This is a genomic window from Variovorax sp. V213 (assembly GCF_041154455.1).
In the GTDB taxonomy this organism is placed as follows: domain Bacteria; phylum Pseudomonadota; class Gammaproteobacteria; order Burkholderiales; family Burkholderiaceae_C; genus Variovorax.
In genome coordinates this window covers 57,672-113,243 of record NZ_AP028664.1, presented here as the reverse complement: position 1 = coordinate 113,243, position 55,572 = coordinate 57,672, and the positions used below count along the sequence as shown (strand labels likewise).

General features: G+C 67.1%; 55 protein-coding genes (2 of these 55 running past the window's edge). 25 read left to right on the top strand and 30 right to left on the bottom strand.

Annotation, left to right across the window (positions count from 1 at the left end; genetic code table 11):
• A protein-coding gene (locus ACAM55_RS00515) for an alpha/beta hydrolase family protein (protein ID WP_369654196.1) crosses the window boundary here: on the top strand, positions 1-1,581 show its 3' portion. The gene continues 3 nt to the left of window position 1, outside the view; 1,581 of the gene's 1,584 nt are visible here — the last part of the coding sequence; the start codon falls outside the window, past its left edge; its stop codon occupies positions 1,579-1,581.
• Positions 1,582-1,590: 9 nt separating this feature from the next.
• Here the strand turns inward: ACAM55_RS00515 and ACAM55_RS00510 are convergent, their stop codons facing one another.
• From ACAM55_RS00510 to purE, 3 genes are read right to left on the bottom strand one after another with little or no spacing between them, the layout of a single operon-like run.
• Positions 1,591-2,592, bottom strand: a complete 1,002-nt coding sequence (locus ACAM55_RS00510) for an L-threonylcarbamoyladenylate synthase (protein WP_369654195.1) — start codon at positions 2,590-2,592, stop codon at positions 1,591-1,593.
• Positions 2,589-3,779 carry a 5-(carboxyamino)imidazole ribonucleotide synthase gene (locus ACAM55_RS00505; RefSeq protein WP_369654194.1) on the bottom strand — a complete coding sequence of 397 codons (1,191 nt, stop codon included), beginning with the start codon at positions 3,777-3,779 and terminating at the stop codon, positions 2,589-2,591. Before ACAM55_RS00505 ends, ACAM55_RS00510 begins: the two co-directional genes overlap by 4 nt.
• A complete protein-coding gene (gene purE, locus ACAM55_RS00500) occupies positions 3,776-4,321 on the bottom strand; it encodes a 5-(carboxyamino)imidazole ribonucleotide mutase (protein ID WP_369654193.1) in 546 nt (181 codons plus the stop codon). The genes ACAM55_RS00505 and purE overlap by 4 nt, the downstream gene beginning before the upstream one ends.
• A 36-nt stretch (positions 4,322-4,357) precedes the next feature.
• Here purE and ACAM55_RS00495 point away from each other — a divergent pair, with 36 nt between their 5' ends.
• Positions 4,358-5,278 carry a tetratricopeptide repeat protein gene (locus tag ACAM55_RS00495; protein WP_369654192.1) on the top strand — a complete coding sequence of 307 codons (921 nt, stop codon included), beginning with the start codon at positions 4,358-4,360 and terminating at the stop codon, positions 5,276-5,278.
• Between the two features lie 181 nt (positions 5,279-5,459).
• Positions 5,460-5,900 carry an META domain-containing protein gene (locus tag ACAM55_RS00490; protein ID WP_369654191.1) on the top strand — a complete coding sequence of 147 codons (441 nt, stop codon included), beginning with the start codon at positions 5,460-5,462 and terminating at the stop codon, positions 5,898-5,900.
• Positions 5,901-5,937: 37 nt separating this feature from the next.
• Here ACAM55_RS00490 and ACAM55_RS00485 read toward each other — a convergent pair whose 3' ends face one another.
• The 3 genes from ACAM55_RS00485 to ACAM55_RS00475 form a co-directional block, all read right to left on the bottom strand.
• Positions 5,938-6,843 (bottom strand): phosphoribosylaminoimidazolesuccinocarboxamide synthase, encoded by a 906-nt coding sequence (locus ACAM55_RS00485; RefSeq protein ID WP_369654190.1) that lies wholly within the window; start codon positions 6,841-6,843, stop codon positions 5,938-5,940.
• A 97-nt stretch (positions 6,844-6,940) separates the two neighbouring features.
• Positions 6,941-8,005 carry a class II fructose-bisphosphate aldolase gene (fba, locus tag ACAM55_RS00480; protein WP_018905207.1) on the bottom strand — a complete coding sequence of 355 codons (1,065 nt, stop codon included), beginning with the start codon at positions 8,003-8,005 and terminating at the stop codon, positions 6,941-6,943.
• A gap of 134 nt (positions 8,006-8,139) precedes the next feature.
• Positions 8,140-8,649, bottom strand: coding sequence for an Lrp/AsnC family transcriptional regulator (locus ACAM55_RS00475; protein ID WP_369654189.1), 510 nt, complete (start codon positions 8,647-8,649; stop codon positions 8,140-8,142).
• 150 nt (positions 8,650-8,799) lie between these two features.
• Between ACAM55_RS00475 and ACAM55_RS00470 the strand changes: the two genes are divergently transcribed.
• Positions 8,800-9,816, top strand: a complete 1,017-nt coding sequence (locus ACAM55_RS00470; RefSeq protein WP_369654188.1) for a 1-aminocyclopropane-1-carboxylate deaminase — start codon at positions 8,800-8,802, stop codon at positions 9,814-9,816.
• Positions 9,817-9,940: 124 nt separating this feature from the next.
• Here the strand turns inward: ACAM55_RS00470 and pyk are convergent, their stop codons facing one another.
• The 3 genes from pyk to ACAM55_RS00455 form a co-directional block, all read right to left on the bottom strand.
• Positions 9,941-11,389 (bottom strand): pyruvate kinase, encoded by a 1,449-nt coding sequence (gene pyk, locus ACAM55_RS00465; protein ID WP_021012969.1) that lies wholly within the window; start codon positions 11,387-11,389, stop codon positions 9,941-9,943.
• A gap of 81 nt (positions 11,390-11,470) precedes the next feature.
• Positions 11,471-12,664, bottom strand: coding sequence for a phosphoglycerate kinase (locus ACAM55_RS00460; RefSeq protein ID WP_369654187.1), 1,194 nt, complete (start codon positions 12,662-12,664; stop codon positions 11,471-11,473).
• Between the two features lie 91 nt (positions 12,665-12,755).
• Entirely contained in the window at positions 12,756-13,661 is a 906-nt protein-coding gene (locus ACAM55_RS00455; RefSeq protein WP_369654186.1) for a LysR family transcriptional regulator, read from the bottom strand.
• Positions 13,662-13,747: 86 nt separating this feature from the next.
• Between ACAM55_RS00455 and ACAM55_RS00450 the strand changes: the two genes are divergently transcribed.
• The 6 genes from ACAM55_RS00450 to ACAM55_RS00425 are packed head-to-tail and all read left to right on the top strand — an operon-like array spanning position 13,748 to position 19,263.
• The gene (locus tag ACAM55_RS00450) at positions 13,748-14,296 is read left to right on the top strand and encodes a VOC family protein (protein WP_369654185.1); all 549 of its coding nucleotides are present in this window, start codon (positions 13,748-13,750) and stop codon (positions 14,294-14,296) included.
• Positions 14,289-15,413 carry an alpha/beta hydrolase family protein gene (locus ACAM55_RS00445; RefSeq protein WP_369654184.1) on the top strand — a complete coding sequence of 375 codons (1,125 nt, stop codon included), beginning with the start codon at positions 14,289-14,291 and terminating at the stop codon, positions 15,411-15,413. Before ACAM55_RS00450 ends, ACAM55_RS00445 begins: the two co-directional genes overlap by 8 nt.
• A 7-nt stretch (positions 15,414-15,420) precedes the next feature.
• Entirely contained in the window at positions 15,421-17,070 is a 1,650-nt protein-coding gene (locus ACAM55_RS00440) for an FAD-dependent monooxygenase (protein ID WP_369654183.1), read from the top strand.
• Entirely contained in the window at positions 17,067-17,270 is a 204-nt protein-coding gene (locus ACAM55_RS00435) for a DUF2783 domain-containing protein (RefSeq protein ID WP_369654182.1), read from the top strand. The genes ACAM55_RS00440 and ACAM55_RS00435 overlap by 4 nt, the downstream gene beginning before the upstream one ends.
• Complete coding sequence (locus tag ACAM55_RS00430; protein WP_369654181.1) at positions 17,267-18,244, top strand: MBL fold metallo-hydrolase; 978 nt, start codon at positions 17,267-17,269, stop codon at positions 18,242-18,244. The genes ACAM55_RS00435 and ACAM55_RS00430 overlap by 4 nt, the downstream gene beginning before the upstream one ends.
• Positions 18,245-18,285: 41 nt before the next feature.
• Positions 18,286-19,263 carry a Bug family tripartite tricarboxylate transporter substrate binding protein gene (locus tag ACAM55_RS00425; RefSeq protein WP_369654180.1) on the top strand — a complete coding sequence of 326 codons (978 nt, stop codon included), beginning with the start codon at positions 18,286-18,288 and terminating at the stop codon, positions 19,261-19,263.
• A 9-nt stretch (positions 19,264-19,272) separates the two neighbouring features.
• Here the strand turns inward: ACAM55_RS00425 and ACAM55_RS00420 are convergent, their stop codons facing one another.
• Genes ACAM55_RS00420 through def form a run of 5 tightly spaced genes read right to left on the bottom strand, consistent with a single transcriptional unit; the run spans position 19,273 to position 22,316 of the window.
• Positions 19,273-19,608, bottom strand: a complete 336-nt coding sequence (locus ACAM55_RS00420; protein ID WP_369654179.1) for an AzlD domain-containing protein — start codon at positions 19,606-19,608, stop codon at positions 19,273-19,275.
• The gene (locus ACAM55_RS00415; RefSeq protein ID WP_369654178.1) at positions 19,605-20,345 is read right to left on the bottom strand and encodes an AzlC family ABC transporter permease; all 741 of its coding nucleotides are present in this window, start codon (positions 20,343-20,345) and stop codon (positions 19,605-19,607) included. Before ACAM55_RS00415 ends, ACAM55_RS00420 begins: the two co-directional genes overlap by 4 nt.
• Positions 20,345-21,289 (bottom strand): methionyl-tRNA formyltransferase, encoded by a 945-nt coding sequence (gene fmt / locus ACAM55_RS00410; protein ID WP_369656477.1) that lies wholly within the window; start codon positions 21,287-21,289, stop codon positions 20,345-20,347. Before fmt ends, ACAM55_RS00415 begins: the two co-directional genes overlap by 1 nt.
• 5 nt (positions 21,290-21,294) lie before the next feature.
• The gene (locus ACAM55_RS00405) at positions 21,295-21,798 is read right to left on the bottom strand and encodes a hypothetical protein (RefSeq protein ID WP_369654177.1); all 504 of its coding nucleotides are present in this window, start codon (positions 21,796-21,798) and stop codon (positions 21,295-21,297) included.
• Positions 21,795-22,316, bottom strand: a complete 522-nt coding sequence (gene def / locus ACAM55_RS00400) for a peptide deformylase (protein ID WP_369654176.1) — start codon at positions 22,314-22,316, stop codon at positions 21,795-21,797. The genes ACAM55_RS00405 and def overlap by 4 nt, the downstream gene beginning before the upstream one ends.
• A 160-nt stretch (positions 22,317-22,476) precedes the next feature.
• Between def and ACAM55_RS00395 the strand changes: the two genes are divergently transcribed.
• The 3 genes from ACAM55_RS00395 (at position 22,477) to ACAM55_RS00385 (ending at position 25,477) form a co-directional block, all read left to right on the top strand.
• Positions 22,477-23,691: a LysM peptidoglycan-binding domain-containing protein gene (locus ACAM55_RS00395; protein ID WP_369654175.1), complete on the top strand. Its 1,215-nt coding sequence runs from the start codon at positions 22,477-22,479 to the stop codon at positions 23,689-23,691.
• Positions 23,692-23,712: 21 nt separating this feature from the next.
• Positions 23,713-24,876 (top strand): DNA-processing protein DprA, encoded by a 1,164-nt coding sequence (gene dprA, locus ACAM55_RS00390; RefSeq protein ID WP_369654174.1) that lies wholly within the window; start codon positions 23,713-23,715, stop codon positions 24,874-24,876.
• Positions 24,877-24,958: 82 nt separating this feature from the next.
• Positions 24,959-25,477 (top strand): DUF494 family protein, encoded by a 519-nt coding sequence (locus tag ACAM55_RS00385; RefSeq protein ID WP_369654173.1) that lies wholly within the window; start codon positions 24,959-24,961, stop codon positions 25,475-25,477.
• 8 nt (positions 25,478-25,485) lie between these two features.
• Here the strand turns inward: ACAM55_RS00385 and ACAM55_RS00380 are convergent, their stop codons facing one another.
• The 5 genes from ACAM55_RS00380 to ACAM55_RS00360 form a co-directional block, all read right to left on the bottom strand.
• Complete coding sequence (locus tag ACAM55_RS00380) at positions 25,486-27,873, bottom strand: DUF1631 family protein (protein ID WP_369654172.1); 2,388 nt, start codon at positions 27,871-27,873, stop codon at positions 25,486-25,488.
• A 142-nt stretch (positions 27,874-28,015) separates the two neighbouring features.
• Positions 28,016-28,969, bottom strand: coding sequence for a protein translocase subunit SecF (gene secF / locus ACAM55_RS00375; protein WP_369654171.1), 954 nt, complete (start codon positions 28,967-28,969; stop codon positions 28,016-28,018).
• Between the two features lie 18 nt (positions 28,970-28,987).
• On the bottom strand, positions 28,988-30,871 hold the full coding sequence (gene secD, locus ACAM55_RS00370; protein WP_369654170.1) for a protein translocase subunit SecD: 1,884 nt from the start codon (positions 30,869-30,871) through the stop codon (positions 28,988-28,990).
• Between the two features lie 84 nt (positions 30,872-30,955).
• Positions 30,956-31,291 (bottom strand): preprotein translocase subunit YajC, encoded by a 336-nt coding sequence (gene yajC, locus ACAM55_RS00365; RefSeq protein ID WP_018905224.1) that lies wholly within the window; start codon positions 31,289-31,291, stop codon positions 30,956-30,958.
• A gap of 272 nt (positions 31,292-31,563) precedes the next feature.
• Positions 31,564-35,172, bottom strand: coding sequence for an indolepyruvate ferredoxin oxidoreductase family protein (locus ACAM55_RS00360; protein ID WP_369654169.1), 3,609 nt, complete (start codon positions 35,170-35,172; stop codon positions 31,564-31,566).
• 175 nt (positions 35,173-35,347) lie between these two features.
• On the opposite strand from ACAM55_RS00360, the gene ACAM55_RS00355 reads away from it, so the two are divergent.
• From ACAM55_RS00355 to ACAM55_RS00340, 4 genes are all read left to right on the top strand, one after another.
• A complete protein-coding gene (locus ACAM55_RS00355) occupies positions 35,348-35,824 on the top strand; it encodes an Lrp/AsnC family transcriptional regulator (RefSeq protein ID WP_369654168.1) in 477 nt (158 codons plus the stop codon).
• A 72-nt stretch (positions 35,825-35,896) separates the two neighbouring features.
• Positions 35,897-36,655: a basic amino acid ABC transporter substrate-binding protein gene (locus tag ACAM55_RS00350; RefSeq protein WP_369654167.1), complete on the top strand. Its 759-nt coding sequence runs from the start codon at positions 35,897-35,899 to the stop codon at positions 36,653-36,655.
• A gap of 32 nt (positions 36,656-36,687) precedes the next feature.
• Positions 36,688-37,458 carry an amino acid ABC transporter permease gene (locus tag ACAM55_RS00345; protein WP_369654166.1) on the top strand — a complete coding sequence of 257 codons (771 nt, stop codon included), beginning with the start codon at positions 36,688-36,690 and terminating at the stop codon, positions 37,456-37,458.
• Between the two features lie 64 nt (positions 37,459-37,522).
• Positions 37,523-39,148, top strand: coding sequence for an MFS transporter (locus tag ACAM55_RS00340; protein WP_369654165.1), 1,626 nt, complete (start codon positions 37,523-37,525; stop codon positions 39,146-39,148).
• 16 nt (positions 39,149-39,164) lie between these two features.
• Here the strand turns inward: ACAM55_RS00340 and ACAM55_RS00335 are convergent, their stop codons facing one another.
• The 6 genes from ACAM55_RS00335 to ACAM55_RS00310 are packed head-to-tail and all read right to left on the bottom strand — an operon-like array spanning position 39,165 to position 44,347.
• Positions 39,165-39,479, bottom strand: a complete 315-nt coding sequence (locus tag ACAM55_RS00335) for a cytochrome C oxidase subunit IV family protein (protein ID WP_369654164.1) — start codon at positions 39,477-39,479, stop codon at positions 39,165-39,167.
• Positions 39,480-39,487: 8 nt separating this feature from the next.
• Entirely contained in the window at positions 39,488-40,189 is a 702-nt protein-coding gene (locus ACAM55_RS00330; protein ID WP_369654163.1) for a heme-copper oxidase subunit III family protein, read from the bottom strand.
• An 11-nt stretch (positions 40,190-40,200) separates the two neighbouring features.
• Entirely contained in the window at positions 40,201-40,836 is a 636-nt protein-coding gene (locus ACAM55_RS00325; RefSeq protein ID WP_369654162.1) for a bb3-type cytochrome oxidase subunit III, read from the bottom strand.
• Complete coding sequence (ctaD, locus tag ACAM55_RS00320; RefSeq protein WP_369656476.1) at positions 40,833-42,599, bottom strand: cytochrome c oxidase subunit I; 1,767 nt, start codon at positions 42,597-42,599, stop codon at positions 40,833-40,835. Before ctaD ends, ACAM55_RS00325 begins: the two co-directional genes overlap by 4 nt.
• 26 nt (positions 42,600-42,625) lie before the next feature.
• A complete protein-coding gene (locus ACAM55_RS00315) occupies positions 42,626-43,786 on the bottom strand; it encodes a c-type cytochrome (protein ID WP_369654161.1) in 1,161 nt (386 codons plus the stop codon).
• Between the two features lie 45 nt (positions 43,787-43,831).
• Entirely contained in the window at positions 43,832-44,347 is a 516-nt protein-coding gene (locus ACAM55_RS00310) for a DUF1269 domain-containing protein (protein ID WP_369654160.1), read from the bottom strand.
• 209 nt (positions 44,348-44,556) lie between these two features.
• Here ACAM55_RS00310 and ACAM55_RS00305 point away from each other — a divergent pair, with 209 nt between their 5' ends.
• The 8 genes from ACAM55_RS00305 (at position 44,557) to ACAM55_RS00270 (ending at position 51,868) form a co-directional block, all read left to right on the top strand.
• On the top strand, positions 44,557-45,378 hold the full coding sequence (locus ACAM55_RS00305) for a creatininase family protein (protein WP_369654159.1): 822 nt from the start codon (positions 44,557-44,559) through the stop codon (positions 45,376-45,378).
• The gene (locus tag ACAM55_RS00300) at positions 45,375-46,163 is read left to right on the top strand and encodes an ABC transporter ATP-binding protein (RefSeq protein WP_369654158.1); all 789 of its coding nucleotides are present in this window, start codon (positions 45,375-45,377) and stop codon (positions 46,161-46,163) included. Before ACAM55_RS00305 ends, ACAM55_RS00300 begins: the two co-directional genes overlap by 4 nt.
• Positions 46,147-47,037 carry an ABC transporter permease gene (locus ACAM55_RS00295; RefSeq protein WP_369654157.1) on the top strand — a complete coding sequence of 297 codons (891 nt, stop codon included), beginning with the start codon at positions 46,147-46,149 and terminating at the stop codon, positions 47,035-47,037. Before ACAM55_RS00300 ends, ACAM55_RS00295 begins: the two co-directional genes overlap by 17 nt.
• Positions 47,009-48,406 carry an FAD-binding oxidoreductase gene (locus ACAM55_RS00290; protein ID WP_369654156.1) on the top strand — a complete coding sequence of 466 codons (1,398 nt, stop codon included), beginning with the start codon at positions 47,009-47,011 and terminating at the stop codon, positions 48,404-48,406. The genes ACAM55_RS00295 and ACAM55_RS00290 overlap by 29 nt, the downstream gene beginning before the upstream one ends.
• A 56-nt stretch (positions 48,407-48,462) precedes the next feature.
• Entirely contained in the window at positions 48,463-49,500 is a 1,038-nt protein-coding gene (locus ACAM55_RS00285; RefSeq protein WP_369654155.1) for an ABC transporter substrate-binding protein, read from the top strand.
• Between the two features lie 141 nt (positions 49,501-49,641).
• Positions 49,642-50,232, top strand: a complete 591-nt coding sequence (locus ACAM55_RS00280; RefSeq protein ID WP_369654154.1) for an NAD(P)H-dependent oxidoreductase — start codon at positions 49,642-49,644, stop codon at positions 50,230-50,232.
• Between the two features lie 17 nt (positions 50,233-50,249).
• Entirely contained in the window at positions 50,250-51,221 is a 972-nt protein-coding gene (locus ACAM55_RS00275; RefSeq protein ID WP_369654153.1) for a 2Fe-2S iron-sulfur cluster-binding protein, read from the top strand.
• Positions 51,218-51,868 (top strand): TetR family transcriptional regulator C-terminal domain-containing protein, encoded by a 651-nt coding sequence (locus ACAM55_RS00270; protein WP_369654152.1) that lies wholly within the window; start codon positions 51,218-51,220, stop codon positions 51,866-51,868. The genes ACAM55_RS00275 and ACAM55_RS00270 overlap by 4 nt, the downstream gene beginning before the upstream one ends.
• Here the strand turns inward: ACAM55_RS00270 and ACAM55_RS00265 are convergent.
• The 5 genes in view from ACAM55_RS00265 to otnK are tightly spaced (at most 15 nt apart) and all read right to left on the bottom strand, a layout consistent with a single transcriptional unit that may run on beyond the window.
• Positions 51,861-52,328 (bottom strand): RidA family protein, encoded by a 468-nt coding sequence (locus tag ACAM55_RS00265; RefSeq protein ID WP_369654151.1) that lies wholly within the window; start codon positions 52,326-52,328, stop codon positions 51,861-51,863. The genes ACAM55_RS00270 and ACAM55_RS00265 overlap by 8 nt on opposite strands.
• Positions 52,325-53,524, bottom strand: a complete 1,200-nt coding sequence (locus ACAM55_RS00260; RefSeq protein ID WP_369654150.1) for an amidohydrolase family protein — start codon at positions 53,522-53,524, stop codon at positions 52,325-52,327. The genes ACAM55_RS00265 and ACAM55_RS00260 overlap by 4 nt, the downstream gene beginning before the upstream one ends.
• Positions 53,521-54,339: a 2-oxo-tetronate isomerase gene (gene otnI, locus ACAM55_RS00255; RefSeq protein ID WP_369654149.1), complete on the bottom strand. Its 819-nt coding sequence runs from the start codon at positions 54,337-54,339 to the stop codon at positions 53,521-53,523. Before otnI ends, ACAM55_RS00260 begins: the two co-directional genes overlap by 4 nt.
• Positions 54,340-54,354: 15 nt before the next feature.
• On the bottom strand, positions 54,355-55,020 hold the full coding sequence (locus ACAM55_RS00250) for an aldolase (RefSeq protein ID WP_369654148.1): 666 nt from the start codon (positions 55,018-55,020) through the stop codon (positions 54,355-54,357).
• On the bottom strand, positions 55,017-55,572 hold the final stretch of the coding sequence (gene otnK, locus ACAM55_RS00245) for a 3-oxo-tetronate kinase (protein ID WP_369654147.1). Its footprint extends 716 nt past the window's final position; only the last 556 of its 1,272 coding nucleotides appear in the window; its start codon lies beyond the right edge, outside the window; its stop codon occupies positions 55,017-55,019. The genes ACAM55_RS00250 and otnK overlap by 4 nt, the downstream gene beginning before the upstream one ends.

The following is a 55,572-nucleotide window of genomic DNA, read 5'->3' as shown; positions in this document are numbered from 1 at the left end:
AACCAGCCCCGAAGACAACCATCCTCGCCGATGCATCGGCTTTCGGCGCTCGCCGGCGTCACCTTGCTGCTGGCCGCCTGCGGTGGCGGCGGAGGGGGCGGCGGCATCGGCGTGGGGCTTCCGCCGCCGGCCGGCGACACCGGCCGCGGATCGGTCGTCACCGACCCGCCCGAGCAGACCGCAAAGCTGACGGCCGACCAGTTCAGGACCAACCTGCAGGCCAGCGACCAGGGCAAGGCCTTGCTGCAGGTGGCCGGCACGCCCAAGTGCGGGGTCGAGGTACGCTACCTCGAATACCGCACCGTGGGTGGCAAGGGCGAGGCCACCAACGCGACGGCCGCGATCATGCTGCCGTCAGGGGCCGACGTGGCCTGCAACGGAGCGCGCCCGGTGGTCCTGTATGCGCACGGCACCACCGCCGCGCGCAACTACAACCTCGCCAGGTGGACCGACTCGACCCAGCCGGCCGCGGGCGAAGGCCTGACGATCGCCGCCATGTTCGCCGCGCAGGGCTACATCGTGGTGGCGCCCAACTACGCGGGCTACGACAAGTCGACGCTGCCCTATCACCCGTATCTCAACGGCGACCAGCAGGGCAAGGACATGGTCGATGCGCTCACGGCGGCGCGCAAGACTTTTTCGGGCATCGACGCGGCGGACGCGGGCTCGCTGCTGATCACCGGCTATTCGCAGGGCGGCTACGTGGCGATGGCGGCGCACCGCGAGATGCAGGCCACGGGCAAGGCGGTGACGGCGTCGGCGCCGCTCTCGGCCCCATCGGCCATCGGCCTGCTGGCGGACTACACCTTCCTGGGCTGGCCGGCCCTCGGCAGCACGCTCTTCGTGCCGCTGCTCTCGGCCAGCTGGCAGCAGCAGTTCGGCGACGTGTATGGCAGCACCGCCGACATCTACGAAGCGCAGTACGCCACCGGCATCGACACCCTGCTGCCGAGCCTGACGCCCCTCACCACCCTGTATGCCAATGGCAAGCTGCCGCAGCTCGCGCTGTTTCCTGCCGGCGCAACGCCCGGACCGGTGAGCCCGGAGCTGTCGATCTTCTATGGCGCCAACAACCTGATCCGCCAGACCTACCTGACACAGGCCGCCAGCGACATCCTGGCGAATCCCTGCCCCGGCAACGCGCTGCCCGCCACGGCCGGCTCGCTCAGCACGACCTCGCCGCTGGACTGCAGGCCGGCCGTGGGCTTCCGCAAGGCGGCGCGCGCCAACGACCTGCGCAACTGGCTGCCGGCCCGGCCGGTGCTGATGTGCGGTGGCGCCAACGACCCGACCGTGAACTTCCTGAGCACCCGCGCCACCGCCGGCTACTTCCGCGCCCGCGGCATGCCCACTGCCGCGCTGACGGTGGTCGACCTGGAAGACACGGCCACCACCGACGCCTATTCCGCCGCGCGCGCCGGCTTCGCGCAGGCCAAGAGCACCCTCGCGCAGAACACCCCCGGCACCGACGCCGACAAGCGGCAGGCCGTCACCCTGGCCTACCACGGCACGCTGGCGCCCCCATTCTGTCTGGCCTCGGCGAGAGGTTTCTTCCAGGGCGTGCTGGCCGCAGGCGGTTGAGCCTGGGGGTTAGCCCATCGAGGCGCGCTGCAGGCGGTCGCGTACGCCTTCCCATTCGGGCGTATCCGGTGGTGTTTCCACCCAGATCAGCTTGACGCCCTCTGCGTCGAACTGGCGCAATACCGCGAACAGCTGGTGCGCGCTGGCCACCGCATCGTCGGGCATGCGCCGCTGCAGCACGCGCTGCGATGGGCTGCGCAGTTCGGCGCGCGCCCACACCGCGATGTTGGCGGCGCCCGCACCGAGCACGTCGAGCGCGGTCTGAATCGCCTTGGCGTCCATCAACCGCAGCTTGGCATTGGGCGCGTAGTGCGCCTCGAGCGTGCCGGAGGCCCGCGGGTCGGGCGTTTCGAGCACTTCGCGGTCGCTCAGCCGCTCGCCCGCGGCGGCCTCGATCTGTGCGCGCGTGATCAGGCCCGGACGCAGCAGCACAGGCGCGCCGCGGCTGCAGTCGACGATGGTCGATTCGATACCCACATCGCAGGCGCCGCCGTCGATCACCGGCAGCGAATCGCCGAACTCGTCGACCACGTGCTGCGCGGTGGTCGGGCTGACGCGGCCGAAACGGTTGGCGCTCGGCCCGGCAAGGCCCGGCACGCCCTGCTCTGCGCAGGCCTCAAGGAGCGCCTGTGCCACAGGATGCGAAGGGCAGCGCAGGCCGATGGTGTCCTGCCCGCCGGCCGCCGCGCCAGCCACGCCGGGCTGGCGCGTGACGATCAGCGTCAGGGGACCGGGCCAGAAGGCCTGCACCAGCTTCTGCGCGAAGGGCGGCAGCGGCTGCGCAAAGCGCGACAGCGACTCGGTGCCCTTGATGCCCGCCGCGACGTGGACGATCAGCGGATGATCGGCCGGCCGGCCCTTGGCCTTGAAGATTCCGCCCACCGCCATGTCGCTGGTGGCATCGGCGCCCAGCCCATAGACGGTTTCGGTCGGAAACGCGACCAGCCCGCCCGCGCGCAGCACGCGCACGGCTTCGGCAATGGCGTGAGGATCCTGCCCGTCGAGGATCATGCGAAGTCGGCCGCCGAAAGGGGCGGCAGGCCGAGCAGCGTGGCAGCCTGGGAAGCCGTGGCGCGCACGCTTTCGAGCGTGGCTCCGGTGAGGGTCAGGTGGCCCATCTTGCGGCCGCGGCGTGGTTCGATCTTGCCGTAGAGATGCAGGTGCACGCCAGGCAGCGCGAGCACGTCGCTCCAGCGCGGCGCGGCCGGCTTGTCGCCGCCTGCGGTGAACCACAGGTCGCCGAGCAGGTTCAGCATGATCGCCGGGCTGTGCTGGCGCGGCTGGGCCAGCGGCAGGCCCGCGAGCGTGCGCACCTGCAGCTCGAACTGGGACACGTCGCAGGCTTCCATGGTGTAGTGGCCGCTGTTGTGCGGCCGCGGCGCCATTTCGTTCACCACCAGCGAACCGTCGGTCAACACGAAGAATTCCACACACAGCACGCCGACGTAGTTCAGCCCGTTCGCAATGCTCTTGGCGGAGTTGATGGCCGCCTGCGCCACGGTCTTGGGCATGTTCTGCGCATGCACCTCGGTCACGGCCAGGATGCCATCGCGGTGCAGGTTGCGCTGCGGCGGAAAGTGCACCAGCTGCCCGTCGCGGCCGCGCGCGACGATCACCGAGCATTCGAATTCGAGCGGCAGCAGCTTTTCGAGCACGCAGGGCACGCAGTGCGCGGCCTGCCAGGCGTCGACCAGCTCGGCGCGCGTGGTCACGCGCTGCTGCCCCTTGCCGTCATAGCCGAGGCGCGCGGTCTTGAGGATGCCGGGCAGCAGCCCGTCTTCACCGGCCGCAAGCTGGGCCGCAGTCTCGATGACCGCATACGGCGCGCAGGCCACGCCGCAGCGCGTGAAATGGGCCTTTTCGGCGATGCGGTCCTGCGCGATGGCAATGGCGGCGGCATCGGGCGACACGGGCCGGGCGGCCGACAGCTTGTCCAGCGAGGGGGCCGGCACGTTCTCGAACTCGGTCGTGACCGCATCGGCCAGGCCCGCGAGCCGCGCCAGTCCGTCGACGTCGGCGTAGTCGGTATGGATGTGGTGATGGCTCACGCGGCCGGCCGGGCTGTCGGCATCGGGGTCGAGCACGGCCGTGAAATAGCCCATGCGCTGGGCGGCATGGGCGAACATGCGGCCCAGCTGGCCGCCGCCGAGCACGCCGAGCGTGGCGCCGGGAAGAATGGGCAGGCCGTTGTTGCTCATAGGGCACCCCCGCCTTGCGGCGAAAAAGGCGACACGGCGCCGCCATCGACCGGCGGCGGCAACGCCATGGCCTCGGCCGCGGCCGTTTGCGCGGCGCGGAAGGCATCGAGCCGGGCGCGCAGCGCCGGGTCGTTCACCGCCAGCATGGCCACCGCGAACAGCGCCGCGTTGGCGGCCCCCGCATTGCCGATGGCAAAGGTGGCCACCGGCACGCCCTTGGGCATCTGCACGATGCTGTAGAGCGAATCGACGCCCTGCAGGTGGCGGCTGGCCACCGGCACGCCGAGCACCGGCACCGTGGTTTTCGAGGCCAGCATGCCCGGCAGATGGGCCGCGCCGCCCGCGCCCGCGATGATCGCGGCCAGCCCGCGCCCGGCGGCGCTCTCGGCGTACGCGAAGAGCGCATCGGGCATCCGGTGGGCCGAGACCACCTTCGCTTCGTGCTGGATCCCGAATTGCTGGAGAATCTCGACCGCGTTGCGCATCGTCTCCCAATCGGAGCTCGAGCCCATCACTACACCGACCTGAATGGTTTCGTTCATGGTTTCAATTTTACGTTTCACCCCCAGCTGGTTCCGATGATCGACATCACTCTCGAAAATTTTCAGGCCGAACTGATCGAAGGCTCGGTCGCCACGCCGGTGCTGCTCGACATCTGGGCCGAGTGGTGCGGGCCGTGCAAGCAGCTCGGGCCGGTGCTCGAAAAGCTCGAAACCGAGTACGCCGGCCGCTTCACGCTGGCCAAGCTCGACGCCGACAAGGTGCCGCAGATTTCGTCGCAGCTGTCCGAAATGTTCGGCGTGCGCAGCATCCCGTTCTGCGTGATGTTCAAGGACGGACAGCCGGTCGACGGCTTCGTCGGTGCCATTCCGGTCGACAAGATCCGCGAATTCCTCGACAAGCACGTGCCCGGTGCCGAAGAAGCGGAGGCGGCTTCCGAGGGGGCCGCGGCGCAGGAAGCCCTGGCCGAAGGCGACACCGAAGGCGCGCTCGAGCGGCTTCAGCATGCGGTGGCCACCGACCCGGCCAACGACGACGCCCGCTTCGACTACGTCAAGCTGCTGCTGCAGATGGGCCGCATCGACGACGCCAAGGTGGCGTTTGCGCCGGTGATTGCCAAGACCACGCTGGTGCGCCGCTTCGATTCGCTGCAGCGCTGGATGGAGGCCATCGATTTTGCGGCGCCGGGCTCGGGCCCCGCGCCCACCGTGGCCGATTTCGACGCCCGCATTGCCGCCGGCAAACGCGACTTCGACGCCCGCTTCGGCCGCGCGCGCCTCCTGATGGATGCGCAGCGCTGGACCGATGCCATGGACGAACTGCTCGAGATCCTGATGCGCGACAAGAGCTGGAACGAAGAGCTTGCGCGCAAGACCTACATCGCGATCCTCGATCTGATCGAGCCGCCGAAGGTCAAGGTGGCCGATGGGCAGATTCCGCCGGACGACCCGGTGGTGGCCACCTATCGCCGCCGCCTCAGCAGCGTGGTGCTGAGCTGAATGCCAAATTGCGCACCTCGATGCGCAATTCAATGAAAAAGCGACTCTCGAGTCGCTTTTTTATTGCTCCGCCCCTCCTGTGGGACGCGGTCAGCCGGCGCCGCGGCATTGGCGAGCCGGGGCGGCGTCGAATACGATGGCGCCGATTCAACTTGTTGCAATTGAGAAGGAAAAATCGGCCATGCGCTTCCTCGCCCGCCTCGCGCTTCCCGTCCTCGCGACCGCACTGCTGGCCGCCGCCCTGTCCGCCTGCGGCAGCGGCATCAGCCTCGACGAGCCGATCGAAGGCCCGGTCTGGCGCCTCGCGCAGCTGGGCGGCGAACCCGTGGCGCCCGGCGGCGATGCGCAGATCCAGTTCGACCGCAGCAGCGGCCGCGTCAGCGGATCGGGCGGCTGCAACCGGGTGTCGGGTTCGTTCACGCGCAGCGGCGTCACGCTGCGCATCGGCCAACTGGCATCGACCCGCATGGCCTGCGCGGACCCGGTGCGCGGCGCCACCGAAGCGCAATTCGTTTCGGCGCTGCAGACCACCGCCAGCTATCGGCTCGCCGGGCCTGGGCGGCTCGCGCTGCTCGACGCGAGCGGCCGCACCGTGGCAACGCTGAACGCGGCGACGCGATGAAGGCTGCCGCCGGGAGCGTTTTCGCGTTCTTTTTTCCTCAGCCGGTGAGGCGCTCCAGCGCTTCGCGGTACTTGGCCGCGGTCTTCTCGATCACCTCGGCCGGCAGGCGCGGCGCCGGCGGCGTCTTGTCCCAGGGCTTGCCGTTGATCTTGGTGGCTTCGAGCCAGTCGCGCACGAACTGCTTGTCGTAGCTCGGCGGATTGGTGCCGGCGGCCAGCGCGGCCTGGTAGCCCTCGACCGGCCAGTAGCGCGAGCTGTCGGGCGTGAGCACCTCGTCCATCAGCACCAGCGTGCCGGCCTCGTCCAGGCCGAACTCGAACTTGGTGTCGGCAATGATCATTCCCTTGGTCAGAGCGATCTGCGCGGCGGTTTCGTAGATCTCGAGGCTGGTCTCGCGGATCTGCTGCGCCAGCTTGGGCCCGACGATCTCGACCACGCGGTCGTAGCTGATGTTCTCGTCGTGCTCGCCGGCCGCGGCCTTGGCGGCGGGCGTGAAGATCGGGCGCGGCAGCTTGCTGGCGTTGGTGAGCCCTTCGGGCAGCGGCACGCCGCAGACAGAGCGGCTTTCCTGGTATTCCTTCCAGCCGCTGCCGGCCAGGTAGCCGCGCACCACCGCCTCGACCGGGATCGGCGTCAGGCGCTTGACCAGCATCGAGCGGCCCGTGACCTGCGGCACCTCTTCAGGCGTGACCACGCTTTCGGGCGCTTCGCCCGTCAGGTGGTTGGGACACAGCTGGCCCAGGCGGTCGAACCACCACAGGGCCATTTGCGTGAGGATCTCGCCCTTGCCCGGGATCGGCTCGCCCATGATCACGTCGAAGGCGCTGAGCCGGTCGCTCGCGACCATCAGGATGCGGTCCTCGCCGACGGCGTAGTTGTCGCGCACCTTGCCGCGCGCAAGCAGGGGCAGGCTCTGGATGGAGGAGGTGTGGACGGTGGTCATGAGGCGGTGCTGTGCGGAAACGGGTGACGGGAAAAACGGATTGTGCGCGCAGAAAAAAGCCACCGCGAACGGTGGCCTGCGAATCGCGAAAAAAGTTTCAGACGACTTCTTGCGCGAGCTCGCCCTTGGCGTATTTGGCGGCGACGACCTGCAGCGTGTCGCCCTTGATCTTGGCACCTTGGCCTTCGCAGCCGAACTCGATGTAGCGCTGCTTGCAGATCAGCCTGGCGGCTTCGCGCGCCGGCTTGAGCCATTCGCGGGCGTCGAACTTCTCGGGGTTCTCGGCCAGGAACTTGCGCACCGCGCCGGTCATGGCCAGGCGGATGTCGGTGTCGATGTTGATCTTGCGCACGCCGTGCTTGATGGCTTCCTGGATTTCCTTCACGGGCACGCCGTAGGTTTCCTTCATGTTGCCGCCGTACTGGCGAATGATGGCCAGCAGCTCCTGCGGCACGCTCGACGAGCCGTGCATCACCAGGTGGGTATTGGGAATGCGGCGGTGGATTTCCTTGATGCGGTCGATCGCCAGGATGTCGCCGGTGGGCTCGCGCGTGAACTTGTAGGCGCCGTGGCTGGTGCCGATGGCAATGGCCAGCGCGTCGATCTGGGTGCGCTTGACGAAGTCGGCGGCCTGCTCGGGATCGGTCAGCAGCTGCTCGCGCGTCATGGTGTCGTCGGTGCCGTGGCCGTCTTCCTTGTCGCCCTTCATGGTCTCCAGCGAGCCCAGGCAGCCGAGTTCGCCTTCGACGGTCACGCCCAGGCGGTGGGCCATGTCCGACACCTTCTTGGTGACGTCCACGTTGTAGTCGTAGCTGGCAATGGTCTTGCCGTCGGCCTCCAGCGAGCCGTCCATCATCACCGAGCTGAAGCCCAGGTCGATGGCGCCCTTGCAGACGTCCGGGTTCTGGCCGTGGTCCTGGTGCATGACCAGCGGGATGTTCGGGTACTGCTCGATCGCAGCCTGGATCAGGTGCTTGATGAAGGCTTCGCCGGCGTATTTGCGGGCACCGGCGCTGGCCTGCAGGATGACGGGGGCGCCGGTTTCCTTGGCGGCCTCCATCACGGCCTGGACCTGTTCGAGGTTGTTGACGTTGAAGGCCGGAATGCCGTAGCCGTTGGCGGCTGCGTGATCCAGCAGTTCGCGCATCGAGACGAGTGCCATGGGAAATACCTCGCGGAAATAGGGGAAAAAGAAGGCGGAAAGACGAGAGAAAACTGCCGCAATTCTATCGAGCCCCCTTGTGGGACGGCACTGACAGGTACCCGAAGGGAATCAGGCCGACAGCGGTGGGCGCCCTAGATCGGCAGTTGCGTGGTCGACAGCACCTGCTTGAGCACCACGAAAGTCCGGATCTGCCGCACGCCGGGCAAGTACAGCAGCTGCTCGGCGTGCAGGCGGTTGAAGCTGTCGTTGTCGCGCGTTCGCACGAGCATGAAGTAGTCGAATTCGCCCGTGACCACATGGCATTCGAGGCAGCCGGACACCTTCTGCGCGGCTTTCTCGAAATCGGCGAACGAGTCGGGCGTCGAGCGGTCGAGTACCACGCCGATCATCACCAGCATGCCCAGCTCCAGCGCCTTCGCGTCGAGCAGCGCCACGATGCCCTTGATGAGCCCCGCGGCCTTGAGCCGCTCGACCCGGCGCAGGCACGCGGGCGCGCTGAGATTGACCTTGGCCGCCAGCGCCACGTTCGAGACCGAGGCGTCGCGCTGCAGGGCGCGAAGGATGGCGCGGTCCGTGCGGTCGAGCTCCGGTGCCGCTTCGGCCGCCTGCGCCGGCGTGGTGCGCAATTTTGTTGTGCTCATTTCTTTCTTTGCAAACCAAAAGCCTTCGATCCTGCGATCTTGTCTTTTTTTTTCTCATTTTTCCATCAAAGTTTGCAACCACGTTTTGGCGCCTTCTTTCTACGATCGATGTCATTCCCTCCTCCTTTCCATTTCCTCTGGAGCACATCGATGAACCTCGAGAAATTTCCCCGCCATGCCCTGACCTTCGGCCCCACGCCGATCCATCCGCTCAAGCGCCTGAGCGCACATCTGGGCGGCGAAGTCGAGCTCTACGCCAAGCGCGAGGATTGCAACAGCGGCCTTGCCTTCGGTGGCAACAAGACCCGCAAGCTCGAATACCTGATCCCCGAGGCGCTGGCGGGTGGCTACGACACGCTGGTGTCGATCGGCGGCATCCAGTCGAACCAGACCCGCCAGGTGGCCGCTGTGGCCGCGCACCTGGGCCTGAAGTGCGTGCTGGTGCAGGAGAACTGGGTCAACTATTCCGATGCGGTGTACGACCGCGTCGGCAACATCGAGATGTCACGCATCATGGGCGCCGACGTGCGGCTGGACAGCGCGGGCTTCGACATCGGCATCCGCAAGAGCTGGGAAGAAGCCATGGACGACGTGCGCAAGGCCGGCGGCAAGCCCTTTCCCATTCCGGCCGGCTGCTCGGAGCACCGCTACGGCGGGCTGGGCTTCGTGGGGTTCGCCGAGGAGGTGCGGCAGCAGGAGACCGAGCTGGGCTTCAAGTTCGACTACATCGTGACCTGCTCGGTCACGGGCAGCACGCAGGCCGGCATGGTGGTGGGCTTTGCGGCCGATGGCCGGGCCGACCGCGTGATCGGCATCGACGCTTCGGCCAAGCCGCAGCAGACCTTCGAGCAGATCGTGCGCATTGCCAGGAACACGGCCGAACTGGTCGAACTGGGCCGCGACATCACCGACAAGGACGTGGTGCTCGACCGCCGCTTCGGCGGCCCTGAATACGGGCTGCCCAACGAAGGCACGCTGGAATCGATCCGCCTTTGCGCGCGCCTGGAAGGCATGCTGACCGACCCCGTGTACGAGGGCAAGTCAATGCACGGAATGATCGAGAAGGTACGGCTGGGCGAATTCCCGCCGGGCTCGAAGGTGCTCTATGCGCACCTGGGCGGCGTGCCGGCCCTCAACGCCTACAGCTTCCTGTTCAGGAACGGCTAGCAATAGGCTCGCCCCCGAAGCATCGCGCACTTCGTGTCGCGATGCCTCCCCCGTCCGGGGGCAACACCAGCGGCCCGGCAAAGCCGGTTCCGCGGTGTTTCACGAATGGGCCCCTTAACGACCCCTAGCTAGCGCGGCAAATTTTCAGCATGTTGGTGCCGCCCGGGGCACCCATCGGCTCACCGCAGGTAATTGCGTAGACATCGCCGGTCTGCACGATGCCGCGCTTCTTCAGGTGCGCTTCGGCCTGCTCGAGCGCGGTGTCGCGGTCGCTCTCCGAATCCATCAGCAGCGGGCGCACGTTGCGGTAGAGCGCCATCCTGCGCTGCGTGGCAAGGCGGGAGGTCAGCGCGTACATCGGAATGTGCGCGCGGTGGCGGCTCATCCACAGCGGCGTGGAGCCCGACTCGGTGAGCGCCACGATGGCCTTGGCGCCGAGATGGTGGGCGGTGAACAGCGCACCCATGGCAATCGACTGGTCGATGCGGCTGTAAGTCTTGCCGCTGAAGTCGGCGTCGAGCATCTTGTCCTCCGCCGATTCGGCGGCTTCGCAGATGCGGCTCATCTCCTGCACGGTTTCGAGCGGGTAGCGGCCCGAGGCGGTTTCTGCCGAGAGCATCACGGCATCGGTGCCGTCGAGCACGGCATTGGCCACGTCGCTCACCTCTGCGCGCGTGGGCACAGGGTTGGTGATCATCGACTCCATCATCTGGGTGGCGGTGATCACCACCTTGTCCATGTCGCGCGCCATGCGGATCATCTTTTTCTGCAGCGCCGGCACGGCGGCATTGCCCACCTCGACCGCAAGGTCGCCGCGGGCCACCATGATGCCGTCGCTCGCACGCAGGATTTCTTCCAGCTTGGGAATGGCCTCGGCACGCTCGATCTTGGCGATCAGACCCGGCTTGTGGCCGAATTCGGCCGCGGCCACATTGCACAGCTGGCGCGCCATTTCCATGTCGGTGGCGTTCTTGGGAAAGCTCACCGCCACGTAGTCGGCCTGGAAGCTCATCGCGGTCTTGATGTCTTCCATGTCCTTGGCCGTGAGCGCCGGCGCCGTGAGGCCGCCGCCCTGCTTGTTAATGCCCTTGTTATTGGAGAGCTCGCCGCCCAGCTTGACGGTGGTGTGCACCGCCTCGCCCCGCACCGCGTCGACCGTGAGCACGATGAGGCCGTCGTTCAGCAGCAGCTTGTCGCCGGGGCGCACGTCGCGCGGCAGGTCCTTGTAGTCGAGGCCGACCGCGTCGGTGTCGCCGGGTTCGGTGCGCGAGGCGTCGAGCACGAACTTGGCGCCCGGCTCGAGCCAGACCTTGCCCTGGGCGAACTTGCCGACGCGGATCTTGGGGCCCTGCAGGTCGGCCATGATCGCCACTTCGCGGCCCGTCTTGCGGGCGGCCTCTCGCACCATGGCGGCGCGGTCGATGTGGTCCTGCGCCGTGCCGTGGCTGAAATTGAGCCGCACCACGCTGACCTTGTTCAGGATCATCTGTTCGAGCAGCTCGGGCGTATTGGACGCCGGGCCGAGCGTGGCGACGATCTTGGTGGCGTGGCGGGGAAGGCGGTCCGTGATCATTGAGCTGGTCTCCATTTTGTATCCGCTACTGTATACACTTTGTGTGACTACAGGAAGTGGACACGGCGCGCGCGTGAAAAATCAGCCCGCGGCACGCTTGGCAAGAATCTCGAAAGCCGGCAGCGTCTTGCCCTCGAGCACTTCGAGGAAGGCGCCGCCGCCGGTCGAGATGTAGCCGACCTGCTTCTCGATGCCGTACTTGGCAATGGCCGCGAGCGTGTCGCCGCCGCCGGCGATCGAGAAGGCGCTGCTTTCGGCGATGGCCTGGGCGATGGCCTTGGTGCCGCCCGCGAAGGCATCGAACTCGAACACGCCCACCGGGCCGTTCCAGACGATGGTGCCGGCTTCGCGCAGTTGCGCGGCCAGCTGTGCGGCGGTCTTGGGGCCGATGTCCAGGATCAGGTCGTCGTCGGCCACGTCGTTCGCGTCTTTCACCGTGGCGGGCGCATCGGCCGCAAAGGTCTTGGCCGTGACCACGTCCACCGGAATCGGCACGTCGGCGCCACGGGCGCGCATGGATTCGATCACCGCCTTGGCCTGGTCGATCAGGTCGGGCTCCGCCAGCGACTTGCCAATCTTGAGGCCGGCCGCGAGCATGAAGGTGTTGGCAATGCCGCCGCCGACGATCAGCTGGTCGACGTTGGCCGACAGGCTCTTGAGGATGGTCAGCTTGGTGCTCACCTTGGAGCCCGCCACGATGGCCACCAGAGGCCGCTTGGGCAGGGCCAGCGCCTTGGAGATGGCGTCGATCTCGGCCGCGAGCAGCGGGCCGGCCGCGGCCACCTTCGCGAACTGCGCGATGCCGTAGGTGGTGGCTTCGGCGCGGTGGGCGGTGCCGAAGGCGTCGTTCACGTAGATGTCGGTGAGCGCGGCGAGCTTGCGGGCCAGCGCTTCGTCGTTCTTCTTCTCGCCCTTGTTGACGCGGCAGTTCTCGAGCAGCACGACCTGGCCGGGTTTCACGTCGACGCCGTCGACCCAGTTGGCCACCAGCGGCACGTCACGGCCGAGCAGTTCGCCCAGGCGCTTGGCCACCGGGGCCAGCGAGTCCTCGGGCTTGAATTCGCCTTCGGTCGGGCGGCCCAGGTGCGAGGTGACCATCACGGCGGCGCCGGAATCGAGCGCCAGCTGGATGCAGGGCACCGAGGCGCGGATGCGCGTGTCTTCGGTGATGTTGCCCGCGTCGTCCTGCGGCACGTTGAGGTCGGCACGGATGAAGACGCGCTGGCCGGCGGCCTTGCCCTGCGCGCAGAGGTCGGTGAATCGAATGACGTTCATGGATCTGGAGGTGGTGGAAGACAAGTCGCCTGCATTGTAGGTTTCGCCCCGCGGCGGCTCTACGCGCGTCTTGCCACTTGTCGATGCTTTTTCAGCCCTTTTGCTGCGCCTTGGCAAAGCGCTCGAGGACCTCGACAAAGCTCGCGGCGGCGGGCGAGAGGGTGCGCCGCGCGGCGCTGTAGACGCAGACGTCGCGGTGGAAGTCGGGCGACTCGAGCCGCACCATCTGCAAGCCGTGGGCGCGCACCAGCGACGCCGAATAGGTCGGGCACACGGTGAGCCCCAGGCCCGAGGCAACCATGCCGAGCGCCGTGGTCATGTACGACACCTCCTGCGTGGCCGGACGCAGCATGTAGTCGCGCTCCGCGGGCGCCAGTTCGGGCAGCACGCGCTGGCGGAAGTCACGCGTGGGCGCGATGAAGGTGTAGGGCTCCAGCTCGTGCCAGCGCACCTTGCGGCGCCTGGCAAACGCATGGCCGGGCGGGCAGATCAGCCAATGCCGGTCGCGCAGCAGCGTGCGGCGCTCGATGGCGGCATCGACCGCCACGTCCTGACCCACCGCAAGCTCCACGTCGCCGGCCGTCACGCCGGCCAGCAGATGCTCCGGGAGCGTGTCGGCCAGGCGCACGTCGACATCGGGGTACGCCTCGCGGAAGATCGCGATCACGCGCGGCATCAGCGTGCAGGCCATGAGCTGGGGCGCTGCAAGACGCAACACACCTTTCTTCTTGTCACGCAAATCGGTCACGCCAGCCACTGCGCTCGTGAGGTCGCGGAGCAGGCGATGGACCGAAGGCAGGAACTCGCGGCCGGCTTCGGAGAGCTGTACGCGGCGCGTATGGCGGTCGAGCAGCTGCACGCCCATCTCGCGTTCGAGCTCGCGCACCAGCACGCTGAGCGCCGACTGCGTGAGGTGCAGCTGCTGCGCCGCGGCGGTGAAGCTGCCGGCCTCGGCCACGGCAGCGAAGGCGCGCAATTGGCGCAGGGTCAGATTCATATGGTTATTTCATCAATCGATGAATTAATTTCGATTGCATCATAAGACGCGGCATCGCCCAATCACGGCTTACCGGAGACAAAGCCATGCCGACGACCGCCAACGCGGCCCCGCCAGTTCGCGGGCTGCACCATTTCGCCTGGCGCTGCCGCGACAGCGAAGAAACCCGCTGCTTCTACGAAGACCTGCTGGGCCTGCCGCTCGCCCACGTCATCAAGAGCGACCACGTGCCGAGCACCGGCGAGTACTGCCCTTACGTGCACATCTTTTTCCGGATGGGCGACGGCTCGTACATCGCCTTCTTCGACCTGGGCGACGACGTTGCCGCCCTGCCTTCGCCCAACACGCCGGCGTGGGTGAACCACATTGCGCTGCGGGTCGACTCCGTGGAAGACCTGCTCGCCGCCAAGGCGCGGCTCGAAGGCGCGGGCGTGGAAGTGCTGGGCGTGACCGACCATCACATCATCGAGTCGATCTATTTCTTCGACCCCAACGGCATCCGCGTGGAGCTGACCACACCGACCGTGCCGCAGGCCGAGATGGATGCGCATGCACTGCGCGCCCGGGCGGACCTCGATGCGTGGACCGTGCGCAAGGCCGGGCTGCGCGCAGCGAAAGGCACCGCGAATGCCTGAATTGCAACTCGCCGTCATCGACGTGAAGCCCGGCGCGGCGATGGAAAGCCAGTCGGGCCTGCAAATGCTGCGCCCGCGCATCTACGGCGCCTTTCGCGCGCCGCCGGGGCCCAGGAAGATCGCGGCCATCGTGATGCATCCGACCAGCAATTTCATGGGCCACTACCTGATCGGCCCGCTGGCCGAACGCGGCATCTGCTGCATGGGACTGAACTCGCGCTACGTGGGCAACGACACGGTGCTGCTGATGGAGCGCGCCATCCAGGACCTGGGCGCCGGCGTGCAGTACCTGCGCGCGGCCGGCTACGAGAAGGTGTTTCTCATCGGCAACTCGGGCGGCGCGGCGCTCGCGAGCTTCTACCAGGCGCAGGCCGAGAAGCTCACGGCCACGCACCTGCCGGATGGCGACCCGACGCACCTGCACCCAAGCGACCTGCCGCCGGTGGATGGCATTGCCCTGTGCGCCGCGCACCGGGGCCGCACGCGGCTGATGCGCGACTGGATCGACCCCTCGGTCACCGACGAGCACGACCCGCTTTCGGTGGACCCCGAGCTCGACATGTACGACCCGCACCACCGAGTGCCCTACGACGCCGAATTTCTCGCGCGTTTCAGCGCGGCGCAGAAGGCGCGGCTCGACCGCATCGAGCGGTGGTGCGTCGACCGCCTCGCATTGCTTCGGAACACGCCGGGCGCACCGCGCGACCAGGCCTTCATCGTCTACCGCACGCATGCCGATCCTCGCTGCGTCGATCTTTCGCTCGACGCCAACGACCGCCTGCCGGGCAGCGTGTGGGGCGATGCGCGGCAGGTGAACTATTCGGCCAATGCGATGGGCCGCACCACCTCGCTGACCGCGTTTCTCTCGCAATGGTCGTCGCGCTCGCAGGCCGACGGACCCACCAACCTTGAACGCACGACCGTGCCGAAGCTGCTGCTCACCTACACGGGCGACCAGTCGACCTTTCCGAGTACGCGCGATGCGTGGATGGCTGCCGGCGGCGCGCGCATCCGCAATGTCGACATCGTGGGTGGCAACCACTATCTCGCGGGTCAGCCCGAGCTGGTGCCCAAGGCAGCGGATGCCATCGCCGAATTCGCCCACGCGCTGTTGTAGAAGAGACATGGAAAGCTTTGCATTCGCGCCGGCCTACGAGCTTCCGAGCTGGCCCTTCACGCCGCCGCCCGAGCTGGGCAGCACCCAGATCGTTCGACACCCGATCGTGATCGTCGGCGCCGGGCCTTCGGGCCTCACGCTGGCCTGCGACCTGGCGCAGCGCGGCGTGCACGCCGTGCTGCTCGACGAGGACGACACCGTCGGCGTGCGCGGCGCCTCGTCGCGCGGCATCTGCTATGCGCAGAAGAGCCTGGAGATCTTCGAGCGCCTGGGCATCTACGAGCGCATCGCTGCCAAGGGCATCACCTGGTCGTTCGGGCGCACCTTCTCCGGCGAGCAGGAGGTCTACAACTTCAACCTGCAGGCGAACAGCGTCTCCAGGCAGCCGCCGTTCATCAACCTGCAGCAGTTCTACCTCGAGTGGTTCCTGGTCGAGCGCATCCTCGAACTCGGGCTCACCGACCTGCGGTGGAAGAGCCGGGTGACGCGCGTGGAGCCGCTCGGCGACGGTGTGCGCATCGAGGTCGAGACGCCCGCGGGCCGCTACACGATCGAGGCCGACCGGCTGATCGACGCCACGGGCGCCAACAGCCCCATCCGCACGCAACTCGGCATCGATGCGCATTCGTCCCGCAGCACCGACCGCTGGTGCATCAGCGACGTGCGCTTCAAGAAGCCATTGCCGGTCGAACGATGGACCTGGGTCGATGCCCCCTTCAACGAAGGCCGCGGCGTGTGGCAGCACCTGATGGCCGATGGCGTGTGGCGCATCGACTACCAGATGCCCGAAGACTGCGACACGGCCACCATCAGCAAGCCCGAAGTGGCGGGCGCGCGGCTGCGCGAGCAGCTCGGGCCGGGCGTGGAGTTCGAGTTCGTGTGGATCGGCCCGTACGGCTACCGCGACCACCTGCTCGACAGCTTCCGCCACGGCCAGGTGTTCTTCATCGGCGATGCCGCGCACGTGGTGAGTCCGTTTGGCGCCCGCGGCGGCAACAGCGGGATCCAGGACGCCGCCAACCTCGGATGGAAGCTCGCGCTGGCCCTGCAAGGGCAGGCCGGCGATGCGCTGCTCGACAGCTACGACGCCGAACGCCAGCCCGCGGCAAGGCAGAACCTCGAAGTGACGAGCCGCTCGGCGCGCTTTCTCGCGCCGCGTTCGCCGGCCGAACACACGCTGCGCCGCGCCGTGGTGGCGCTGGCGGCGCGCTACCCGTTCGCGCGGGCGTTGGTGAACACCGGCCGCATGTCGGTCGCCAACGACTATCCGCCCGCGCCCCAATTTCCCGAGGGTGGGCGCACGGTGCAGAACCTGCCGCTGCGCTGGACCGATGGGCGCGAGACGACGCTGATGCAGCTGCTGGCCGAGGGCACGCAGTGCCTCGGGCTGTGGCTTTCCCCGGCACCCGACCGGACGATGGCGGCCATGGAGGCGACGGCATCGCTCCCCTTGCGGCTGCTGGCCATCGGCGGCGACAGCGGCCTGCCGACGCTGCAAGCCGACGATCGGCTCACGAGTCACCTGGGCATCCGCGATCCGGGCAGCTTCGTGCTCGTGCGCCCCGACGCCTACCGCGCCGCAACGCTCGCGCAGGCCACCCCCGCTGCGATCGCCGATGCACTGCGCGCGGCCCTTGCCCAGAACACCACTCCATGATCACCGAGCCCCGCATCACCGACCCCGACGGCTTCTATTCCGCCTTGCTCGCCGCGCACGAAGGCCTGAGCGAAGCGGAGAGCGCCGATCTCAATGCCCGCCTCGTGCTGCTGCTGGCCAACCAGTGCGGCGAGCAGGGCGTGCTGCTCGCCTGCATTCGCGCGGCGGCCGAAGACTTCCCTAAAAGCAACACCCCATGAACGCCACCGTCTCTTTCGCCTCTGCCTCCGACACGCGCGAGCAGAAACCGCAGCTGCGGGAACTCGCACCCGACGTCTACGGCTACATCAGCGATTTCGATCCGAACTGCGGCTTCGTCGTCGGCGACGAGCAGGTGGTGCTGATCGATACGCGCCCCACGCCGCGCATGGCGCGCGACTTTCTCGCGGCCATCCGCACGGTGACCGACAAGCCGATCAAGACCATCGTGCTCACGCACTACCACGCGGTGCGCGTGATGGGCGCGAGTGCCTTCGACGAGGTCGAGGCCATCATCGCGAGCAACGGCACGCTCGACTGGATCCGCACGCGCGGCCAGGCCGACTTCGATTCGGAGGTGGGCCGCTTCCCGCGCCTGTTCGCGGGCGTGGAAGAGATTCCGGGCCTCACGCTCCCGACGATGAGCTTCGAGCGCGAGATGAGCCTGTGGCTGGGCCCTCGTCCTGGCCTTGGCCGCGAGCTTCGCCTCATGGCGCTGGGCCGCGGCCATTCGAGCGGCGACACGGTGGCGTGGCTGCCCGACTGCGGCGTGCTGTTCTCGGGCGACGTGGTGGAGAACCACTGCGGCGTGTATGCGGGCGACGCCTACATCGGCGACTGGGCCGGCACGCTCGATGCCGTGCTGGCGCTGAAGCCGCGCGTGCTGGTGCCGGGACGCGGCGCGGTGCTGCAGGACGAAGCCGCTTGCGCCGAGGCCATCGGGCTCACCAAGGCGTTCCTCGGGGCGTTGCTGGGCAGCGTCAGCGCCGGCATTGCCGCGGGCGAAACGCTCAGGGGCTGCTTCGCGCGAGCAGAGGCGGCGATGGCGCCGCGCTTCGGCAGCTGGCCCGTGTTCCAGCACGTGCTGCCCTTCGACGTGTCGCGCGCCTATGACGAGCTGCGCGGCATCGAGCATCCCGTGGTGTGGACGGCAGAGCGCGACCGCGAGCTCTGGCAGACGCTCCGCGGCGAATGACCCGCGAACGATTCCAAGACAAGCAACGGAGACAAAAGACGATGAAGCGATTCCTTCCCCTCCTGGCCGCAGCCCTCGCGCTCGCCGCCAGCCCCTTTGCATCCGCGCAGCAACAGGCGGCCTACCCGAGCCAGCCCGTGAAATGGATCGTGCCCTACGTGGCCGGTGGCGGCACCGACAACCTGGCACGCGCATTGGCCGAGGCCATGCAGCCGTCGCTCGGGCAACCGCTGATCATCGACAACCGGCCGGGCGCATCCACCAACATCGGCGTGTCGGTGCTGATGCAGGCCAAGCCCGACGGCTACACGATCATGCAGGCCGAGAATGCGGCGCTGCTCTTCAACGAGCATATGTTCGCCAAGCTGCCCTACAAGCCCGCGAGCGATTTCACGTACATCGGCACCATCGGCCGCTTTCCAGTGGCGCTGGTCGTGCACCCAGACTTTCCCGCGAAGAACGTGGCCGAGTTCGTGCGCTACGTGAAGGCCAACCCGGAGAAGGTGAGCTACGCCTCGCCAGGCAACGGCTCGCCGCACCACATGGCGATGGAACTCTTCAAGCAGAAGGCCGGCCTCAGCATCACGCACGTGCCCTACAAGGGCGCCGCGCCCGCCATGACGGACGTGATGGGCGGCCAGGTGCCGACGATGATGCTCGACCTGGCCTCGGGCCTGCCGATCATCAAGGCGGGCAAGGTGCGCGTGCTCGCGATCGCGCTGCCGCAGCGCGCCAGCGCACTGCCCGATGTGCCGACTTTCATGGAAGCCGGCTTCAACGATGTCAACGCCTATGCCTTCCACGGCCTGATCGGCCCGGCCGGCATGCCGCCCGACGCGGTGGCGCGCATCAACGGCGAACTGCACAAGGCGATGAAGACACCGAAGGTGGCGAAACTGTTCGCGGAGTTCGGCTTCGAGCCGCTGCCGGGCACGCCGCAGGAGTTCTACGGGCTCTCGCGCGCGGAGAGCGAGCGCTGGGGCAAGATCATCCAGGCCGCGGGCGTGAAGCTGGATTGACTGGCGACCCTACCAGCCCAAGCCCAGGTGCAGCGGCAGGTACACCGCCATGCCCGCCAGCATCGTGCCGAACACGCCGCGCCGCCAGTAGTAGTAAGCAGCGCCGACCAGCGCGGCATACAGGCGGGCATCGTGCAGCGTGGTGATGAGATGGCCCTGGGTCATCACGATCTCGGGCGCGATCACGCCCGCGAGTGCGGCGGCCGGCGCGTAGTGCAGGGCCCGGTGCGCCCACTCGGGCAGCCCCCACGGGCGGTCGAGAATGAAGAAGAAGCAGCGCGTGAGCACGGTCACCGCGGCCAGCCCGACGATCACGCCCAGCGTCCACAGGTCGGTGCCTCTCACTTGTCGTCCTCCGCGTCGGGATCGAGCCCGAACTGCTTCTCGAGCCAGAAGCACAGCAGCACCGCCACGCCGATGGCCACCACGATGTTGAGCTTGAGCGGCAGGGCATAGGCGGCCACGGCGGTGACGCTGGCGATCAGCGCGGCCAGCACGCGCAGCCGCGTGGTCGCCATCGAGCAGACGATCGCCACCAGGCTCAGCACCCCGGCAAAGCCGAGGCCCCAGTTCTGCGGAATGAAATTGGCCAGCGCGATGCCCAGGAGGCTCATGCCCATCCAGGAGCACCAGGTCACGAAGTAGTTGCCGGTGAGGTAGGCCTCCTGGGCCTTCTGCTCATCGGCCGCGGCCGGCGGAGTGGGGTACTTTCTCGTGAAGAGCGCGTAGCTGAGGTCCGCCGTGAGATAGCCGTGCGTCATGCGGCGCCAGCGTGGCATGTGCATCAGGTACGGCCGCAGGTGCAGGCTGAACACCACGAAGCGCAGGTTGACGCAAAAGCCCGTGGCCAGGATCACCCAGGCCGGCGCACCCGCAAACAGCAGCGGAATGGCCGCAAGCTGGGAGCTGCCGGCGTAGACCAGGAGCGTCATGGCCACCGACTCGAGCACGCTCATGTTCGACTTGACCATGGCCACGCCGGTCATCAGGCCCCAGGCGCCAATGCCCAGCGCGGCCGACGACATGTCGCGGATGCCCGTGCGGAACTCGGGCCGGCGGCGTATGGCGGCGGAAAAAAACATCAGCCGAAGCGCTGCCCGGGCTTCAGGTCGAAGCCGCGCAGGAAATCGGCCACGGCCAGGCGCTTGCCGCCGGGACGCTGGAGTTCGGTCGCCATCACGAGGGAGCCGGCCGCCGCCACCGCAACGCCGGCGTCGGTCACGGCCAGGAGGGTGCCCGGCGCGGCCGGCACTTCGGCCGCGACCGCATGCGCGGACCAGAGCTTGATGGTCTCGCCGTCGAGCGGGCTGTTGGCGCCCGGAAAGGGGTCGAAGGCGCGAATGCGCCGCACGATGGCCTCGGCGGGCTGGTTCCAGTCGATCTGGGCTTCGTGCTTTTCGACCTTGTTGGCGTAGGTGACGCCTTCGGCCGGCTGCGGCGTGCGCGCCAGGTTGCCGATGTCGGCCAGCGCCTGGACGATCATGCGGCCGCCCAGCTCGGCCAGGCGGTCGTGCAGTCGGGCGGTGTTGTCGCCCCCGATGTCGACCGCTTCGCGCAGCAGCATGTCGCCCGTGTCCAGGCCGGCGTCCATCTGCATGATGGTGATGCCGGTCTGCGCGTCGCCAGCTTCGATGGCACGGTGGATCGGCGCCGCGCCGCGCCAGCGCGGCAGCAGGCTGGCGTGGATGTTGAGGCAGCCGAACTTCGGCAGGTCGAGCACCCATTGCGGCAGGATGAGCCCGTAGGCGGCGACCACCATCACATCGGGCTTGGCGGCCAGAAGGGCGTCCCGTGCCGCCGAGGCGTCTTCCGGGTACTTGCCGTCCAGCCGAAGACTGCGCGGCTGCACCACCGCCCAGTTGTGGGCCACGGCGCATTGCTTGACGGGCGAAGCCTGCAGCTTCATGCCGCGCCCCGCGGGCCGGTCAGGCTGGCTCAGCACCCCCACGATGTCATGGCCGGCGGCGGCAATGGCTTCGAGCGCGACGCGCGCGAACTCGGGCGTCCCCGCAAAAACGACTTTCAACGGGGTCAATCGCGGATCCGATCGAGTTCGAGGTCGTCCCCCGTGTGATAGCGGCGAACCACGCCGGTCGGATCGATGTAGATATAGAGCATGCGGCGCTCGTTCACCGCCTTGTAGCGCCAGGTCCAGACAGTGCCGTCGAAAGAGCTGACACGGCTCGTTTCATAAGGCCGGCCGTAGAAGGCGAGCACGTCGTTCTGGCGCCATTGGTCGATCTTGATGTCGTGGCCGAATCGTGCCTCGGCGAGCACCTGGGTCACGGAAACGACCTTGCCCGAGGCATCGACGTCGATGTCGACGACTTCGAAACCCGCCGGCATGCGCGAATACTGGAACCGTTCCCCGCCGCCGTTGAGCGGATAGCGGCCCGTGGGCGCACCCAGGCGCTGCAGCGTTTCGGCCGCCGTGGTACCCGGGGCGATGCGTGTGGGTTCGCTGGCGCAGCCGGCCAGCACGACAAGCCCTGCGGCCAGAACGGACGCCCAGGGCCGCAGGCAAGGCACGGTCACGCCCGGCCCTCTCGGGCCTCTTCCCGCTGCTGCTTGAGCAACTTGCTCTTGATGCGGTTGCGCTTGAGCGGCGACAGGTATTCGACGAACACCTTGCCCAAGAGGTGATCCAGTTCGTGCTGGATGCACACCGCCAGCAGGCCATCGGCCTCGATGGTGCGCATTTCGCCGTGCTCGTCCAGCGCCTGGACCTTGACCGACGTAGAGCGCATGACGCCGTCGTAGATGCCGGGCACCGACAGGCAGCCCTCTTCATTCAGCACTTTTTCGTCGCTGGCCCAGATAATCTCGGGGTTGATGAGAACGATCGGCTCGTTGCGCTCCTCGGAAACGTCGATGACGACCAGCCGTTCATGCACGTCGACCTGGGTCGCGGCCAAGCCGATGCCGCTGGCGTCGTACATGGTCTCCAGCATGTCGGCAACCAGTGCCTTGATGCGCGCGTCCACGCCCTGCACGGGCTTGGCCACCGTGTGCAGGCGCTTGTCCGGGTAACTCAGAATGATTCGTTTGGCCATGAAAAAGGGGAAAAGTTGTGGCTATTTTCGCCAATTCCGCGACGCGATGAGCCGGGATCGCCTGAAAACGTTGCCCTCTCAAGGGCTTCAGGCGCAGAATTCGTAGCAAATTGTGAGATTCGTATGTGCACCGATACTCGGTGCGCTCACCCATCCAGACATGAAAAAGCTCCGAACCCCCGTCCGCCAGCGCACGCCTCTTTTCGCCACGTTGGCAGCCCTTGCAGTGATCGGCAGCGGCACGACGGCCTGGGCGCAAAACTATCCCGTCACCCCGCAGCAGCGTTCCACGGCCCAGCAGACCGCCCAGAACGGCGTTCCGTTGAGCGAACTGGCGCCCAATGCGCCCGACGAATACACGGTGAAGCCCGGCGACACGCTGTGGGCCATTTCCCGCCTCTACCTGCTGCGCCCCTGGCGCTGGCCGGAGCTGTGGGGCATGAACATCAGTGAAATCGCGAATCCGCACCGCATCTACCCGGGCCAGGTTCTTTATCTGGACAAGACCGGCGGCCGTGCGCGGTTGACCATGCGCCGCGGCGCGGGCGGAAGCGGCGACGGCGGCACCATCAAGCTGTCGCCGCGCACGCGCTTCGATTCGCTGGCCGGCATGGCGCTGCCCACGCTCAATCCGAGCATCATCGAGCCCTTCCTCAGCGAACCGATCGTGGTGGATGCCGACACGCTGCAAAGCGCGCCGCGCATCGTTGCCGGCAACGACAGCCGGGTGCTGCTGTCGCGCGGCGACCGTGCCTATGCGCGCGGCAATGCCGAGACGCCGCTGCTCGAAACCCCGGGCCCGCTGAAGAACTTCCGCGTGTTCCGCAGCGCCACGCCGCTCAAGGACCCTGGAACCGGCGAAATCCTCGGCTACGAGGCGCAGTACCTGGGCAAGGCCCAGCTCAAGCGTGGCGAATCGACCACGGTCGAGACCGAGAAGGACAAGGACGTCATCACCGTGGTGCCGGCCAGCATCGACATCGTCGCGGCGCGCGAAGAAATCCGCGCCGGCGACCGCCTGCTGCCGGAACCGCCGCGCCAGTTGCTGAGCTACGTGCCCCGCGCGCCCTCCACGCAGGTCGAGGGCCGCATCATCTCGGTCTATGGCAACGCGGTGCAGTTCGCGGCGCAGAACCAGGTGGTGGCCATCAACAAGGGCACGCGCGACGGCATCGACAGCGGCCACGTGCTGGCCATCCTGAAGAACGGCGAAACCATTCTCGACCGGACCGGCGAGCGCAAGGAGACGATCAAGCTCCCGAACGAACGCATCGGCCTCTTGATGGTGTTCCGGCCTTTCGAAAAGGTGTCGTATGCGCTGGTGCTCGAAATTACCGACACCCCGCGTGCCGGCGACTTCCTCGTCAATCCCTGACGCTTTCGCCTTCGCCTTCGCTTGGAACGCGCAGAACTCGCCGGCTGGCTGCGGCTTTCACTGACGCCGGGCATCGGCGACGGTGCCGCTCGCCGGCTGCTGGCCGCCTTCGGCCTGCCAGAGAAAATCTTTGCGGAGACCAGCACGGCGCTGCGGCAAATTGTGTCTGCGGCACAGGCCGACGCCTTGCAGCAGGCGCCCCCCGGCCTCCAGGCCCAGATCGACCAGACGTGGCAGTGGCTGCAACCCGCCGCCGATGACGGCGCCGCGACGCGCCGCCTGGTGACGCTGGGCGATGCCGGCTACCCCGCGTCGCTGCTGGAAATGGCCGACCCGCCGCTGATGCTCTACGTTCTCGGCGCGGCGGCCTTCGACCTGACACAGCTCGAAAACAGCATTGCCGTGGTGGGCAGCCGCAACCCGACACCGCAAGGCGCGGCCAATGCCCGCGCCTTTGGGCGGGCATTGGGTGAAGCGGGCTTGCCGGTGGTGTCGGGGCTGGCGCTCGGTGTCGATGGTGCCGCGCACCAGGGCGCGCTCGACGCGGCCGGCGACGCCCTGCGGCTTGCGACCGTGGCCGTGGTGGGAACCGGACTCGATCGCGTCTATCCGGCGCGGCATCGCGATCTCGCGCACCGCATCATGCTGCAGGGTTTGATCGTGAGCGAGCTGCCGCTCGGCACGCCCCCGCTCACGCAAAATTTTCCGAAGCGCAACCGCTTGATCGCCGGCCTGGCCCGCGGCACGCTGGTGGTCGAGGCCGCGCTGCAATCGGGCTCGCTGATCACCGCCCGGCTCACCTCGGAGCAAGGCAAGGAAGTGTTCGCCATTCCCGGGTCGATCCATTCGCCGCAATCGCGCGGCTGCCATGCGCTGATCCGCCAGGGCGCAAAGCTGGTCGAGTCGGTGAACGACATCCTCGAAGAATTGCCCGCGCTGCGCGCCGCCGGCGGCACGGCCGCGGGTCTTTTCGAGCATGCGAATGCGGGCGATCCGGCCTCCTCCTCCGGGCAGGAGAATCCGCTTCTCGAAGCCCTGGGCTTCGACCCGGTGAGCCTCGATGCATTGAGCGCGCGCACCGGCTGGAGCGCCGCCGTGCTGCAGGCCAAGATGCTCGAACTCGAGCTCGACGGTCAGGTCGCACGCCTGCCGGGCGGCCTCTTTCAACGAGCGGCAGCGGCCTAACAGCGCTCTCTCCGTCAAAGAGAAAGAGGGCGCAGCGCACGAAGCTCGTGGGCGGGCAACCGGCTTCGGCTATATTGGGCCCATGTTCGAAGTGCTCGTGTTTGTCTACGAAAACTATTGGCGCGGCGATGCCTGCCCCGAACCCGAACAGCTGGGCCGCAAGCTCAGCGCACACGGCTTCGAGGCAGAAGAAATTCGCGATGCGCTGCAATGGCTCGACGGCCTGAGCCTTGCAACGCAGGGCGTGCAGTTCGAGCGAAGCGCCAACGACGACACCGTTGCCACGGTCACGCTGCGGGGCGCGCCCGAGCCGGCCCTGTCGCAGTCGGACAACGCCATGCGGGTCTATTCGCAGGCCGAGCAGGAGCACCTGGGCGCCGAATGCCTCGGCTTCATCAGCTTTCTCGAGTCGTCGAATGTGCTGTCCTGCGGCCTGCGCGAGATCGTCATCGAACGTGCCATGGCAGCACCGGGCGACCCGGTCGCGCTCGACGAACTCAAGATCATCGTGCTGATGGTGCACTGGAGCACGGGCATCGAGCCCGACGCGCTGGTGCTCGACGAACTCAGCGAAAGCCGCGAGGGCCGCGTCGCCCACTAGCGCTCGGACTAGTTCAGCAGCCGCTCCGGGTTCGCGTCGAGCTTGGCAAGCGCCTCGCGCGTGGCGCGTACGGTGAGGGTTTCTTCCTCGGCCGGCACCAGCAGCCCGGCCTGCAGGTAGTTGGCCAGCCGGCCGACCTGGATCAGGAAGCTGCGGCCGTCGGCCGTTGCAAACAGGTGCAGTTGCTTGCGGTCGCTGCGCCAGACGAACTGCACCTGGCTCACGCGATCGTTATGGTCGAGCATGAACCAGTTGCCCACCTCCAGCTCGTGGGCCCACGCCAGCATGTCTTCGGCCGGCGTGCCGCCCGCGATGTCGGCGACGACCTCGATCGAGGCCGCATCGATGCCCAGCAGCAATTCGATGCTGTTCGCGTCGAGCGGCAGGCTGGATGCGCTGCCATCGTCGCTCACGAAATCTTCCAGGTGGGCCAGGCGCTCGGCCATGGCTTCGATCTTGGCCGCGGGAATGGCTTCGGTCTTGGACAGGAAGGCATCGGACAAGGTTGCGCCGATGGTCTTGATGTGGGCTTCCTGCGGCTCGTCGATGATGCCGAGCAGGTTCATGCCCAGGCGCAGGCGCTGCAGCAGCTGCGGCAGGTCCTGGATCACGCGTGCACGGTCGGCGCGGTTGGGCTTGGCGCTCGCGGCCCACACCAGTTCGGAGGCCACGCGCTTGAGCATCACGGTTTGCTCGCCCTGTGCGCCATAGCGCAATGCGGCAATCGCCAGCACCTCGGCCCAGACCTTGAAGAGGAACTCGCGTATCTCCTCGCGCACCGGCATGTCGTTGAGCATCTTGCGCAACTCGATGGTGTACTGGATCGCCATCGTTTCCTTCTGCTCGACCTGCTGCGCCACGCTCATGACGCGCTGGGTGGCGTCGCTCTGCGTGAGATAGCGGCTCAGGAACGCGACGAACTCGTCGAACACCAGCTTGAACACGCGCTGGCCGGTTTCGGGGTACTGCTCGATCACCTGCACCACGCGCCGGATCTCGCCTTCGAGCGCGCTGCCGGAAATGGCCGCGGCGTCGAAGCCCATCACGCAGGAGCCCATGCGGTCGATCAGCATGCGCGCGGGATGCTGCAGCGTGCCGAAGAATTCGGGCTCGGCAATGGCCACGCGCAGCACAGGCATCTGCAGGCGCGCAAACCAGACACGCGCCGAGAAAGGAATGCGCTCCTCCGCGAGGATGGCCTGGAACATGAGCGCCACGATCTCGACCGTGGCCTTGTCGGCGGTGGTGGGCGCCCTTTTCTTGAGCTCCGCGCTGCGCCGCCGCAGGTCGACCGAGGCCTGCTGGATGACGGTGGCCTGCTCTGCGGAGCCCTCCATGTACTGCGTTGCGGCCATCCGGTAGGCGGCTTCGGCTTCGGCGATGAGCCCTGCAAAGGTCTGGGAAGCAGCGCGTGCAGACGCAACGCCGGCGCCGGCGCCGGCCGGTCCGGCACCTGGCGCACGCCCATCCATTCCCGTCGTCGTCGGGGAGGAAGAGGCGTTCGGCACTTCTGCGCCAATGCGGGCGGCAACGAAACGCTTGAGGCTCAGGAGCGCGGTCTGCGCGCGCTGGCGCGCGACCATCAAGGGCGAACCGCCGGTGGTCGCGGCTGGCACGGAAGGAGCAAAGGCCCGGGGTTGCGAGGGCGCATCGAAGCCTTGCCGATGGACGGCGCCGGTGGTCTGGGGGGAGCCGGGCGCGTAAGGCGGCGCGGGCACCGTCGACGGTCCGCCGCCGGAAGCGCCGGTGCGCCGGACAAAGCTCTTGAGATCGATTTCCGGCATCACGCCTTTGGAAATCAGGAATGCGTTGGCGTCTTCGTAGGCCTTGACGACGACGCCGACGAGGTGCTGCTGCACGGTGTCCTGCACCCGCGCCCACAGCGTGCGGCTCAAGCCGGCCGCCAGCCACTGGTCGACCAGCAGCTTGGCCATCGTTTCGGGCCGGAGCACGTCGTTGGCGTCCAGTTCGCTGGAGCCTTCCAGGTGCTGGATGCGCAGCCGAAGGTCGCTGAGCTCGAAGCTGGCCTTGTCGTGGATCACCTGCGCCAGGCGCGACGAAAGAATGCTGCTCTCCATCGCATCGTCATCGATGAGCTCGAGCCGCAGCTTCGCACCCGATGACGTGCCGGGCGCCGTGCCCGGCGGCGCGTCGACCGCCTTGCGCCAGCCCGTCTGCGCGAGTGCCACCCATTGCGATGCCTGGCCCTGGAAGGCCACGAAATCGTCGCGGCTCTCCTGCATGGCGCGCGCATTGCCCATTTCCGAAGCCTGCTGCGTGAGGCGATCCCGGATGGCTTGCGCCAACGGCGCGATCACGCCTCCGGTAGCCAGAACGAAGCGCTCGCGCGTCTCGCGTGCGAGCTGCAGAGAAGAGGCGGACCGCGCAATGCTCATTGAAGGATCGGGAAGGCCAGTGGAACTCCGTGGACGGGCGATGACCGAGAGCTTGCATCGGGAAACGCAACCGCACAAGTGTGCATCAGCTCCGGCATTTTCGCTGGCTCCCGCGGCGCGTTCCTCTCGAATTCGATCGGGGTCAGACCACCGCGCCGGCGTTCGGATCGTCCGGACCGCCGTCGCGCTTGACCGGGCCCTTGACGAGATCTTCGCGCTTGACGCCGAGCCACATGGCAATGGCCGCCGCCACGAAAGCCGACGAATAGATGCCGAAGCAGATGCCGATGGTCAGCGCGAGCGCGAAGTAGTGCAGCGTCGGGCCGCCGAAGAAGAACATCGAGAGCACCACCAGCTGGGTCGAGCCGTGCGTGATGATGGTCCGGCTGATGGTCGAGGTGATCGCGTTGTCGATGATCTCGACCGTGCTCATCTTGCGGTAGCGGCGGAAATTCTCGCGCACCCGGTCGAAGATCACGACCGACTCGTTGACCGAGTAGCCCAGCACCGCCAGCACCGCCGCCAGCACCGCCAGCGAGAACTCCCACTGGAAGAAGGCAAAGAAGCCCAGGATGATGACCACGTCGTGCAGGTTGGCCAGCACGGTCGCCACGGCGAACTTCCATTCGAAGCGGATCGCCAGGTAGATCATGATGCCGACCACCACCATGCCCAGCGCCTTGAGGCCGTTGGTGGTGAGCTCGTCGCCCACCTGCGGGCCGACGACCTCGATGCCGCGCTGCGTGGCCGAGGGGTCGACCGTCTTGAGCGCCTGCATGACCTGCGCGCTCTGCTGGTCGGAGTTCATGCCCTTTTGCGCCGGCAGGCGGATCTGCACGTCGCGCGAAGTGCCGTAGCTCTGCACCTGCACGTCGGGATAGCCGAGCTTGGCGACGGCCTCGCGCACCTTGCCGATGTCTGCGGACTGCTGGTAGGCCACCTCCATCACGGTGCCGCCCGTGAACTCCACCGACAGGTGCAGCCCGCGGTGCAGCAGGAAGAACACCGCCAGTGCGAAGGTGACGAAGGAAATGATGTTCAGCACCAGCGCGTGGCGCATGAACGGGATGGTCTTGTGGATGCGGAAGAATTCCATGGCGCTTGTCCTTGACCTTTACTTGCCTTCGGCCACGGCCGTGCCGTCGGTCTTGGGCCGCCAGACCGTGCCGATGGACACCGTCTTGAGCTTTTTCTTCTGGCCGTACCAGAAGTTGACGAGGCCGCGCGAGAAGAACACGGCGGAGAACATCGACGTGACGATGCCGATGCAGTGGACCACCGCGAAACCGCGCACCGGGCCCGAGCCGAAGGCGAGCAGTGCGATGCCCGCGATCAGCGTGGTCACGTTGGAGTCGAGGATGGTGCCCCAGGCGCGGTCGTAGCCGGCGTGGATGGCCGCTTGCGGCGAGGCCCCGTTGCGCAGTTCTTCGCGCACGCGCTCGTTGATGAGCACGTTGGAGTCGATGGCCACGCCGATGGCCAGCGCCATGGCCGCGATGCCGGGCAGCGTGAGCGTGGCTTGCAGCATCGAGAGAATGGCCACCAGCAGCATCAGGTTGACGGCCAGCGCGATCGACGAGAACAGGCCGAACAATGCGTAGTAGGCGCACATGAACACCATGATGGCCAGGAAGCCATACATCACGCTCTTGAAGCCCTTCTCGATGTTGTCGGCGCCCAGGCTCGGGCCGATGGTGCGTTCCTGGATGATTTCCATCGGCGCGGCCAGCGAGCCGGCGCGCAGCAGCAGCGCGAGGTCGTTGGCCTCGACCACGGTCATCGAACCCGAAATCTGGAAGCGGTTGCCGAGCTCGCCGTTGATCGACGGAGCCGTGAGCACTTCGCCCTTGCCCTTCTCGAAGATCAGCATGGCCATGCGCTTCTTGTAGTTTTCGCGGCTCACGTCGCGCATGATGCGGCCGCCCTTGGCGTCCATGGTCAGGTCGACCTTGGGCTGGTTGCTCTGCTGGTCGAAACCGGGCTGGGCGTCGGTGAGGTTTTCGCCGGTGACGAGCACCTGCTTCTTCACGATCACCGGTCGGCCGTTGCGTTCGAGGAATTTCTCGGAGCCGAAAGGCACCGGCCCGCCACTCAGTTCGGCCGCGCGGCCTTCGGCGCTTTCGTCGACCAGGCGCATTTCGAGCGTCGCGGTGCGGCCCAGGATGTCCTTGGCCTTGGCGGTGTCCTGCACGCCGGGCAGCTGCACCACGATGCGGTCGAGCCCCTGCTGCTGGATCACCGGCTCGGCCACACCAAGCTCGTTGATGCGGTTGTGCAGGGTGGTGATGTTCTGCTTCAGGGCCGCGTCCTGCAGCCGGCGCGCGGCCTCGGGCTTGATGGTGGCCGTGAGGCGCCAGACGTTGCCTTCCTGGCCATCGTTGGTCGCAAGATCCTGAAACTGGTCCTGGATCAGCTGCTTGGCTGCTTGCAGCGCGGCCGCGTCGCGGAACGAAACCTCGATCGTCTGGCCGTTGCGGTTCACCGAGGTGCCGCGGATGCCCTTGTCGCGGAAGGTGGTGCGCAGGTCGCCCGCGAACGATTCGGCCTTCTTCTCGATGGCGCCCTTCATGTCGACCTGCAGCAGGAAGTCGACACCGCCGCGCAGGTCGAGGCCGAGGTACATCGGAAACGCATGCAATGCCGTGAGCCAGGACGGCGACCGCGAAACCAGGTTCAACGCCACCACATAGGACGGGTCGGACGCATCGGGGACCAGCGTGCGCTGCAATGCGTCGCGCGCCTTGAGCTGGTCGTCGGGCGTGGCGAAGCGCGCCCGCAGCGAGCCGGCCTCGAGCGTCAGCAGGTCGGGCGTGACCCCGGCTGTTTTCAGCGCCTCCTCGACCCGGCCCTGGGTTGCCGCATCGACCTTGGCGGTCGACTTGGCCGCGGACACCTGCACCGCAGGCGCCTCGCCGAAGAAATTGGGCAGGGAATAGATCAACCCCACAAGCAGCACGATCACGATGATCGCGTACTTCCAGACCGGATAACGGTTCATGAGAAAGCGCTTTTCAGAAACGGGACACCGCGTGACTTGAGGCCTTGCGCCGAGAGGCGCAAGGCCGGGCCGCGCTTTTATTGATTACTGCTTGACGGCGCCCTTGGGCAGGACCTGGACCACAGCGCTGCGCTGGATCTTGATCTCCACGCCATTGGCGATTTCGAGACCGAGGTACTGGTCGCCGAGCGAAGTGATCTTGCCGAGCACGCCGCCGGCGGTTGCCACCTCATCGCCCTTGGCCAGGGCTTCGATCATGGCGCGGGCCTCTTTCTGGCGCTTCATTTGCGGGCGGATCATGACGAAATACAGCACCACGAACATGAGCACCAGGGGCAGCATGCTGCCGAGCGAGGACAACATGTCGCCACCGCCGGAAGCAGCGGGCGCGGTTTGGGCGAAAGCAGAGGAAATGAACAAGAGAGTCTCCAGCAGAGAGAAGAGGAATGTCAGAAGCGCGAGCCGGGCCCGCGGTTCCGCGGCCCCGTGGAAAAGGCCGCGAGTCAGCGCTTGAAGCGGCGTTGGCCGCGCACAGCAGCGGGCATTGTATTCGTGGCAACGCCCCACGCCCCGCGCTTATCCGGCGCGGAGGGCAGGGCTTTCCAGGGGCGCCAGCCGCGCCTCCGTTGCTCTTCTTTGAATAGCAGCCGCGCGAGATGGCCGGCCGCCGCGGGCCGGCTTCTCTTCGAGGGTCAGGCCGCCGAGCGCTGCACCGATTGTGGGTTGCGCCACTTGGCGAGCAGGTCGCTCCAGCGGGTACGGGCGGCCGCCAGGTTGCGGTCCTTCACGTGCCCGTAGCCGCGGATCTGCTCGGGCAGGCTCGCAATCTCCAGCGCCAGGGCATGGTTCCCGGCATTGAGGCCGGAAACCACCTCCTCGATGGCCGCGCGGTACTCGCCGATGAGCGCGCGTTCGGTCCTGCGCTCTTCGGTGCGCCCGAAGATGTCCAGGGCCGTGCCGCGCAGGCCCTTGAGCCGCGCCAGCAGCCTGAAGCCGGTGAGCATCCAGGGGCCGAACTTCTGCTTTTGCAGCTCGCCCTTGGCGTTCTTTTTGGCAATGATGGGCGGCGCGAGGTGGTAGTTGAGCTTGAAATCCCTGCCCATCTCGCCTTCGAACATGCCTTCGACGCGGTCGAGGAAGCTGCGGTCGGTGTGCAGGCGCGCCACTTCGTACTCGTCCTTGTAGGCCATGAGCTTGAACAGGTAGCGGGCCACGGTTTCGGCGAGCGCGGTCTTGCCCAGCACCGATTCGGCCTGCCGGACCTTGCCCACGAACTGCCGGTAATCGTCGGCATAGGCCGCGTTCTGGTAGCCCGTGAGGAATTCGACCCGGCGCGCCACCAGGCTGTCGACGGTTTCGCGCTTCTTGAATTCGACCACCTGGCCCGGGCGCACGCGCTTTTGCAGCGCGGCCGGGTTCGCCGCCGCCTGGCGGCCCCATGCGAAGGCGGCCTTGTTGTTCTCGATGGCCACGGCGTTGAGTTCGATGGCGCGCATCAGCGACTCGAGCGCCAGCGGGATCCAGCCCTTTTGCCAGGCAAAGCCCAGCAGCATCGGATTGGCGTAGAGGCTGTCGCCCATCAGCGTGGTGGCGGCGGCATCGGCGTCGAAGGTACCGAGCGCATCGGCGCCCACGGCGCGCGCGATCTGGTTCGCGCAGTCGTCCTGTGGATTCACCCAGTTGGCGTTGCGCACGAAGGCGGCCGTCGGCGTGCTGTGCGTGTTGAGCGCCACGTGCGTGCGCCCTTCGCGCATGCGCGCCAGGGTTTCGGCGTTGACCGCCACCAGCGGATCGGCCGCCAGGATCAGGTCGGCCGCGGCGGTGCCGACGCGGGTGGTGCGGATCGCGTCCTGCGATTCGCCGATCAGCGCATGGCTCCAGGTGGCGCCGCCCTTTTGCGCCAGGCCGGCCGCGTCCTGGGTGACGATGCCCTTGCCTTCGATGTGGGCCGCCATGCCCAGCAGCTGGCCGATGGTGATGACGCCCGTGCCGCCGACACCGGCGACCACGATGCCCCAGACTTGATCTCGCGCCAGCGCCGGCACGGCCGGTTCGGGCAGCGGGCCGAGTTCGAACGGCGAATCGGCCTTGTTCCGGGTCTTTTTCTTGAGCTGCCCGCCTTCGACCGTGACGAAGCTCGGGCAGAAGCCCTTGAGGCAGCTCATGTCCTTGTTGCAGCTGCTCTGGTTGATGGTGCGCTTGCGGCCGAACTCGGTTTCGAGCGGCTCGACCGACAGGCAATTGCTCTGCACGCTGCAGTCGCCGCAGCCTTCGCAGACCAGTTCGTTGATGACCACGCGCTTGGCCGGATCGACGGCCGTGCCCCGCTTGCGGCGGCGGCGCTTCTCGGTGGCACAGGTCTGGTCGTAGATGATGGCGGTGGTGCCCGAGATGGCGCGGAACTCGCGCTGGATCTCGTCGAGCAGGTCGCGGTGCTTCACCGCCACATGGTCGCCGGGGATGTTCACGCCTTCGTACTTCTCGGGCTCGTCGGTCACGATGACGACCTTCTTGGCGCCTTCGGCATGCAGGCTTTCGGCAATCTGCAGCACCGAGTGGCCTTCGGGCCGCTCGCCGACCTGCTGGCCGCCGGTCATGGCCACGGCGTCGTTGTAGAGAATCTTGTAGGTGATGTTCACGCCCGCGGCAATGCTCTGCCGGATGGCGAGCAGGCCGCTGTGGAAATACGTGCCGTCGCCCAGGTTCGCGAAGATGTGCTGGTCGGTGGTGAAGGGCTGCTGGCCCACCCACGGCACCCCCTCGCCGCCCATCTGCGTGAAGCCGATGGTGGAGCGGTCCATCCAGGTCGCCATGAAGTGGCAGCCGATGCCGCCCATGGCGCGCGAGCCTTCGGGCACCACGGTGCTGGTGTTGTGCGGGCAGCCCGAGCAGAACCACGGCTGGCGGTCGGCGCCCTGCACGCCGCCCACCTTGAGCACTTCCATCGAGCGCTCCTTGGCTTCGAGGATCGCCATCTGCGCATCGATGCGCGCGCGCATGTCGGCGCCGGCCTGGTCCAGGATGCCGAGCTTGCGCAGGCGCTGCGCAATGGCCTTGGCAATCAGCGCCGGGTTCAGGTCGGCATTGGCGCGCAGCAGCGTGTTGGCGGTGGGGTTGGGCATGGCCCATTCGCCGCCGGAGAAATCGCCGTCGAGCTCATTGAACTTGCCCAGCACGGTGGGGCGCACGTCGGCGCGCCAGTTGTAGAGCTCTTCCTTCAGCTGGTATTCGATGACCTGGCGCTTTTCTTCCACCACCAGAATCTCTTGCAGGCCGGTGGCGAAGTCGCGCGTGAGCTGCGCCTCGAGCGGCCACACCACGCCCACCTTGTGCAGCCGGATGCCCAGCTGGCGGCAGGTGGCGTCGTCCAGTCCCAGGTCGATCAGGGCCTGGCGGGTGTCGTTGTAGGCCTTGCCGCTGGCCATGATGCCGAAGCGGTCGTTCGGGCCTTCGATCACGTTGTGGTTCAGCCGGTTGGCACGGATGTAGGCCAGCGCGGCATACCACTTGTAGTGCATGAGGCGCGCTTCCTGCTCCAGCGCGTGGTCGGGCCAGCGGATGTGCAGGCCGCCCGGCGGCATCTGGAAATCGGTGGGAATGACGATCTCGACGCGGTCCGGGTCGATCATGGCCGTGGCGCTCGACTCGACGATTTCCTGGATCGTCTTCATGCCCGACCAGATGCCCGAAAAGCGGCTCATGGCAAAGGCGTGAATGCCCAGGTCCAGGATTTCCTGCACGTTGGTCGGAAAGAACACCGGCGTGCCGCAGGCCTTGAAGATGTGGTCGCTCTGGTGCGCGGCCGTGCTGCTCTTGGAAATGTGGTCGTCGCCCGCCACCGCGATCACGCCGCCCCATTCGGTGGTGCCCGCCATGTTGGCGTGCTTGAAGACGTCGGAGCAGCGGTCCACGCCCGGGCCCTTGCCATACCAGATGCCGAAGACGCCGTCGAACTTGTTGGTGCCCGCCGGCGAGAAGCCCAGCTGCTGGGTGCCCCACAGGGCCGTGGCGGCGAGCTCTTCATTCACGCCCGGCTGGAAGACGATGTTCTGTTCCTTCAGGAACTTGCTGGCCTTCCACAGCGCCTGGTCGTAGCCGCCGAGCGGGGAGCCGCGGTAGCCGCTGATGAAACCGGCGGTGTTTTTGCCGGCCTGCTTGTCGCGCAGGCGCTGCAGCATCGGCAGCTTGACGAGCGCCTGGACGCCGCTCATGAAAGCGCGGCCGTAGTCGAGGCTGTATTTGTCGTCGAGCGTGACGGTTTCGAGGGCCTTGCGAATGTGCTCCGGCAGTGGGGCGTTCATGTGTGTCTGTCTCCGTGTGGCAGGGCCTTGTGGGCCTGGCTGGGTGTGGGTCTGTGCCCGGTAGGGCGCGAGCCCATGATCACGCAAAGTGTATGCCGGGGTGCGCGACAGGTGTTTGCGTTCTTTGCCTCTAAAAACCGGCTTTCAGAAAGAATCTTGCTTAAGATCTCCACTTATGGAAAGCATTGACAAGTTCGACCTTGCAATACTGCAAGAACTGCAGGCCGACGGCCGCCTGACCAACGCCGAGCTTGCGCAGCGCGTGGGGCTCTCGGCCGCACCCTGCTGGCGCCGGGTGCGCGCGCTGGAAGAAGCCGGCTTCATCAAGGGTTACCACGCCGAGATCGACCGCCACAAGATCGGGCTCGGGGTGCTCGCTTTCGTGCGCGTGGACACCGAGCGCGTCACCAACGACGCCACCCAGAAGCTGGAAGACGCGATCCGCAAGCTGCCCGAAGTGGTGGCATGCCACTACATCAGCGGCACCGGCACCTTCGAGCTGCAGGTGGTGGCGCAGGACCTGGACAGTTTTTCGGCCTTCGCGCGCCGGCACCTCATGAACCTGCCCAACGTGAAAGACCTGCACACCAGCTTTTCGCTGGGGGAGGTGAAGGCCAGCAGCGCCTGGCCGCTCGGACACCTGGCACGCTAGCTGCAACCTAAAATTCCCGCCCATCACATACACACACGCCGCCAGCCGGCGCCACAAGAGGAAGAAGCCCCCATGAACCCCATCCGCCGCGCCCTGGCGCTCGGCCTTGCCGCCGCCTCGCTCTGCTTCGCCGCCCAGGCCCAGAACCGCGAACTCACCGTGGCGTCGAGCGCCACCTACGCGCCCTTCGCCTTCGAGAACAAGGACAAGCAGATCGTCGGCTTCGACATCGACATCATCAACGCCATTGCCAAGCAGCAGGGCCTGAAGATCAAGGTCGTCAACACGCCGTTCACGGGCATCTTCGGCGCGCTCAACAACGGCGACGTCGACCTCGTGATCTCGGGCGTCACCATCAACGAGAAGCGCAAGCAGAGCTACGACTTCACACCGCCCTACTTCGCGGCACGCCAGCTGATCGCGCTGCCCAAGAGCAGCACCGTCGCCTCGCTGAAGGACCTCGCCGGCAAGAAGATTGCCGTGGTGAGCGCTTCCACCGCCGACGACATCGCCTCGCGCGAGTTCGGCAAGACCAACCCCAACATCCGCCGCTTCGAGAGCACGCCGCTCATCATTTCCGAGCTGGCCGGCGGCGGCGTCGATGCGGCCATGGGCGACAACGGCGTGATCGCCTACCGCGTGGCGCAGAACCCCGAGCTCAAGACGCTCGACGACAAGTCCTTCCCCGAGGAAGGCTTCGGCATTGTCGTGAAGAAGGGCGACAAGGCGCTGCTCGACAAGCTCACGGCCGGCCTGGCCGCGATCCGCGCCGACGGCAGCTACGCCACCATCTACAAGAAGTGGTTCAACAAGGACCCGAACGCCCGATGAGCACACCCGCTTCGAGCAAGAGCGAGCGCTAGATGGAACAACCCGTCCTGCTGTTCGGATGGTTCCGCTGGGACATCCTGGTCGAATACAAGGACCTGTTCTGGCAGGGCGCCTGGATGACGCTGCGCATGACGGTGGTGTGCGTGCTGCTGGGTTCGAGCTGGGGCCTGTGCCTCGCGCTGGCGCGGCTGGCGCGTCCGCGCCATGCGCCGTGGACCTGGATCGCGCGCTTCTTCCTGCGCTGGCCGGCCACGGTGTACGTGAGCTTCTTCCGCGGGACGCCTCTTTTCGTGCAGATCCTGCTGATCCATTTCGCGGTGATGCCGGTGTTCATTCACCCGGCGACCGGCCTCCTCATCGACGGCGACCTGGCGCGCACGCTCAAGCAGGAACACGGCGCGCTGATTTCCGGCGTGGTGGCGCTCACGCTCAACTCGGCGGCCTACATCTCCGAGGTGTTTCGCGCCGGCATCCAGTCGATCTCGCGCGGGCAGTTCGATGCCGGCCGGTCGATCGGCTTCACGCCCCTGCAGGTGATGCGCTACGTGGTGCTGCCGCAAGCCTTCCGCCGCATGCTGCCGCCGCTGGGCAACAACGCGATCGCGCTCCTGAAGGACACCTCGCTGGTTTCGGCCATCGGGCTGGCCGAGCTGGCCTACGCGGCCCGCACGGTGGCGGGCGCCTATGCGCGCTATTGGGAGCCGTACCTCGCGATTTCGGTGGTTTACTGGGTGATGACGCTCGTGCTCACCACGATGCTGCGGCGCCTCGAGCACCGCCTGGCACGCAGCGACCGGGGATAGGCTCTTCCCCGGGGATTGCCGAGTTTTTCGACCGGTCTCGATGGCATCGGCACAATCGGGCCACATGCCACCGATATCGCCCGAAGAGACACCCATCCCCCCCGCCCGGCCGCAGCCACCGAAGTTCGCGGCGCTCGTGCCGCTCAAGCTGCCCGTTTTCCGCATGCTGTGGAGCACCTGGCTCGTCGCCAACATCTGCATGTGGATGAACGACGTGGCGGCGGCGTGGATGATGACCTCGCTGACCAGCTCGCCCATCTGGGTGGCGCTGGTGCAGTCGGCCTCCACGCTGCCGGTGTTCCTGCTGGGCCTGCCCAGCGGGGCGCTGGCCGACATCCTCGACCGCCGGCGCTGGCTGGTGGCCACGCAGTTCTGGCTGGCCGGCACGGCCATCGTGCTGTGCGCGGCGCTGGCGCTCGACATGATGACCGCCCCGCTCCTGCTGGCGCTCACCTTCGCCAACGGCATCGGCCTGGCGCTGCGCTGGCCGGTGTTTGCGGCCATCGTGCCCGAGCTGGTGCCGAGGCCGCAGCTGCCGGCGGCGCTGGGCCTGAACGGCATCGCGATGAACGCCTCGCGCATCGTCGGCCCGCTCACGGCCGGCATGCTGATCGCCAGCGCCGGAACCATCTGGGTGTTCGCGCTCAACGCGGTGCTGTCGGTGGCCTCGGGCTTCGTGGTGCTGCGCTGGCGGCGCGAGCACACGCCCAATCCGCTGGGCCGCGAGAAGCTCATCAGCGCCATGCGCGTGGGCGTGCAGTTCGTCTGGCAGTCGCAGCGCATGCGGGCGGTGCTCTCGCGCATCACGATCTTCTTCTTTCACTCCACGGCCCTGCTCGCGCTGCTGCCGCTGCTGGCGCGCAACCTCCAGGGCGGCGGTGCGGGCACCTTCACGCTGCTGCTGGCGGCCATGGGTTCGGGCGCGATCATCGCGGTGCTGTTCCTGCCGCGGCTGCGCCAGGCGCTGGGGCGCGACCAACTGGTGCTGCGAGGCACGGTGCTGCAGTCGCTCGCCACCGCGGTGATGGCCTTTGCGCCCAACGCCTGGGTCGCGGTGCCCGCGATGTTCTTCGGCGGCATGGCCTGGATCACGGTGGCCAACTCGCTCTCGGTCTCGGCGCAGCTCGCGCTGCCCGACTGGGTGCGCGCACGCGGCATGTCGACCTACCAGATGGCGATCATGGGCGCGAGCGCGATCGGCGCGGCGCTCTGGGGCCAGGTGGCCACGGTCACGGCGCTGAACCTGAGCCTCGCCATCGCCGCCGTCAGCGGCACGCTGCTGATGCTGGTGGCCCTGCGCTGGGTGACCGACGGCGTCGGCGAAGACGACACGCGCCCCGCCGAAGCCGGCTGGGCCGCCGGCCCGCCGGCCGAGGCGCCGCAGGAGGACGGCCGCGTGGTGATCACGGTCGAATACCTCATCGAGCCGTCGCGCGCCGCGGCCTTCCACCTCGTGATGCAGCAGACGCGCCGCGCGCGCCTGAGCCAGGGCGCCATCGGCTGGGAACTGCTGCACGACATCGCGCAGCCCAGCCGCTATGTGGAGCAGATCGTCGACGACTCGTGGACCGACCACCTGCGCCGCTTCAACCGCGCCACGGCCAGCGACATGGCGTTGCGGGAGCGCCGGCTCGCATTCCACGTCGGCGAAACACAGCCGGTCGTCACGCGCTACATCGTGCGGCGCTGAGCGGCCCGCAAGGCCGTCAGTGGAAGAACAGCAGCCGCGTCAGGAAGGTATGGTCGGCCTCCGCCGCCATCAGCCAGACCAGGACCAGCAGGCACAGGGGCGGCACCAGGATGGCGTAGACCAGCGACAGCCGCTCCCAGGCCATGTGCATGAAGACCGCGACGATCAGACCCGCCTTCAGCAACATGAAGGTGATGATCAGGCCCCAGCGCAGATACCCCTGGAAATGGAAGTAATCGACCAGGTACGACATCGTGCTGAGCACGAACAGCAGCCCCCAGATCTTGAGATAGAGGCTGATCGGATGTTGTTGGCCTGAGACGTGGTCCATGGTCGTCCTCACCAGAGATAGAACAGCGCAAAGATGAACACCCACACCAGGTCCACGAAGTGCCAGTACAGGCCGGTGATCTCGACGATCTGGTAGTTGCCCCTCCTGTCGTAGTCGCCTCGCATCAGCTTGAAGGCCACCACGAACAGGAAGACCACGCCGGCCGACACATGCAGCCCGTGAAAGCCCGTGATCATGAAGAAGGCCGAGCCGAACTGAGCCGCCCCCATGGGGTTGCCCCAGGGCCGCACGCCCTCTTCGAGGATCAGCTTGGACCACTCGAAGGCCTGCATGCCGACGAAGAGCTCGCCGAATGTCGCGGTCACGAGCATCAGCGTGGCGGCGTTCACGCGGTCGCCGCGATAGGCGAAATTGACGGCCATCGCCATCGTGCCGCTGCTGGTGATGAGCACGAAGGTCATGATCGCAATCAACAGCAGCGGTATGTCGGCGCCCCCCACATGGAGCGCGAACACCTCGCTCGGGTTGGGCCACGGCACGGTGGTCGAGACGCGCACCGTCATGTAGCCGGTCAGGAAGCAGCTGAAGACGAAGGTGTCGCTGAGCAGGAAGATCCACATCATCGCCTTGCCCCACGAGACGTGGAACGCCTGGCGGTCGGAAGACCAGTCGGCAATCAGCCCGCGCCAGCCGCTTGCGGCGATCTCGGGATTCAACGGCGTTGCTGCGATGGTTGCGGTGTGGTTCATGAGACGCCTCCTCAGGATGTGCCGCAGATGAAGCGCGCCACCTCCGGCGTCACCCAGCCCAGCAGACCGAACAGCACCAGCCACACAGCCAGCATGAAGTGCCAGTAGCGCGCGCACAGCGCGATGCGCCATGCGGCCCTGGCGGGGTCGGGCCACGCGGCGCGCGCAGCCCATGCCCACCCGGCCAGCCCACCCGCCAGGTGGAGTCCGTGCATGGCGGTCAGCAGATAGAAGAAGCTGCCCGCCGGATTGCCGGCCGGCATCACCTGTGCGCCCAGCAGCGCCTGCCAGGCCCACAGCTGCACGCCCAGGAAGCCCACCGCGCAGAGGCCGCCGGCCAGCAGCAGGCGACGGGCCCGCATCGGGTCGGGGCCGCGCGATGCGCTACCGGCCCATTGCAGCGCCACGCTGCCCGCCACGAGCAGCGCCGAGCTGAGCCAGAGCTGCCACGGCAGCGCGATCGTCATCGAATCTTCACCGCTCATGCGCATCACGTAGGCCACGATGAAGAGGGAGAACAACGCGGAGGCCACGCCCATGAAGACCCACAGGCCGATGCTGGCCGCGCTCGCGTGCGCATCGCGAGGGCGTCCGCCGCGGCCGGCATCGCGGACGCCCGATGCAGTGGCCGTCGGCGCTGCGCTCATGCCGGTGCTCCCCGGACCTCGCTCTGGCCCTCCGGCTCGGGCTCCCCTGCCCCGGGTTCCGGCGGCGCGTTCTGCGGAGTGAAATCTTCCGCCGCGCCCGGCTCCGCATAGGCATAGGCCCACCTGTAGACCACCGGCAGCCGCGGGCCCCAGTTGCCATGGCCCGGCGGCGTTGCCGGCGTCTGCCATTCGAGCGAGGCGGCGCGCCATGGATTGGCGTCGGCCGGCCGGCCGCGCCAGGCACTCCAGGCAAGATTGAAGATGAACAGCAGCTGGCCCACGCCGACGATCAGCGCGACCACGGTGATGAACTCGTTCATGCTGAACGCCGACGGCGGAATGAACTTGTAGCCGTCGAAGTTGTAGTAGCGCCGGGGCATCCCCAGCACGCCGAGATAATGCATCGGGAAGTAGATCGCGTAGGTGCCGAGGAAGGTGATCCAGAAATGCAGCCGGCCGAGCCGGTCGTCGAGCATGCGGCCGGTGACCTTGGGAAACCAGTGGTAGATGCCGCCGAACACCACCAGAAGCGGCGCCACGCCCATCACCATGTGGAAGTGCGCCACCACGAAATAGGTGCCGGACAGCGGGATGTCCACGCTCACGTTGCCCAGGAACAGCCCGGTCAGCCCGCCGATGAGGAAAGTGCACAGGAAGGCCAGCGCGAACAGCATCGGCACCGTCAGGTGGATGTCGCCGCGCCACAGCGTCAGGATCCAGTTGTAGACCTTGATCGCGGTGGGCACCGCGATGATCAGCGTGGTGGTCGCGAAGAAGAAGCCGAAGTACGGGTTCATGCCGCTCACGAACATGTGGTGCGCCCACACCACCACGCTGAGTCCGCCGATGGCGACGATGGCCCACACCATCATGCGGTAGCCGAAGATGCACTTGCGCGCGTGCACGCTGATCAGGTCGGAGACGATGCCGAACGCCGGCAGCGCGACGATGTAGACCTCGGGGTGGCCGAAAAACCAGAACAGGTGCTGGAACAGCAGCGGACTGCCGCCCTTGTAGCCTGTCACCTGGCCCATCGACACCAGCGCCGGCATGAAGAAGCTGGTGCCCAGCGTCCGGTCGAGCAGCAGCATCACGCCGCTGACGAACAGCGCCGGGAAGCCGAGCAGCGCGAGGATGGTGGCCACGAAGATGCCCCACACCGTGAGCGGCATGCGCAGCAGCGTCATGCCTTCGCAGCGCGCCTGCAGCACGGTGGTCACGTAGTTGAGGCCGCCCATCGTGGTCGCCACGATGAAGATCACCAGCGACACCAGCATCAGCACGATGCCGCCCGCATGGCCCGGCGTGCCGGGCAGGATCGACTGCGGTGGATACAGCGTCCAGCCCGCGCCGGTGGGACCGCCGGCGACGAAGAAGCTCGCCATCAGCACCACCACCGACAGCAGGTAGACCCAGAAGCTCAGCATGTTGAGGTAGGGAAAGACCATGTCCCGCGCTCCCACCATCAGCGGAATCAGGTAGTTGCCGAAGCCGCCGAGGAACAGCGCCGTAAGCAGGTAGATCACCATGATCATCCCGTGCATGGTCACGAACTGGTAGTAGCGCTCGGCGTTGATGAACTCGAACTGGCCGGGAAAGCCGAGCTGCAGCCGCATCAGGTTGGACAGCACCACGCCCACCACGCCCACCGCGATGGCGGTGCAGGCGTACTGCACGGCGATCACCTTGTGGTCCTGGCTCCAGACGTAGCGGGTCAGAAAACTCTGCGGCGCGGGGTGCCCGGCGTCGTCGGTGTGGGGCACGGCGTGCCCCGTGGGCGAAGGAGTGTTCATCGCGGAGCCTTCTGTTCGGCGGCAGCCTGCGCCGGCGGGCTGCCCAGACTCTGGATATAGGCCACCAGCGCGGCCAGTTCTTCATCGCTCAACTCGATCTTGGGCATGACGGGCGGAAAGCCCTTCACATGGCGGGCCTGCGGATCGCGGATGAAGCTGCGCAGATAGGCTTCGTCGACCAGCGCGGTGGAGCCGTCCGCCATGGTTTCGGTCTTGCCGTGCAGCCCCTTCCAGGTCGGTCCCACGCGAGGGCTGCCGTCGATCGTGTGGCAGGCCACGCAGCCCTTGGCGTCCGCCAGCGCGCGGCCCTGTTCGACGCGCGCGCCACCGCCGGCCGCCACGGCGCCGGCCGGAGGCTCGGGCGCCTTGGCCTGCGACTTGGCGAAGGTCGGCAGCGCCGCGCGCCAGGCCGTGTAGGCCGCCGGGTCTTCCACCACCACGTAGCCGCGCATGTTGGGGTGGCCCACGCCGCACAGCTGCGCGCAAAGCGCTTCGTAGCGACCCGCGACGGTCGGCGTGAACCAGAAGCGGCTGACCTGCCCCGGCACCGTGTTCATCCGGGCGCGGAAGTTCGGCACGAAGAAGTCGTGCAGCACGTCGTTCGAACGCATCAGCACCAGCACCGGCTTGCCGAGCGGCAGATGCACCTCGTCGCTGGCGATCAGGAGGTCGTCCTGCCCGGCCCGGTCGGCGGGGTCGATCCCGAAGGGATTGGTGGCGCTGAAGAAGCGCGCATCGGTCGCGCCCAGCTTCCCGTCCTCGCCGGGGAAGCGGAAGCGCCATTGCCATTGCTGGGCCAGCACTTCCAGCACCAGGGCGTCGTGGGGCTCCCTGACGTAGTTCGCGTAGACCACGAGGCCGGGCGCCAAAAGCGCCATGATGCCCACGGTGGTACCGCCGATCAGCCAGCGCTCGAGCTTCCTGTTCTCGGGCTCATGTGCCGCGCGGTGGCCCTCGCGATGACGGAAGCGCACCAGCATGTAGGCGACAAACGCGTTGATGACAATGAAGAAGATGCCCGTGATGCCCAGCGTGATCGTCAGGGTGTCGTCCATCAGCCCCCAGTTCGAAGCCAGAGGCGTCGTCCACCATGGATTGAAGACGTGAAACAGCACCGAGGCGGCCACGATGAGCAACAGGGCAACGGCCATGGTCATGTGCGTTCCCTCGGCTCGGCATAGGCTCAGGGGCTCATTCGCGCTTCAGAGGAACGCCGGGACCTGGGGCTCTTCACCCTCGAACCGGGCTTCGGGATGCGCGGACTGCAGCAGCGCCTCGACGTCCCGCACGCGGGAACGCGGCAGGTCCACCATCAGCAGGATCTGCCCCTGTGCGATGGCGCCCTCGAAACGTTGCAGCCTGGGGCTCGGGATGGAAATGCCGACCATGCTGGCCGACCAGGCGCCGACCACGCCACCCAGGACGGCCACGAGCACGGCCACCTCCCATTCGGGGTCGTCGCCGATGATCGGAAACATCAGCGCGGCCACGAGGCCGACGACGATGCCGCAGGCACTGCCGACCACCCAGCCGGTCTTGGCTGCGTGGACGAGGTCGGAGGTTTGCCACACGTTGGCCGCGTGGAGCCCGGCCATGTCCATGCCTTCCGGTCCGGCGAAATGGATGTGCGCCACGTCGACGCGCGCCCGGACCAGATCGTCCATTGTCTGCCTGGCGCTCGCCAGGTCCGGCACTAACCAGTAGATGCGTCTCTTCACAGCATCCCCCTTTCGTCTTGCGACGAGTCAAGGAACCATGAACGACTTATATGCCCAAGGAGAGCCGCCATCAAGTAGGCGCAGGTGCCGCATTTCGAGCTTCGAGCGGCGGCCGCATGGGGGTAACTGCCATCCCACCTTTTTTTGACCGAACGGATAATTTAGCTCATCATCCGTCCTTATTGCCCGTCACCACGAGGTCCGCCACGATGAACCCGGTCCCCTTGCGCAGCCGCTTCTGGTCCGACCTGACCAGCGAAGAGTTCTCCCGCCTCGACCGCGAACGGCTCATCGCCGTGCTGCCGGTGGGCGCTACCGAGCAGCACGGTCCCCATCTGCCGATGTCGACCGACACGGCCACCATCGACGGCATGGTGCGCGCCGCGCTCCCGCACCTGCCCCACGACTTGCCGGCGCTCTTCCTGCCGACCGTGCCCTACGGCAAGAGCAACGAGCATTCGCGCTACCCGGGCACGCTCACCGTCTCGGCCACCACGCTGATCTCGCTGTGGAAGGACATCGGCGCATGCGTGGCGAAGGCCGGCGTGCGCAAGCTGGTGCTCTACAACAGCCACGGCGGCCAGATGAGCGTGATGGACATCGTGGCGCGCGACTTGCGCGAAGAGCACGGCATGATGGTCGTCGCCGCCAACTGGTACACGCTGGGGTTGCCCGAAGGGCTCTTCACCGCGCATGAGGGCAGGCACGGCATCCACGCCGGCGACCTCGAAAGCTCGGTGATGCTGCACCTTGCGCCCGACCACGTGCGCGCCGACCGGTTCCAGAACTTCCACTCGATGACCGAGGACCTGGCCGCCGAGAACACATTCCTCTCGATCACGCCCACCGGCAAGCTCGGCTGGCAGATGCACGACATCAACCCCGCCGGCGCAGCCGGCGACGCCACGCGCGCCACGGCCGAGAAGGGCTCCGCCGTGCTCGACCACGTGGGCCGCCGCTTCGCCCTGCTGCTGCAGGAGGTGGACCGGTTTCCGCTCTCGCGCCTCGCCAACGAACCGGCCTGGAAATGACCTTCGAACCTACGCCACCGCTGGTCAGCCTGCGCCACGTCAGCAAGCGCTTTGCCAATGGCACGCTCGCACTGCAGGGCATGACGCTCGACATCGGCGAGCACGATTTCATCAGCTTTCTCGGCCCATCGGGCTGCGGCAAGAGCACCGCGCTGCGGCTGATCGCCGGGCTCACCCGGCTCAGTTCGGGCGAGATGCATTGGTCGGGCGCCAACACCGGAAAGACCCGAAGCGACCGCGACCTGGGCTTCGTGTTCCAGGAGCCCACGCTCATGCCCTGGGCCAAGGTATTCGACAACGTGTGGCTGCCGCTCAAGCTGGCGGGACAGAGTCGCGACGCCGCCGCGCCCGTGGTGCGGCAGGTGCTGGAGATGGTGGGCCTTTCGCGCTTCGCCGACGTGTATCCGCGCGAGCTTTCGGGCGGCATGAAGATGCGCGTGTCGATTGCGCGCGCACTGGTCACGCATCCGCGCCTCTTGCTGATGGACGAGCCCTTTGCCGCGCTCGACGAGATGACGCGCATCAAGCTCAACAACGACCTGCTGGCCATCTGGCGCGAGCATCGCTTCTCGGTGGTGTTCGTCACGCACAGCGTGTACGAGTCGGTGTATCTCTCGAACCGCATCGTGGTAATGGCGGCACGCCCGGGCCGGGTGATCGACGAGATCCGCATCGACGAGCCCTATCCGCGCGGCGAGGACTTTCGCACCTCGGGCCGCTACAACGCGCACTGCACGGCGGTGTCGCGGTCCCTGCATGGAGCGCTGCATGACATCGATCACTGAGCCCGCCGTGCCGGCCGATGTGCCGATGGATGCGGCCGACGTCGCGCCCTCCGAAGCGATGCTGCGTGCGCACGAAGACAAACTGCACCGGCGCGAATCGATGCTGCGCATCGCGGTGCCGGCCGGCATCGTCACCCTGCTGCTTCTGGCGTGGGAATGGATGGTTCGCGCCAACAACATTCCGCATTACATCCTGCCCGCGCCATCGCTCATCCTGCGCACCCTGTTCGACAACTGGGGCTCGCTCTCCAGCGCGCTGTGGTTCACGGTGAAGCTCACGCTGCTCGCGCTCGGTGCCGCCATCGTGGGCGGCGTGCTGCTGGCGATTGCGTTCGCGCTCTTCAAATGGGTGGAGATCGGCCTGTTCCCGATCGCGGTGATCCTGCAGGTGACGCCGATCATCGCAATTGCGCCGCTGATATTGATCTACGTGTCCAGCACCACGGCGGCGCTGCTGCTGTGCGCGTGGATCGTTGCCTTCTTCCCGATCCTGTCGAACACGGTCATCGGGCTGAAAAGCGCGGACAGCAATCTGCGCGATTTGTTCCAGCTCTACAAGGCCTCGCCGTGGCAGACCTTCCGCTACCTGCTCGCACCCAGCGCGCTGCCGTACTTCATGGCGGGCCTGAAGATCGCGGGCGGCCTGAGCCTGATCGGCGCGGTGGTGGCCGAGTTCACGGCCGGCACCGCAGGCAAGGAGACGGGCCTCGCCTCGCGCATTCTCGAATCGAGCTTTCGCACCGAGATCCCGATGATGTTCGCGGCGCTGCTGCTGGTGTCCCTGCTCGGCATCGTGATCTTCATCGTGTTCGCGGCCCTGTCGCGCCTCGTGCTCGGCCATTGGCATGAAAGCGAAATGCGCCGTGAACGCTAGGACCATCGTGCCTGCTGTCGACTGGGACGCCGTGCGCGAAGACCTGCGCGGCCTCAATCTGATCACCGCGCCCAGCCAGCGCAAGCAGCTCTCCAAGGACTTCTACTGGTACAGCCCCATCCTCACCGCGCAGCTCGCGGGCTGCGTGGCCGACCTCGTCGTCAAGGTCAGCACCCAGGACGATGTGCGCCAGGTCGCGGCCACGGCCGCAAAGTGGAAGCTGCCGCTCACGGTGCGCGCGGGCGGTACTGGCAACTACGGCCAGTGCGTGCCGCTCGACGGCGGCATCGTGCTGGACGTGACGCAGATGTGCCGCGTGCTCGACATCCAGTCGGGCCGCATCCGCGTCGAGGCTGGCGCGCGCATGCACGACATCGACCTTGCGGCGCGCGAGACCGGGCAGGCGCTGCGCATGTGGCCCTCGACCTGGCACGTGGCGTCCATCGGCGGTTTCATCGCGGGCGGCTTCGGCGGCATCGGCTCGTTCCGCCACGGCATCCTGCGCGACCCCGGCAACCTGCTGCGCGCTCGCGTGATGACCGTGGAGCGGGAGCCGTGCGTCATCGAGCTGCAGGGCAACGAGATCCAGCAGGTGCACCACGCCTACGGCACCAACGGCGTGATCCTCGAGGTGGAAGTGGCGCTGAGCCCAGCCGTCGAATGGGTGCACTGCACGGTGCTGTTCGAGACGTACCGCGGCGCGCTAGCCTTCGGCATTGCGGCACAGGCGCCCACGCTCGACATCTTTCTTCTCTCGACGGTCGAGGCGCGCTTCTCGCCCTACTACACGGCCATGCGCGACCGCTTTCCGCCCGACCGGCATGCGGTGTTCAGCATGGTCGCGCCCGATTCGATGGCCGAGTTCCGCGCGCTCGCGGCCGCGCATGGCGGCACCCTCTCCGTCGCGGGCACCGAACCCGAATTGCTCGCAGAGGGCCTGCCGCCCGCCTACGAATGCGCGTTCAACCACACGACGCTGCAGGCGCTGAAAGCCGACCGCGGCTGGACCTACTTGCAGGTCGCCTACGCCCAGCCCTTCGACCCGTCGGTGGTCGAGCGCCATCTGCAAATCTTCGGCGACGACGTGCTGCAGCACCAGGACTTTGCGCGCGCCGGCGGCGAATGCGGCACCTTCGGCATCCTGCTTGTGCGCTGGAAGGGCGAGGCCCATCAGTACGAAGTGATCCGCGAGATCGAATCGCAGGGCGGCTGCAAGATCTTCAACCCGCACGTCGTCACCATCGAAGACGGCGGCATGAAGACCATCGACACGCAGCAGATCGAATTCAAGAAGCGCAGCGACCCGATGGGCCTCATGAACCCGGGAAAAATGCGCGGCTGGCATTCCGCCATGGCCATCGAGCGCTGAAAAGATTTAGTCTTCGCGTCCCGCACTTTCCAAAACCTCCACAGGAGCACGTTCCCATGCGCATTCCCGATTTCCGCATTCGCCCGCTCGGCGCCCTTGCCATGGGCCTGGCCCTGACGGCTGCCGCCTTCGCCGTGCAGGCGCAGGAAAAAGTGGTATTTGCCACCAACTGGAAGGCGCAGGCCGGCCACGGCGGCTTCTACCAGGCGCTGGTGGACGGCACCTACAAGAAGTACGGCCTGGACGTCGACATCCAGCAGGGCGGCCCGATGGTCAACAACCGGCCGATGCTGCCGGGCGGCAAGGTCGACTTCCTGATGACCGGCAACCTGCTGCAGTCTTTCGACAACGTGAAGAACGGCGTGCCCACGGTGGTGGTCGCGGCCTTCTTCCAGAAAGATCCGCAGGCGATGTTCGCGCATCCCGGCCAGGGCTACGACACCTTCAAGGACATGGCCAAGGCGCCCGTCGCCTTCATCGGCAAGGACGGCCAGTTCAGCTTCTGGCAGTGGATGAAGTCCGAGCATGGCTTCAAGGATTCGCAGCTCAAGCCCTACACCTTCAACGTGGGTCCGTTCCTGGCCGACAAGAAGTCCATTCAACAGGGCTACGCCATTTCGGAGCCGCTCTCGATCAAGGCGCAGGCCGGCTTCGACCCGGTGGTGCAGCTCTTGGCCGACAACGGCTTCTCGACCTACTCGACCACCATCGAGACGCGCGCCGAGCTCGTCAAGACCAAGCCCGAGACCGTGCGCAAGTTCGTCGAGGCCTCGATCATCGGCTGGAACAACTACCTCTACGGCGACAACAAGGCCGCCAACGAGATGATCGCCAAGATCAACCCCGACTCGCCGGTTGCCGCATCGCTGGGCTCCATCGAGCTGATGAAGAAGATGGGCATCGTCGACAGCGGCGACTCGCTCACCAAGGGCATCGGCGCCATGGACGAAGCCCGCGTGAAGGACTTCTACGACAAGATGGTGAAGGCCGGCCTGTACAAGCCGGGCGAGATCGATCTCTCGAAGGTCGTCACCACGCAGTTCGTCAACAAGGGCGTCGGCGTCGACGTCCGCAAGAAGCTCACCGCAAAGTAAGCACGCCGTTTTCTCCCGTGGGTCGCGCGGGGCTTGCGCCGGGGTCAGATGCCGGCGCCTGGGTTGCCATAAGGCACTGCGCGGCCTTTGTTCCCTTGGGCTCTGACCCCGTCTCGCCGACAGGCGATGCGGCCCTCCTTCATGAAAACGCTCGTCGTCCATTGCCATCCGAACCCTGACAGCTTCAACCACGCGCTCTATCGCACGGCCCTCGAAGCCCTCGAGCCCCGGCATCCGGTCCGGGCCATCGACCTGTATGCCGAGGGCTTCGACCCGACGCTGACCCGCGAAGAGCGCATCGCCTATCTCGAGAACCCCGAATTGATCCGCGAACGCGTGAAGCCGCATGTCGACGCGCTGCTGTGGGCCGAGCACCTGGTGTTCGTCTATCCCACCTGGTTCCACGGACCGCCGTCCATGCTCAAGGGCTGGCTCGAACGGGTGTGGCTGCCGGGCGTGGCTTTCTTGCCGGCCGAGCGCAAGGGACAGCTCGCGAAGTCCGGCATGCGGCACATCCGGCGGCTGACGGTGGTGACCACGGGCGGCTCGCCGCGCTGGTTCGTGATGATGATCGGCGACCCGGGCCGGCGGCTGTTCACGCGGGCGCTGCGGACGCTGTTCGCGTGGCGCTGCAAGGTGACATGGCTGCAGCTGCACGACATGAACGCCGTGACCGAACGCGACCGCACCCATTTCATCGAACGCGTTTCACGCAAGCTGCACAGCATCTAGCCACGGAGACACACACCATGAGCCTCGAACGCACGCTGACCGTCCGCGTCGAACGCATCTCGCGCCAGACGCCCGAGATCCTCGCCTTCGAGCTGACGCATCCGTGGGGCCGCGCGCTACCGGGCTACGAGGCCGGGGCGCACATCGACGTGCACATGCCCGGCGGGTTTTCGCGCCAGTACTCGCTGGCACGATGGTCTTCGAATGCGCCGTCGAACGCCGCCTCGTATGTGATCGGCGTGAAGCGCGAGGCCGCGAGCCGTGGCGGCTCGGCCTCGATGCACGAGCGCGTGCGCGAGGGCGACCTGCTCGCGATCAGCGCGCCGCGCAACACCTTTCCGCTGCGCGAAGAAGCAACGCACCACCTGCTGCTGGCCGGCGGCATCGGCATGACGCCGCTGCTGGCGATGGCGCAGGCGCTCGCTGCGCGCGGCGCGGACTTCACGCTCTGCGTGTTCGCGCGAAGCGAAGAGCACCTGGCCTTTGCCGAAGCGCTGCGCGACCCCGCGCTGGCGCCGCACCTGCGGCTGCACCTCGACCAGGGCGACGCCTCGCAGCGCATCGACCTGCGCGCGCTGCTGGCCGAGCGTGCGCCCGAAACGCACCTTTACGTCTGCGGCCCCGCTGGTTTCATGCAGGCCGTGCGAGAGGCCGCCGCACACTGGCCCGAAGACGCGCAGCACGCCGAATACTTTGCCGCGCCGACGGACGCCGACACGAGCACCGGCCTGCCCTTCACGCTGAAGCTCGCGCAGCGCAACATCAGCGTTCCGGTGGCAGCCGACCAGACCGCCGTCGATGCGCTGCATGAAGTCGGCATCGACATTCCGGTGTCGTGCCAGCAGGGGCTGTGCGGCACCTGCGTGGTCGAAGGCGACGGCGAGGGCGCGGAGCACCGCGACTTCTGCCTCACGGGCACCGAGCGGCGCCACAAGGTGGCCTTGTGCTGCTCGCGCGCCAAGGGGCAGGAACTGGTACTGCAGCTGTGAGCATCGAAGAAAGCGACGACGAGGCGCCCGCCACGCGCGGCCGATCGCGCAAGTACAGCCAGGTGCTCGGCCACATCAACCAGGCCGCCATCGAGGTGTTCGCCAGCGAGGGGCTGGCCGGCGCTTCGACGCAGGCGATTGCCGACAAGGCCGGGCTCTCGAAGGCGCAGCTGCACTACTACATCGAGAGCAAGGAGGCGCTCTACCGGCAGATCCTGCAGGACATCCTCAACGACTGGATCGTGGTGTTCGGCTTTGCCGACGAGGCCTTGGGTCCGCGCAAGGTGCTGGGCGACCTGATCCACCGCAAGATGGTGTTCTCGTTCGAACACCCGTTGCGCTCGCGCATCTTCACCGCCGAGATGCTGCGCGGCGCACCCGTGCTCAACACCATGATGGACACGAGCAAGGCACGCACCGACCAGGCCGCCGCCGTGATCCAGAACTGGATGAACCAGGGCCTGATGGACAAGGCCGACCCGATGCTGGTGCTGTTCCACATCTGGGCGGTGACGCAGTTCTACGCCGACCACGCCACGCAGGCCGCCTATTTCCGTAACGTGGCCCAACAGGGCGACGACAAGGACCGGCGCTACCTGATCGAACAGGTGACCGAATTCCTGCTCAAGGGCGCGGGAGTCAAATAGACCGGTGCTGCGGCAGGTACATGGTGGCTTCCACTTCCACCAGCACCTCGTCGCCCGGCAGGAAGCGCGACACCTCGACCACCGTGCTGACCGGCGGCTCGCCCGGATAGAACAGCCCGCGCACGCGGTTGTAGAACGCGTAGTGCGGCAGGTGGCGGAAGTACTGCACCAGCTTCACCACGTCTTCCATGGTGCCGCCATGCTCGGCCGCGATCTGGCGGATGCGCTCGAGCACGAACCAGCTCTGCGCCACGATGGGCGCCTCGAAGATGTCGACCGACATCTGGCCCGTGGCATAGCCCACGCCCTGCAGGGCCGTGCGAGCCTCCTCGGGAATGGCGTCATAGCCGGCCACGGCGCGGCGCGTGGCCGGATCGACCGCCACCACGCCGCTCATGAAGACGAAATCGCCCACGCGCTTGGCGGCGGCGTAGTTGGCCATTGGCTTGCCCATGCTCATCGTGTCTGCTCCAGGATTACTTGACCGCCACGGATCACGGTGCGCTGGCGTCCGCGCGGGCCGACGAGTTCATGCTCGCCGGTGGCCGCAAGCAGAATCAGGTCCGCAGGGCAGCCCGGCGCAATGCGCCCGTCCCACGCGAGCCCCAGCGCCTTCGCGGGGCTGACGGTGATGGTGTCGAACCATTCGCCCGCGGGCGCGAGGTGCGCCATCTGCACGCCGAGTCCGAAGGTTTCCAGAAGGTCGTAGCTGCCATAGGGATAGAAAGCGTCCTGCACGTTGTCCGTTGCCAGGCTCACACGCAAGCCCCGTGCCGCCGCCTCGTGAATGCGCGTGATGCCGCGCGGCACGGGCGTGCGGTCCCAGGCGCCTTGCAGGTAGAGGTTGGTGGTCGGCAGCGCGACGATGTGGATGCCGGCACCGGCGCACAGCGCCAGCGTTTCGCCGGCAACGGCGTCGCCCTGCATGGCCAGCGAGCAGCAGTGGCCACAGACCACGCCGTGCCGGAACTCGCGCGCACGCATCAGCTGCGCGATGCTGCGCAGGCCGCTCGCATCGGCATCGAGCCCCTCGTCGACATGGAAGTCGAGCCCGAGGCCGTGGTCCTGCGCCAGGTCGAACACGCGGCCGAGCTTGTGCACGAGGCCCTCGTTGCGATAGACGAAGGCGCCCAGCGTGCCGCCCGCCCGCTTGACCTCGCGCGCGATGCGCTCGCCGGCGGCGAGGTCCGCGAACAGATCCAGCGGCGTGAGCGAGACGAACTGCAACTCGATGCGGCCGCGCCACTCATGCCGCAAGGCCTCGAACACGGCCAGCGCGGCCGGTGGGTCGCCCTGCACCCAGTCGATGTGCGTGCGCAGCGCGCGCGTGCCCGACTGCCAGGCCTCGTGCAGCGCGCGCTCCATGCGCGGGCGCAGCGTTTCGCCGGTCCAGCCCGCGCGGTGCTTCTCCATGCGTTCGATGGCCGCGAACAGGTTGCCCTGGGCCGCGCCGACTTCCTGCACGGTGTAGTTCTTGTCGATGTGCGCATGCGCCTCGACCAGCGCGCTCAGCAGGGTGCCGCGTGCATGCGCCTGCGATGCGCTCGGCGCGATGGCCTGAACGCGATCGCCGGCCAGCGTGACATCGAAAACCTGCGCATGGTCCGCGGCAAAACCTTGCAGCCGCGGTGGAATGCGCACGGCCTCGAGCTTCATGCGCGCTGTTGCAATGCCCGCAGCCAGCCCAGTCCGGCCGAGGTGCCGCCGGGTTCCGAGCCGCGGCTCGGCCGGTATTCGCAACCGACCCAGCCCTGCCAGCCGCACTGCGCCGAAACCTCATCGATCACGTCGAACAGGTAGGGATAGTTCTGCTCGCCGATGTCGGGCTCGTGGCGCTCGGGCACGCCGGCAATCTGGATGTGGCCCACGCGGCCGGTGGGCAGGTACTTGCGGATCTTCATCGCCACGTCGCCCTCCACGATCTGGCAGTGGTACAGGTCCATCTGCACCTTGAGGTTGGGCGCGCCCACCATGTCGACGATTTCGTGCGCATGGTCTTGCCGGTTGAGGAAGAAGCGCGGAATGTCGCGCGTGTTGATGGGTTCGATCAGCACATCGCGGCCGGCCTTGGCCGCCTCGGCGGCAGCCCAGCGCAGGTTGTCCACGTACACCGGCTGCACGGCTTCGCGCTCCAGGCCTTCGGGCACCAGGCCCGCCATGACGTGGATGCGCGGACAGTCGAGTGCCACGGCGTAGTCGATGGCCGTGGCAATGCCTTCGCGGAATTGGGTATCGCGGCCCGGCAGGCACGCCAGGCCGCGCTCGCCGCGGTCCCAGTCGCCCGGGGGGGCGTTGAAGAGCACCTGCTGCAGGCCGTTGTCCTTCAGGCGGGCCGCGATCTGGCGACGCTCGTAAGGGTAGGGAAAAAGATACTCGACTGCCTTGAAGCCGTCTTTCGCGGCGGCTTCGAAGCGGTCAAGAAAGTCGAGCTCCGGATAGAGCATCGAGAGGTTGGCGGCGAATTGGGGCATGGTGTGTTTTTACTACTACCAGCGCGCACCGAAAGTGCGGCGCAGTTCATCGATCTGTTCGTTGCTCAACGGCTTCGGCCTGGCCGTGCCCGTGAGCAGATGGAGTTTGGCGGTCTCTTCGAGTTCCTCGAGCACGGCCATGGCGGCGGCCGGAGTCTCGTGCCAGACGTTGGGGCCGAGGCGTTCGAGCATCACGGCGCGGATCGGCGTGCCGGCCACGCCATGGCGCTCGATCGCCTTTGCCACCAGCTCGGCCGCTTCGGGTGCGCCCGGGCGGTGGTACGGAACGAGCGGCACGTGGCCCACCTTCATCACGAAATACGGCGTGAGTGCGGGCAGCAACTCGTCGCCTGGTGCATTCAGCGTGAGCGCGACGCAGTGCGTGCTGTGCGTGTGGATCACGCAGGCCGTGCCTGCATCGAAGCGGCGCGCGGCCGCGTAGATGCGGGTGTGCAGGGCAATGGTCTTGCTCGCGCGGTCGCCGCCGGTCTGGTTGCCCTGCGTGTCGAGCTTGGCCAACCGCGCGGGATCGAGAAAGCCGAGGCAGGCATCGGTCGGCGTGATGAGAAAACCATCATCGAGCCGAACGCTGATGTTTCCTGCCGTCGCATGCACATAGCCGCGCTCGAACAGGCTGCGGCCGACGCGGCAGATTTCTTCGCGTGCTTGGTTCTCGGTCATGCCAGCACTGTAAAGGCCTTGGTAAAGAAATCGTCACCACCGAAGTTGCCGGACTTGAGCGCGATGTGCACGGGCGTGCCTTGCGCAATATCGGTACGCGCATGGCACCACGGCACGCCGGGGTCGATCTGCGGACCGATCTGCATCTGCACGATGCCCAGCGCCTGCACGCAGGCACCCGAGGTTTCGCCGCCCGCCACCACCAGCTGGCGCACGCCGCGTTCGACCAGGCCGCGCGCAATGGCGGCGATGGTGCGCTCGACCATCGCGCCGGCTTCTTCGACGCCGAGCCTGCCCTGCACCGACTTGACGGCCCCGGCTTCGGCCGTGGAATAGACCAGCACCGGTTGCTTCTCGACGAGCGGCGCGGCCCAGGCCAGCGCCTCGGCCGCGCCATCCACGCCCGCGGCAATGCGCAGCGGATCGACGGCCAGCGCCGCGCCGCCGCGCTGGATGAAATCGAGCACCTGCCGGTTGGTGGCGAGCGAGCAACTGCCCGAGACCACGGCGCGCAGCCCATCCGCGGCCGGCAACGCGCTGGCCTGCGACGAC

Bases quoted from the DNA above. Each gene is read 5' to 3' on its own strand.
- ACAM55_RS00510 (WP_369654195.1), bottom strand. From the start codon at position 2,592: ATGATCCTCGACGGGCAGGATCCTCACGCCATTGCCGAAGCCGTGCGC.
- ACAM55_RS00505 (WP_369654194.1), bottom strand. From the start codon at position 3,779: ATGAGCAACAACGGCCTGCCCATTCTTCCCGGCGCCACGCTCGGCGTG.
- purE (WP_369654193.1), bottom strand. From the start codon at position 4,321: ATGAACGAAACCATTCAGGTCGGTGTAGTGATGGGCTCGAGCTCCGAT.
- ACAM55_RS00495 (WP_369654192.1), top strand. From the start codon at position 4,358: ATGATCGACATCACTCTCGAAAATTTTCAGGCCGAACTGATCGAAGGC.
- ACAM55_RS00490 (WP_369654191.1), top strand. From the start codon at position 5,460: ATGCGCTTCCTCGCCCGCCTCGCGCTTCCCGTCCTCGCGACCGCACTG.
- ACAM55_RS00485 (WP_369654190.1), bottom strand. From the start codon at position 6,843: ATGACCACCGTCCACACCTCCTCCATCCAGAGCCTGCCCCTGCTTGCG.
- fba (WP_018905207.1), bottom strand. From the start codon at position 8,005: ATGGCACTCGTCTCGATGCGCGAACTGCTGGATCACGCAGCCGCCAAC.
- ACAM55_RS00475 (WP_369654189.1), bottom strand. From the start codon at position 8,649: ATGAGCACAACAAAATTGCGCACCACGCCGGCGCAGGCGGCCGAAGCG.
- ACAM55_RS00470 (WP_369654188.1), top strand. From the start codon at position 8,800: ATGAACCTCGAGAAATTTCCCCGCCATGCCCTGACCTTCGGCCCCACG.
- pyk (WP_021012969.1), bottom strand. From the start codon at position 11,389: ATGATCACGGACCGCCTTCCCCGCCACGCCACCAAGATCGTCGCCACG.
- ACAM55_RS00460 (WP_369654187.1), bottom strand. From the start codon at position 12,664: ATGAACGTCATTCGATTCACCGACCTCTGCGCGCAGGGCAAGGCCGCC.
- ACAM55_RS00455 (WP_369654186.1), bottom strand. From the start codon at position 13,661: ATGAATCTGACCCTGCGCCAATTGCGCGCCTTCGCTGCCGTGGCCGAG.
- ACAM55_RS00450 (WP_369654185.1), top strand. From the start codon at position 13,748: ATGCCGACGACCGCCAACGCGGCCCCGCCAGTTCGCGGGCTGCACCAT.
- ACAM55_RS00445 (WP_369654184.1), top strand. From the start codon at position 14,289: ATGCCTGAATTGCAACTCGCCGTCATCGACGTGAAGCCCGGCGCGGCG.
- ACAM55_RS00440 (WP_369654183.1), top strand. From the start codon at position 15,421: ATGGAAAGCTTTGCATTCGCGCCGGCCTACGAGCTTCCGAGCTGGCCC.
- ACAM55_RS00435 (WP_369654182.1), top strand. From the start codon at position 17,067: ATGATCACCGAGCCCCGCATCACCGACCCCGACGGCTTCTATTCCGCC.
- ACAM55_RS00430 (WP_369654181.1), top strand. From the start codon at position 17,267: ATGAACGCCACCGTCTCTTTCGCCTCTGCCTCCGACACGCGCGAGCAG.
- ACAM55_RS00425 (WP_369654180.1), top strand. From the start codon at position 18,286: ATGAAGCGATTCCTTCCCCTCCTGGCCGCAGCCCTCGCGCTCGCCGCC.
- ACAM55_RS00415 (WP_369654178.1), bottom strand. From the start codon at position 20,345: ATGTTTTTTTCCGCCGCCATACGCCGCCGGCCCGAGTTCCGCACGGGC.
- def (WP_369654176.1), bottom strand. From the start codon at position 22,316: ATGGCCAAACGAATCATTCTGAGTTACCCGGACAAGCGCCTGCACACG.
- ACAM55_RS00395 (WP_369654175.1), top strand. From the start codon at position 22,477: ATGAAAAAGCTCCGAACCCCCGTCCGCCAGCGCACGCCTCTTTTCGCC.
- ACAM55_RS00385 (WP_369654173.1), top strand. From the start codon at position 24,959: ATGTTCGAAGTGCTCGTGTTTGTCTACGAAAACTATTGGCGCGGCGAT.
- ACAM55_RS00380 (WP_369654172.1), bottom strand. From the start codon at position 27,873: ATGAGCATTGCGCGGTCCGCCTCTTCTCTGCAGCTCGCACGCGAGACG.
- secF (WP_369654171.1), bottom strand. From the start codon at position 28,969: ATGGAATTCTTCCGCATCCACAAGACCATCCCGTTCATGCGCCACGCG.
- secD (WP_369654170.1), bottom strand. From the start codon at position 30,871: ATGAACCGTTATCCGGTCTGGAAGTACGCGATCATCGTGATCGTGCTG.
- ACAM55_RS00360 (WP_369654169.1), bottom strand. From the start codon at position 35,172: ATGAACGCCCCACTGCCGGAGCACATTCGCAAGGCCCTCGAAACCGTC.
- ACAM55_RS00355 (WP_369654168.1), top strand. From the start codon at position 35,348: ATGGAAAGCATTGACAAGTTCGACCTTGCAATACTGCAAGAACTGCAG.
- ACAM55_RS00350 (WP_369654167.1), top strand. From the start codon at position 35,897: ATGAACCCCATCCGCCGCGCCCTGGCGCTCGGCCTTGCCGCCGCCTCG.
- ACAM55_RS00345 (WP_369654166.1), top strand. From the start codon at position 36,688: ATGGAACAACCCGTCCTGCTGTTCGGATGGTTCCGCTGGGACATCCTG.
- ACAM55_RS00340 (WP_369654165.1), top strand. From the start codon at position 37,523: ATGCCACCGATATCGCCCGAAGAGACACCCATCCCCCCCGCCCGGCCG.
- ACAM55_RS00335 (WP_369654164.1), bottom strand. From the start codon at position 39,479: ATGGACCACGTCTCAGGCCAACAACATCCGATCAGCCTCTATCTCAAG.
- ACAM55_RS00330 (WP_369654163.1), bottom strand. From the start codon at position 40,189: ATGAACCACACCGCAACCATCGCAGCAACGCCGTTGAATCCCGAGATC.
- ACAM55_RS00325 (WP_369654162.1), bottom strand. From the start codon at position 40,836: ATGAGCGCAGCGCCGACGGCCACTGCATCGGGCGTCCGCGATGCCGGC.
- ACAM55_RS00315 (WP_369654161.1), bottom strand. From the start codon at position 43,786: ATGACCATGGCCGTTGCCCTGTTGCTCATCGTGGCCGCCTCGGTGCTG.
- ACAM55_RS00305 (WP_369654159.1), top strand. From the start codon at position 44,557: ATGAACCCGGTCCCCTTGCGCAGCCGCTTCTGGTCCGACCTGACCAGC.
- ACAM55_RS00300 (WP_369654158.1), top strand. From the start codon at position 45,375: ATGACCTTCGAACCTACGCCACCGCTGGTCAGCCTGCGCCACGTCAGC.
- ACAM55_RS00295 (WP_369654157.1), top strand. From the start codon at position 46,147: ATGACATCGATCACTGAGCCCGCCGTGCCGGCCGATGTGCCGATGGAT.
- ACAM55_RS00290 (WP_369654156.1), top strand. From the start codon at position 47,009: ATGAAAGCGAAATGCGCCGTGAACGCTAGGACCATCGTGCCTGCTGTC.
- ACAM55_RS00285 (WP_369654155.1), top strand. From the start codon at position 48,463: ATGCGCATTCCCGATTTCCGCATTCGCCCGCTCGGCGCCCTTGCCATG.
- ACAM55_RS00280 (WP_369654154.1), top strand. From the start codon at position 49,642: ATGAAAACGCTCGTCGTCCATTGCCATCCGAACCCTGACAGCTTCAAC.
- ACAM55_RS00275 (WP_369654153.1), top strand. From the start codon at position 50,250: ATGAGCCTCGAACGCACGCTGACCGTCCGCGTCGAACGCATCTCGCGC.
- ACAM55_RS00265 (WP_369654151.1), bottom strand. From the start codon at position 52,328: ATGAGCATGGGCAAGCCAATGGCCAACTACGCCGCCGCCAAGCGCGTG.
- ACAM55_RS00260 (WP_369654150.1), bottom strand. From the start codon at position 53,524: ATGAAGCTCGAGGCCGTGCGCATTCCACCGCGGCTGCAAGGTTTTGCC.
- otnI (WP_369654149.1), bottom strand. From the start codon at position 54,339: ATGCCCCAATTCGCCGCCAACCTCTCGATGCTCTATCCGGAGCTCGAC.
- ACAM55_RS00250 (WP_369654148.1), bottom strand. From the start codon at position 55,020: ATGACCGAGAACCAAGCACGCGAAGAAATCTGCCGCGTCGGCCGCAGC.